Origin of the sequence: Streptomyces sp. NPDC002467, from assembly GCF_042889825.1 — a bacterium.
GTDB lineage: Bacteria > Actinomycetota > Actinomycetes > Streptomycetales > Streptomycetaceae > Streptomyces.
Genome location: NZ_JBIARJ010000014.1, coordinates 111,785 through 161,424 on the forward strand (window position 1 = coordinate 111,785; position 49,640 = coordinate 161,424).

The window sequence follows — 49,640 nt, forward strand, 5'->3', positions numbered from 1 at the left end:
CAGGTTGATCACCTGGATGTGGTGGCCGCCGTGGCCGAACATCACGGTGCCGCTGCCCTCGACCGACATCAGCGGGGTCTGCTCGTTCGCCACGCGGCGCCCGATCATGCCCATCACCCCGCCCTGACCGCCCGTCAGGCTCGGGGTGAAGGAGACCTCGCCGCGGTACGCGAGCATGGCGCCGCGCTGGCTGTACATCTTCTGGCCCGGGACCACCTGGGCCTCGACCATCTTCGAGTTGATCTCGCGGAACGGCATCAGAGGTCGCCGCCGATCGTGTTGCGCTCGCTCGGCTGCACGTACACCAGGCCCTCGCCCTCGAAGCGGATCTGGAAGGACTCGCCGGAGCCCTCGCCGATCAGAGTGCGGAAGTTCACACCGGACTGGAAGGACTGCGAGAGGTTGCCGGTGTGCGCGATGTACGCCCCCGGGTCCACGGAGAGCGGGTACTGGGAGCTCACGCGGAGCACCACCGCGGGGCCGTCGGACATGATGGCCGCCTGCCCCGAACCCTCGACGGTCGTGGTGAAGAGGCCGTTGCCCGTCGTCGCGCCGCGCAGGCCGGTGAAGGTCGTGCCGGTGCGCAGGCCCGCGTCGGTGCACAGCAGGTTGCTGGACTCGACGTAGAGCTTCTCGCCGCGCAGATTGACGAGATTGATCTCACTCGCGCGGTCCGCGAAGAAGCAGGTGCCGTGCCCCTGTACCTCCATCACGGTCATCTGTTCGCCGGTCAGCCGGCGCGTCACCATGCCGCGCAGGCCTTCGCCGCCGCCGGTCATCTTCTTGAAGGCCATCTGACCGTCGTACGCGACCATGGAGCCGTTCTTCGCTTTCACGGCATCCCCGGTCAGGTCGACGGCGAGCACCTTGCTGCCTTGGAGTCGGAACTGAGCCACGGGGAGACGTTATAGGCAGCGGGCGGACGCGAACAGGGCGCGGCGGCCGATATACGCCACACCCGGGCAACGCAACCAAGAGCGGCGGTGTCGCCTCCGGTTCCCGGGGTCGGCGTCGGGCGGCGGGGGCCGGGTCCGGGGGCCGGGTCAAGATCCCGTAAAGCGGCTGAGACACTGGGACGAACTGACCGCCACCCCGAAGGTTCCCCGTGGACATCAAGACCGCCTCCGCCCTGCACCGGCTGCGCCTCATCTCCGTCCCGGAGGCGCTGTCCTTCCCGGCCCTGCTGATCTTCGGCTCGCTGCTGAGTCGGATCTCGGACGTCGACTACCTGATGATGCCTCTGGGCATCCTCCACGGGATCCTGTTCGCGATCTACGCGATCTTCCTGCTGGACGTCTGGAACAAGGCGAAGTGGCCGTTCAAGAAGGTCGCCCTGTTCTTCGTGCTCGCGCTGCTGCCCTTCGGCGGCCTGTACGGCGACAAGCTCCTCAAGCGCGACGAGGCCGACAGCGTGGTCGCGGCCCGTGCGCGTGAGGTGGCCGGCGCATGATCGTCGCGTTCTCGGTGACCCCGCTGGGGGTCGGTGAAGAGGTCGGCGAGTACGTGGCCGACGCGGTGCGCGTGGTCCGCGAGTCGGGTCTGCCGAACCGCACCGACGCGATGTTCACCACCGTGGAAGGCGAGTGGGACCAGGTCATGGACGTGGTCCGGCGCGCGGTCGCGGCGGTCGAGGAGCGGGCGCCACGGGTCTCGTTCATCCTCAAGGCCGACATCCGCCCCGGTGTCACGGACGGGATCACGTCGAAGGTCGAAACGGTGGAACGCCACCTCGCGGAGGGCTGACCCGCCCGCCGCCGTGTTTTCCGAGCGCCCCCGGCCCTGTGCGGCCGGGGGCGCTTTCGCATGTCCGGAAAGGTGGTTGAGCGAGTGCTCAACTCCGCCTAGGGTGCCGTTTTGAGCGATCGCTCAAACACGTCCGTCTGGAGGCGTCATGACCTCGATCTTCCGTGCCCACATGGGCGCCGACTTCGACCGGCTGCACCCCGAGATCCAACGCCGCTTCTCGGTCGGGCTGGAGAGCGGGGAGGGGTGCGTCGGGCGCGGGGTCATGGAGCGGATCTGGCACGGCGGCCGCTTCGTGAAGCCGTTCCTGCGGATCGGCGGGACGCGGAACATCCTGGTTCCGCGGGAGGGGAGGGACGTCCCGTTCGTCATCGAGAACATGCCGTACCTCGACTCCTTCGGGCGGGAGACCGTCACCTTCGTACGGACCTTTCGACTGCCCGGCGGTCCCCACCGCTTCGACGCCACGATGGTGCACAGCCCCGAACGGGACTGCGTCCTCGACTACCTGGGCACCCACCAGCACCTCGCCAGCGACCTCCACATGAGTGCCGAGTCCGACGGCTCTCTGCTCATCCGCTCCGGCGAGCACCGCTTCCGCGAGGGCCCCGTGGACGTCCGCGTCCCCGGGCTCATCGGCGGCGACGCCGAGCTGCGCGAGTCCTTCGACGAGGCCACCGGCCGGTTCCGGGTCCGGGTGCGCGTGGTCAACCGGCACTTCGGCCCGCTCTTCGGCTACGAGGGGACCTTCACGACCGAGTACGTGGACGTCCGCTCCCACGGCGTCCGTCGCGACCTGCGACCCGTGCGCGAGGAGGCCCGCGCGTGAGCGCCTCGACCAAGGAGAAGCTCCTCGAAGGGGCCCTTCGCACCCTGGTCGAGCAGGGCATCGCCAAGACCTCGGCCCGCACCATCGCCGCCACCGCCGGAGTGGGGCAGGGGCTGATCTTCTACCACTTCGGCTCCGTCGACGAACTGCTCGGCGCCGCGTGCAGGTTCGGGGCCGAGCAGCGGGTCGCCCGCTACCGCGACCGGCTCGCGGAACTGGACAGTCTCGCCGGGCTGCTGGAGTTCGCCCGGGAGATGCACGCCGAGGAGCGGGCCGGCGGGCACGTCGCCGTGCTCGGACAGATGCTGGCGGCCGGGCAGGGTTCGCCCGCCCTCGCGGCCGCCACCGCCGCCGGGCTCGGACTGTGGATCGAGGAGTTGGAGACGGTGCTCACCCGGCTGCTGGCGGCGACACCGCTCGCCGGGTTGACCGATCCGGCGGGGCTGGCGCGCGCCACGGCCGCCTCCTTCGTCGGCATCGAGCTCTACGAGGGGGTGGACCCGCTGGGCGCCGGCCGTGCGCTCGACGCCCTCGAACAGCTCGCCGGGCTCGCCCGGGTGCTGGAGGAGCTCGGGCCGCTCGGCCGGCGCGCGGTACGGCACGGCCTGCGGCGCGGCGCCGGTACCTAGTCGGCCCGGCTCACTCCTTGGCGCGGCGGGCCAGGCCCAGGGCGTAGTCCGGCCACCACGTGCCGGTCGCCGGGCCGCCGCGGCAGGTTCCGTCGGAGTCGCCCGGCCGCTTCACCCACAGGTACGCGTCGACGAGCGGGTCGTCCGTGCGGTCGGTCGGCGGCCGTCCGAGGGAGCGGCCCGGGGGATTGCACCGGGCCCGCACGTCGTCGCCGGGCGGCGGGCCTTCGCCGTTGCGGCCGGTGTCGATGACGAAGTGCGCCTTCTTCGCGGCCTTCGAGATCTCGGCGCCGTACGCCCGGGCGTCCGCGTCGCTCCCGAAGCCGGAGACGTTCACGGCGAAGCCGTCGGCGCGCTCCAGGCCCGCCTCGCGGAGGGGTGCGACGAGGTCCGCCGGTTCGTGGATCCGGTCCGGCGCGCCCGCGTCGAGGTAGACCTTGGTGTTCGGGTTCCGCTTGAGCCGGGCCACGGCCTCCGAGAGCAGTCGGTAGCGCTCGGCGTGGCGACCGGAGGGCGTGCAGCCGTCGACGGTGTGCGCGACGGCGTCCGGCTCCAGGACGACGAGGGCCTTGCTCCCGCCGATGCCGTCGGCGACGGCGCCGATCCAGCCGCGGTACGCGCGGGCGTCCTTGGCGCCGCCCGCCGGGCGCTGCCCGCAGTCGCGGTAGGGGATGTTGTACGCGGTCAGCACCATCGTCCGCCCGGCGGCGCGGGCCCCCGCCGCGGCCCGGCGGATCCCGGGGCCCGGGTCGTCACCGGCCGCCCACAGGGCCGTCGGCCGGTCCGCGATCCTGCGCAGCACCTCGGCGTCGCCGTTGCGGCCCGCCGCCTCCCAGGCGGCGACCTGCCGGGCGGCCGGGCTCTGCGGGTCGACCCAGAAGGGGGATTCGGCGGGTGGCGCGGCCGCCGGGCTCCCGGGGAGGGGCGGCGCGGGCTCCTCGGAACAGGCCGGGGCGGCCGCGAGGAGCAGGAGCAGGCCGAGGAGGGTCGACAGACGGCGTCGTGGAGCGGCGGGGGGCATCCGGCTTCCTCGGGACGAAGGGTCGGGGACAAACCGTCGTCAATCGTGACATGACGGTCATTCATCACCCGTCTGCGACACCGAGGTCAGGGCGATGGCCAGCGGGGTGCGCTCGTACAGGACCTGATGGCCGTGGCGGGCCGAGGTGAGCAGACCGGCCGCGTGCAGGACGCCGAGGTGCGCCGAAACGGTGGACGCGGCCAGGCCGAGCCGGCGGGCCAGAGCGGTCGTCGAACCCGGCTCGTCCAGCGCGCAGAGCACCTCGGCCCGGGCCCGCCCGAGCAGCCGGGCCAAGGGGTCCGGCGCGGGCCCCGCCGTGGCCGTCCACAGCGCGCCGACGCCCCGCGCGGGGTACACGAGCGTGGGCTGCCAGGGCGGGTCGTAGCCGCCGACCACCTCGGGCCAGCCGAACGCGCTCGGCATCAACAGCAGCCCCTGACCGCCGAGCGCCCGGTCGTGGCGGCCGGGCCGGTCGATGGTGAGGGTGTCGGTGTCGCCGTGCCACCGCAGGTCCGGATGCAGACCGTCGAACAGCGCCTGGAGCCCGCCGGCCGCCAGCCGACGGGAGTGGAACAGGACGTCGGCCTCCAGCAGGGCGCGCAGCCGCGGCCAGTCCGGGGCGACCAGCGTCTGCCAGGCCCGCTCCATCAGGTCGGCCAGCTCGCGCACCGCGCGGGCGGGATCCGCGAGGAGGCGCTGCCCGATGTCGCTCTCCAGGGCCCCCGGGGTGCAGACGAGGGACCGCCGCAGATCCTCCCGGGCCGCGCCAGGATCGGCGGCCCGCACCCGGACCAGCTCCTCCTCGAACGTGACGGAGGGCCCGAGCGGGGGCGGGCTGAGGAAGTCCGGATTGTGCCCGGTCCGGGGCATGAGCAGCCAGAGCGGCCGCAGGTCCAGCCCCTCGGCCGCGGTCCGGACCCGCCGCAGCCAGGGCAGGTGGTACGCCTGCCGGTGCGGTCGCAGCAGGGTCCGCACGGCCTCCTGGGTCTCCCACCTCGGGGACACCGCGAACCGGCACCGCAACAGGTCCCCGGGCCCGAACCGGTAATGGAACCCCATCCCGTTCCCCTCCCTCTCCCGCTCCCTTTGCGCCCGCCGCGCTCCGGCGGTGGCCGCGGCTGCGGCCGGGCGGCAGCCGCTGCGCGGAGCCGTCCCCTACCCGCCCTTCCACCGTTCCCCGGGGCTCCGCCCCGGACCCGGTCCTCAAACGCCGGAGGGGCTGGATTCGGCTGCTGCCGGCTTGCGCGAAGGGCAATTCAGCCCCGCCGGAGGCAGATCCAGCCCGTCCGGCGTTTGAGGACCGGGGGTCCGGGGCGGAGCCACGGTGTGCCCCGCCGGTCCTCAGGACATTCGGCTCAGGACGAATCTCTACGCCGGCCACGGTAGCCCCGCCAGGCTGCCCGCATGGCAACCGTCACCCCCACCGCCACCCCCCGTGGCTACCGTTCCGTGTTCCGGGTACGGGAGTTCCGGGCCGTCTTCGCCGCGCACCTGATGTCCGTGCTCGGCGTCGTCGTCGCCGAGATCGCCCTCACCGTCCTCGTCTACCGCACCACCGGCTCGCCCCTGATGAGCGCGCTCACCTTCGCCCTCGGCTTCCTCCCGTACGCCCTCGGGGGCACCCTGCTCTCCGGGATCGCCGACCGGTACCCCGCCCGGCGGGTGCTCGTCGGGTGCGACCTGGTCTGCGCGGCCTGCGCGGCGGCCATGGCCGTGCCCGGCGCGCCCGTCGCGGTGCTCCTCGTACTGCGCTGTGCCATGGCCTTCGTGGCGCCGCTGTTCCAGGGCACCCGCAACGCCTCCCTCACGGACGTCCTCGGCCCCGGCGAGGTCTTCGTACTCGGCCGCTCGCTGCTGCGCATGGTCGCCCAGAGCGCCCTGCTCATCGGCTTCGGACTCGGCGGGCTCCTGCTCACCGTCCTCGCGCCGCGCGGAGCCATCGCACTCACCGCCGCCGGATTCCTCGCCTCCGCCCTACTGCTGCGCTTCGGCACGCTGCTCCGGCCCGCCCGCGGCTCCGGCGCCCGTACCTCTCCGCTCGCCGGAGCCCGAGCCGTGCTCGGGGACCGCCGGCTGCGCGCGCTCACCCTGCTCTTCTGGCTGCCGTCGCTCTTCCTCGTCGTCCCCGAGGCGCTGCTCGCCCCCTACGCCGCCGAGATCGGCGCCGGCACCGCCGTCCTCGGGCTGCTGATGTGCGCGATGCCGGTCGGCACCATCGCGGGCGAGCTATGGGCCGGCTCCGCGCTCACCGCCCGAACGCGTTCCCGGATCGTGGCCCCGCTCGCCGCCGTCGGGCCGCTCGCGCTGCTCCTCTACGTCGTCAGGCCGGGCGTGCCCGGAGTCCTCGTCGCCCTGGCCCTCGCCGGCCTCGCCCACGCGCACACCCTCGGGCTCGACCAGTGGTACGTCGACGCCGTCCCCGAAGAGCTGCGCGGCCGCGCGATGACCCTGCTCGGCGCCGGGCTGATGACCCTCCAGGGCGTCGGCATGGCCCTCGCCGGCCTCGCCGCCGAGTTCCTGCCCGTGCACGGGGTCGTCGCCGGGGCCGGGGTCGTCGGAACCGTGGTCGTCCTGGTGCTGCTGGCCGAGCTCCGGGCGAGCGGCCGGTCGCGGGGAGGTGCGGGGGGAGGGCCGAGGGATGAGACGGGGGTGGTCACCAAATGACCGCCCGGTAGGGTCGGTGCGTGCCCAAGCCGCTCAGCCTTCCCTTCGACCCCATCGCCCGCGCCGACGAACTCTGGCAGCAACGCTGGGGGCCGGTGCCCTCGATGGCCGCCATCACCTCGATCATGCGGGCGCACCAGATCCTGCTCGGCGAGGTCGACGCGGTGGTCAAGCCGTACGGACTGACGTTCGCGCGCTACGAGGCGCTGGTACTGCTCACCTTCTCCAAGGCGGGCGAGCTGCCGATGTCGAAGATCGGGGAGCGGCTCATGGTCCACCCGACGTCGGTGACGAACACCGTGGACCGGCTGGTGCGCTCCGGGCTGGTCGACAAGCGGCCCAACCCCAACGACGGGCGCGGCACGCTCGCCTCCATCACCGACAAGGGCCGCGAGGTCGTCGAGGCCGCCACCCGGGACCTGATGGAGATCGACTTCGGTCTGGGCGTCTACGACGCCGAGGAGTGCGGGGAGATCTTCGCGCTGCTGCGCCCGCTGCGCGTGGCCGCCGCCGACTTCGACGAGAACTAGGCCGGCCGGGAACCGGCCCGCGTCAAGATCGCGCAAAACGGACGCGTACGCTCGACGGCATGAAACGAAGCGTGCTGACCCGCTACCGCGTCATGGCCTACGTGACCGCGGTCATGCTCCTGATCCTCTGTGCCTGCATGGTGGCGAAGTACGGCTTCGACACCGGGGCCGACCTGACCTTCGCGGTCTCGCAGGCCCACGGCGTCCTCTTCATGATCTACCTGGTCTTCGCCTTCGACCTGGGCTCCAAGGCCAAGTGGCCCTTCGGCAAGCTGCTGTGGGTGCTGGCCTCCGGGACCATCCCGCTGGCCGCGTTCTTCGTCGAGCGCAAGGTCCGCGCCGAGGTCGAGCCGCTCGTGCTCGGCGCTCCGGCCACCGTCAACGCCTAGTGACCGGCTAGAGCCGCACCGCGACATCCGACCCCGGGGAGACACTCCCCGGGGTTTCCCATCGACATTTACTAGGACGTCCTAGTAAATTCACGGGTATGGACGCAGACGCCATCGAGGAGGGCCGCCGCCGCTGGCAGGCCCGTTACGACAAGGCCCGCAAGCGCGAGGCCGACTTCACCACGCTCTCCGGGGATGACGTCGATCCCGTCTACGGGCCCAGGCCCGGGGACTCGTACGAGGGGTTCGAGCGCATCGGGTGGCCGGGGGAGTACCCCTACACCCGCGGCCTGCACGCCACCGGCTACCGGGGTCGGACATGGACGATCCGGCAGTTCGCCGGCTTCGGCAACGCCGAGCAGACCAATGAGCGCTACAAGATGATCCTGGCCGCCGGCGGCGGCGGGCTCTCCGTGGCCTTCGACATGCCGACCCTCATGGGGCGCGACTCCGACGACCCGCGCTCGCTCGGCGAGGTCGGGCACTGCGGGGTCGCCATCGACTCCGCCGCCGACATGGAGGTCCTGTTCAAGGACATCCCGCTCGGCGACGTCACCACCTCCATGACCATCTCGGGCCCGGCCGTGCCCGCCTTCTGCATGTACCTGGTCGCCGCCGAACGGCAGGGCGTGGACCCGGCCGTGCTCAACGGCACGCTCCAGACCGACATCTTCAAGGAGTACATCGCCCAGAAGGAGTGGCTCTTCGAACCGGAGCCGCACCTGCGCCTCATCGGCGACCTCATGGAGTACTGCACGAAGGGCATCCCCGCCTACAAGCCGCTGTCCGTCTCCGGTTACCACATCCGCGAGGCCGGGGCCACGGCCGCGCAGGAGCTCGCGTACACCCTGGCGGACGGCTTCGGCTACGTGGAGCTCGGGCTCTCGCGCGGCATGGACGTGGACGCCTTCGCGCCCGGCCTGTCCTTCTTCTTCGACGCGCACCTCGACTTCTTCGAGGAGATCGCCAAGTTCCGCGCCGCCCGCCGTATCTGGGCGCGCTGGATGAAGGAGGTCTACGGGGCCAAGAGCGACAAGTCGATGTGGCTGCGCTTCCACACCCAGACCGCCGGTGTCTCCCTGACCGCGCAGCAGCCGTACAACAACGTCGTGCGCACCGCCGTGGAGGCCCTCGCGGCCGTGCTCGGCGGCACCAACTCCCTGCATACCAACGCCCTCGACGAGACCCTCGCGCTGCCGAGCGAGCAGGCCGCCGAGATCGCGCTGCGCACGCAGCAGGTGCTGATGGAGGAGACCGGCGTCGCCAACGTGGCCGACCCGCTGGGCGGTTCGTGGTTCGTCGAGCAGCTCACCGACCGCATCGAGGCCGACGCCGAGAAGATCTTCGACCAGATCAAGGAGCGGGGCCTGCGCGCCCACCCGGACGGGCAGCACCCCATCGGGCCGATCACCTCGGGCATCCTGCGCGGCATCGAGGACGGCTGGTTCACCGGGGAGATCGCCGAATCGGCCTTCCAGTACCAGCGTTCGCTGGAGAAGGGCGACAAGCGGGTCGTCGGCGTCAACGTCCACCACGGCTCCGTCACCGGCGACCTGGAGATCCTCCGGGTCAGCCACGAGGTGGAGTGGGAGCAGGTCCGCGCGCTCGGTGCGCGCAAGGAGCGCCGCGACGACGCCAAGGTGACGGCCGCCCTGGAGGCCATGCTGGCCGCCGCCCGCGACGGGTCGAACATGATCCCGTCGATGCTGGACGCGGTGCGGGCCGAGGCGACGATGGGCGAGATCTGCAACGTGCTGCGGGACGAGTGGGGCACGTACACGGAGCCGCCCGGCTTCTAGCGGGTCCGGCTCCGCCGGGTCCGCGGACCGGTTGCGGCGCCGTTGCCGGGGGCCCCGCCCCCGGAGCCCCCGCGCCTCACACGCCGGCGGGGTCGGATTCTCCGGCCCCGTCGGCGTTCGGGCCTCTGAGGCCGTGCATCAAGAGGGTCGTGAACATGCCGACCCACAGTTCGTCCACCGGTTCCGAGCTGACCAGGGCGCGGTGGACCACCGTGCCCGCGATCACGTCGAAGATCAGGTCCGTGGTGTGGCCCGCGACGGCCTGGTCCTCCTCGCGCGGGAGCTCACCGCGGGCCTGCGCCCGTTCGCGACCCAGTACGACGAGACGTTTCTGCCGGTCCACGATCGCCGATCGGATCCGGTCACGCAGGGCCTCGTCCCGGGTGGACTCGGCGACGACCGCCATCAGGGCCGTACGGGCCTCCGGGCGGCGGAGCAGCCCGGCGAACTGGAGCACCACGTCCTCGATGTCGGCTTCGAGGGAGCCGCGGTCCGGCAGTTCGAGGGAGTCGAAGAGCTCCGCCACCGCGTCCACGACCAGCTCGTTCTTGCCCGCCCAGCGGCGGTAGAGGGTGGTCTTGGCGACGCCGGCCCGAGCCGAGACGTCGCCCATCGTCAGCTTCGACCAGCCCAGATCGACCAGCGCGTCACGCGTCGCGGCGAGGATCGCCGCGTCCGCCGCGGCGCTGCGAGGGCGGCCGGTGCGGCCGGGGCTGGCGTTGCGCATGGCCGAGACCATACCCGTCAGTAGCGGAACCGTCGGATCCCGAATCGCTGTGGTTCAAATCACGGGGCGCCGAGGACTCCGGAGGAGTTACGCTACGGCTCGTAGCGTAAGAGCGACAACCACGCGAAGAGCTACAGGCGCCAGGTGGGGACCCGGCGCCGACCGACAGCAGACGGCACCACGATCGCGCCACGGCGGCACCATGGCCAATTCACGCGATCTTTTTCGTCGGCACGCGCACACGGGGGAGGATGTACGCATGCAGCCCAGAAACATGTCCATGAGCGGCGTCGTCGACCTCGCCGCTGTGAAGGCGGCCGGCGAGGCCAAGGCCAAGGCCGAGCAGGCCCGCGCCGAAGCGGCGCGCCAGGCCGGCCAGGGCGGCGGAAGCGGCCCGGCCCCCGGCGCCGTGCCGCCGTCCGCGCTCGTCATCGACGTCGACGAAGCCGGGTTCGAACGCGATGTGCTCCAGCTTTCCGCAGAGGTCCCGGTCGTCCTGGACTTCTGGGCCGAGTGGTGCGAGCCGTGCAAGCAGCTCAGCCCCCTCCTGGAGCGCCTGACCGTCCAGGCGAACGGCCGCCTCGTGCTGGCCAAGGTCGACGTCGACGCCAACCAGATGCTGATGCAGCAGTTCGGCATCCAGGGCATCCCGGCCGTCTTCGCCGTCGTCGCGGGCCAGGTGCTGCCGCTGTTCCAGGGCGTGGCCCCCGAGCAGCAGATCCGCGAGACCCTCGCCCAGCTGATCCAGGTCGCCGAGGAGCGCTTCGGGATCATCGGCATCGAGGTGGATCCGAACGCGGAGCCCGTCGCCGCGGCCGACGCCGAGGCCGAGGTCCCGGCCGGTCCGCACGACGCGCTGCTGGAGGCGGCCGTCGTCGCGCTGGACGCGGGCGACCTGGGCGGTGCCGTGCAGGCGTACAAGAACGTACTCGCCGACGACCCGACCAACAGCGAGGCCAAGCTGGGCCTGGCGCAGGCCGAACTCCTCGCCCGGGTCCAGCACATGAACCCGCAGGCGGTGCGCGCCGCGGCCGCCGAGAACCCGCGCGACCCGGCGGCCCAGATCGCCGCGGCCGACCTCGACCTCGTCGGCGGTCACGTCGAGGACGCCTTCGGGCGTCTGGTGGACACCGTGCGCGTGACGTTCGGTGAGGAGCGGGACTCCGTGCGGCTGCGGCTGCTGGAGATGTTCGAGGTCATCGGCGCCGACGACCCGCGGGTCACGGCGGCGCGCACGGCGCTGGCTCGGGTGCTGTTCTAGCGCGGCCCACGACGGGCTCCGTGGCGGGCTCCACCACGTGCTCCGGCAGGTCCCGGCGCCCGCTCGGCACCGGCTCGAGAAGCCGACGATTTGTTGACACGGAGATAAACAGCGGCCGCACTTTGCCAAAACTTGGCAATCGCGGTCGCTGTTACTCGCAGTAAGTCGAACCCCGTGAACTGTCCGGAGTGTTCACTCTTCCACCGATGTGTCGTGGCCCTCGGTGACACCCTGTGTCGTCACTCGGCGGCAGTGGGTCGTATCCCGGTTATCTTGCCGTTACCCGCCAGTAACGAACCCCCTTGTGCCCCGGCCTGGAATGGACCACGATCGGCGACGCTCGGTCCTTCCCGCAGAGCCGCTCACTCGGAACGCGGTGGAGGGTCCCCACCGAGCCGGCCGGTGACAGTGGCACCGGCCGTTGGACAGGGGGGTTCCTGCCACACGGTGGGGCCTGTCCTCCAGGTTGCGCGAACGCGTGGCCCAGTGGTTGTCGCTCGGGGGTGATCGCCGGTGTTTCGGACGTGGCACAGCCGCGGCCGGGCCGCCTGCGCTCCTTCCCGAGGACGTAGCACTTCTCCCATCCCAGGACGGGCAGGGCCCGGACCGGAGATGTACGTCCGAGAAGGAGGAACGAAATGAGTTCTCAGGTTCGTGGCGGGACCAGATGGAAGCGCTTCGCGCTCGTCATGGTGCCGAGCATCGCGGCCACCGCCGCGGTCGGTGTGGGTCTGGCGCAGGGTGCCCTCGCGGCGTCCTTCAGCGTCTCCGGCCAGGACTTCAAGGTCTCGGCCGACAAGCTCGACGGTGACAACCTCATCCAGTACGGCGGCATTGCCGAGGGTCACGACCTCAAGGGCAACGCGCAGCACCACCCGGTCACCATCTCCGGGTTCAGCCACGCCGAGATCACCAACATGTGCCAGTCGCTGGTGACCCCGACTCCGCTGGGCAACATCACGCTGCAGCTGCGCACCGGCCACAAGGGCAAGCCGGCCGTCGCCGACAACATCTACCTGGATGTTGCCGAGCTCGACACCGACGCCGAGTTCCAGAACCTGGACATCGGTGTCGCGGTCGGTGACCCGAGCCACAAGACGAAGCCGCAGGCCGGCACGGTCGCCAGCCCGTACGCGTTCTCGCAGCGCGCGGACAAGGCGGTCCTGACGAACGTGCGCCAGAAGGCGTGGGCGACCACGGCGGGCACGTTCAAGCTTCCCGACCTGAAGCTGCGTCTGCTCGGCGGCGACCAGCCGTGCTACCAGGACGAGAAGTAATCGTTCCCGGTTGAGCGACCGGAGGGGCGGTCGGCGGCGCGATGCGACGCCGTCCGCCCCGTCCGGGCTCCACAGAGTTCTCCGTACCACCCGTTTCCAGGGAGCTGTTGTCCATGAACCCCAAGGCCCCCGTATACGTTCGCGCCGAAGACGACGCCTGGCTCACCGTGGTGTACTACTACGTCCACGCCTGGACCGGCCGCCGTCCGTTCTGGGCCGGGCTGTTCACGCTCGTCAGCGGTTTCCCGATCGCGTACTTCCCGTACGCAGACCTGCGCCTGGGCAACATCACTCTGGCGATGGCCACCACGGGTGGCGCCGGCGCGCTGATCATCGGCGTCCTGCTGATCACGCTGGGCCTGGCCCTGTGGTTCCAGCAGGCCATCCGCGTCTTCGCCGGTGTCGCCTCGATCCTGCTGGCCCTGGTCTCGATCCCGGTGTCCAACCTGGGCGGTTTCGGCCTGGGCTTCATCCCCGCGATGATCGGCGGCGCCCTCGCGCTGTCGTGGGCCCCCGGGCATCCCGCGGACGAGGAGCCCGCGGACCAGCCGCCGGCCGCCGCGGTCGACATGGCCAAGGCGGAGTCGATGGCGGGCCCCCAGGGCGTACCCGCGCCCCGAGCGACGGAAACGGCACACCCGAGCGAGATGACTGCCCACGCCGATGGCGGGAGGAACAGTGCGGGGTGACGAGACGCAGCGGGGCGTGGCCCCAGGCGCAGAGTCCCGTGAGATCAAGGGGCCGCGGCACGCGGCCCCCAGGAAGTCGCTGCTGACCAAGCTCCAGATACCCGTCGGCAAGACGATGGCGCTGGCGGCGATGCCGACGGCCGTGTTCGTCGGAATGGGCATGGCGCCGAAGCTGGCCGTGGCCGACGACAAGGACATCCCCTTCGCGCCCGGGCCGTGTGTGACGCGGTCCGACGAACCCGCGGAGTCGAAGTCGCCGTCGCCTTCGAAGTCGCCGTCCCCGAGCGCGTCGGCCACGGAGACCCCCGCACCGACCGCGCCGGCGAAGCCGAAGCCGGGCGGGACGGCGGCCCCGAATCCGACGGCCACCAAGTCCGCGGCCGACAAGTCCCAGCCCGCCGGGTCCACGGCGGACAAGCAGCCGGCCCCCTCGGCGACGCCGACTCCGACCAAGACCACCAACCCGCTGGACCCGCTGGGTGTCGGGGACGCCCTCAAGGGCCTCGTCGACGGGCTCACCAAGCCCCCGGCGGACCCGAAGGCCACCCCCACCCCCACGCCGTCCACGACCCCGAAGACGACCCCGCCGAAGACCCCCGCTCCGGACCCGGCCGCGGACGCGATCCGCGACGCCGCGAAGAAGGCGGGCGTCGGCGTCGAGGAGCTGTCCGACGACGTCAAGGACACCGTCACGAACCCGAAGGACGAGACGGGCGAGAAGACCGAGGAGGACAAGGCCAAGGACGCGGCGACGAAGGACCCGGACGGGAAGGAACCCTTCCCCTGTCCGACCTACGACGCGAAGGCCCTGGCCGACGCCGAGCTGGAGCAGGGCATCCCGCTCCTGCCGGACGAGCCCTGGTACCTCGACAGCTCGCTCCTGACCCTCTACGGCCTGGACTACCACGGCATCGTCGAGGTGAAGACGGCCGGCGGCAAGACCAAGAAGGTCCTGAAGTTCACCGCGGACTCGCTGGACATCAAGGACCTGTACCAGACGGTCGGCAAGGACAAGAACGTCGCCCACCTGAAGTCGCGTCCGGGCTCCACGTCCAAGATCCGCGGCGGCACGGTGACGATGTACACGGAGAGCCTCAAGGGCAACCTCTTCGGTCTGATCCCGATCGAGTTCACCCCGAACAGCCCGCCGCCCCTGAACGTCCCGTTCGCGTTCTTCACGAACGTCAAGGTCGTCCAGGCCGGCCAGTTCGGCGGCACCCTGACGGTGCCCGGACTGAAGAACTACATCGGCCCGCCGGAGTAGTCCCGAGCGGTCCCGCACCGCGTACGCACATGCCGAGGGCCGGCACCCGATCGATCGGGTGCCGGCCCTCGGCCTCTGTGCGGCAGAGTTGCAGCGGTGCGAGGAGCGCCGCGACGTCAGTCGCGCTCGCCGCCGCCCAGGTGGTGGACCCGGACCATGTTGGTGGTGCCGGGGACGCCGGGGGGCGAGCCGGCCGTGATCACCACGGTGTCGCCCTCGTTGTTGCGGCCGAGCTTGAGCAGCTCGCCGTCGACCAGGTCGACCATCGCGTCGGTGGTGTCCACGTGCGGGACGATGTACGACTCGACGCCCCAGCTCAGCGTGAGCTGGTTGCGGGTGTGCGGGTCGGTGGTGAAGGCCAGGATCGGCTGCGTGGCGCGGTAGCGCGACAGGCGGCGGGCCGTGTCACCGGACTGCGTGAAGGCGATGAGCGCCTTGCCGTCGAGGAACTCCGCGATCTCGCAGGCCGCGCGGGCGACGGAGCCACCCTGGGTACGGGGCTTCTTGCCCGGGACCAGCGGCTGCAGGCCCTTGGACAGGAGCTCCTCCTCGGCCGCCGCGACGATCTTCGACATCGTCTTGACGGTCTCGATCGGGTAGGCGCCTACCGAGGACTCGGCGGACAGCATGACCGCGTCGGCACCGTCGAGGATCGCGTTGGCGACGTCGGAGGCCTCGGCGCGGGTCGGCCGCGAGTTGGTGATCATCGACTCCATCATCTGGGTCGCGACGATCACCGGCTTGGCGTTGCGGCGGCACATCTCGATGAGCCGCTTCTGGACCATCGGGACCTTCTCGAGCGGGTACTCGACGGCCAGGTCGCCACGGGCCACCATGACCGCGTCGAAGGCCGCGACCACGGCCTCCATGTTCTCGACGGCCTGGGGCTTCTCCACCTTGGCGATGACGGGGACCCGGCGGCCCTCCTCGTCCATGACCTTGTGGACGTCCTTGACGTCGTTGGCGTCGCGGACGAAGGACAGGGCGACCATGTCGCAGCCCATCCGCAGGGCGAAGCGGAGGTCGTCGACGTCCTTCTCCGACAGGGCGGGGACGTTGACCGCGGCACCCGGCAGGTTGATGCCCTTGTGGTCCGAGATGACACCGCCCTCGATGACGATGGTCTTGACCCGCGGGCCGTCGACCTCGGTCACCCGGAGCTCGACGTTGCCGTCGTTGATCAGGACCTGGTCACCCTTGGCGACGTCGCCCGGGAGGCCCTTGTAGGTGGTGCCGCAGATGGACTTGTCACCCGGGACGTCCTCGGTGGTGATGGTGAACTCGTCACCGCGCACCAGCTCGACGGGACCCTCGGCGAAGGTCTCCAGACGGATCTTCGGGCCCTGGAGGTCGGCGAGGACGCCGACGGCGCGCCCGGTGTCCTCGGAGACCTTCCGGACGCGGTCGTACCGCTCCTGGTGTTCTGCCTGGGATCCGTGGCTGAAGTTGAATCGGGCCACGTTCATACCTGCCTCGATGAGCGCTTTCAGCTGCTCATACGAGTCGACGGCGGGGCCCAGCGTGCAGACGATTTTGGAACGGCGCATGAAGCGGATCCTATCCGTTTGTTTCGTAGCGGAATATTCCGTCTGGCGGAAACTCCAAGTGACTACCGAGTAACCAGCGCGTACGCCTGGGAGGCGATCTCCAGTTCCTCATCGGTCGGGACCACGGCCACGGCCACCCGGGCGTACTCCGCCGAGACCAGCCGCGGCTCCGGGGAGCGCACCGCGTTGGCCTCCGGGTCCAGCGCCAGGCCCAGCTCGGCCAGACCCTCCACGGCGGCCTCCCGGATCCAGGAGGCGTTCTCCCCGACCCCGGCCGTGAAGACGACGGCGTCCACCCGGCCCAGCACCGCCGAGTAGGCACCGATGTACTTCTTCAGCCGGTGCACGTACGAGGCCAGCGCGAGCTGCGCCGAGGAGTCGCCCTCCTCCGCCCTCCGCCGCACCTCGCGCATGTCGTTGTCGCCGCACAGGCCCAGCAGACCGCTCTTCTTGTTCAGGAGCGAATCGATCTCATCCACCGAGAGGCCCCCCACCCGGGCCAGGTGGAAGACGACCGCCGGGTCGAGGTCGCCCGAGCGGGTCCCCATGACCAGGCCCTCCAGCGGGGTCATCCCCATGGAGGTCTCCACGCAGACCCCGCCGCGCACGGCCGAGGCCGAGGCGCCGTTGCCCAGGTGCAGCACGATCACGTTCACGTCCGAGGGTGCCTTGCCGAGCAGCGCCGCCGTCGCCCGCGACACGTAGGCGTGCGAGGTTCCGTGGAATCCGTACCGCCGGATGGAGTACTTGTCGGCCGTCGCGGCGTCGATCGCGTACCGGGCCGCGTACTCCGGCATCGTCGAGTGGAAGGCCGTGTCGAAGACGGCCACCTGCGGGATGTCCGCGCGCAGCGAGCGCGCCACCTCGATGCCCGTCACGTTCGCCGGGTTGTGCAGCGGCGCGAGCGGGATCAGGCTCCGGATCTCCGCCAGCACCTCGTCGTCGATCACGGTCGGCTGCGTGAACCGGGTCCCGCCGTGCACCACCCGGTGGCCCACCGCGGCCAGTTCGGGGGAGTCCAGGCCCAGCCCGTCGGCGGCCAGTTCGGCCGCGACGGCCCGCAGCGCCGCCCCGTGGTCGGAGATCGGGCCGAGCCGCTCCCTCTTGCCGCCCGCCGCGCCGGGGCCGGTCAGCGGCTCGTGCACGAGGCGGGACGTCTCCTCCCCGATGCGCTCCACCAGGCCGGCCGCCAGGCGGGAGGAGTCCGCCATGTCGAGCAGCTGGTACTTCACCGACGAGGAACCGGAGTTGAGGACGAGTACGCGCGATGCGGTCACGGTGAGGGGTCTTTCCTTCGGGTGCGGGCGAGTGCGGGTCGGGTGCTGTTCGGGTGCGGTGGAGGACTACCGGTCCTGCGGCAGCGGCTGGGACTGCGCCTGGATCGCGGTGATCGCCACGGTGGTGACGATGTCCTGGACGAGGGCCCCGCGCGAGAGGTCGTTGACGGGCTTGCGCAGGCCCTGGAGGACGGGGCCGACCGCGACGGCGCCCGCCGAACGCTGCACGGCCTTGTACGTGTTGTTTCCCGTGTTGAGGTCGGGGAAGATCAGCACCGTCGCCCGGCCGGCCACCTCGGACTCGGGGAGCTTGGTCGCCGCGACGGAGGGTTCCACGGCCGCGTCGTACTGGATCGGACCCTCGACCGCCAGGTCGGGGCGCTGCTCGCGGACGATCTCGGTGGCCTTGCGGACCTTGTCCACGTCGGCGCCCGAACCGGAGGTGCCCGTCGAGTACGAGAGCATCGCGATCCGGGGCTCGACGCCGAAGGCGGCCGCGGTGGCGGCCGACTGGACGGCGATGTCCGCCAGTTGCTCGGCGTTCGGGTCGGGATTGACCGCGCAGTCGCCGTAGACGAGGACCTTGTCGGCCAGGCACATGAAGAAGACGGAGGAGACGATCGAGGCCTCCGGCTTGGTCTTGATGATCTCGAAGGCCGGGCGGATGGTCGCCGCGGTGGAGTGCACCGAGCCGGAGACCATGCCGTCGGCCAAGCCCTCCTGGACCATCAGGGTGCCGAAGTAGTTCACGTCGGTGACCACGTCGTTGGCCAGCTCGACCGTCATGCCCTTGTGGGCTCGGGCCTTGGCGTAGTACTCGGAGAACCGTTCCCGCAGCGGGGAGGTCGCCGGGTCGATCAGCTGCGCGCCCGAGATGTCGATGCCGAGGTCGGCGGCCTTCTTCAGGATGGCCTGCTCCTCGCCCAGCAGGGTCAGGTCGCACACCCCGCGGCGCAGCACCACGTCCGCGGCGCGCAGCACGCGTTCCTCGGTGCCCTCGGGCAGCACCACCCGGCGCCGCTCGGAGCGGGCCCGCTCCAGCAGTCCGTGCTCGAACATCATCGGGGTGATGCGCTCCGAACGGGCCACCGACAGCAGGTCGCGCAGCTCCTGGGTGTCCACGTGACGCTCGAACAGGCCGAGCGCGGTCTCCAGCTTGCGCGGGGTCGCCGAGTTCAACCGGCTCTGCAGGGAGAAGAGTTCGGCGGCGGTCGGGAAGCTGTTGCCGGCCACCGAGACGACCGGGGTGCCCGGCGCGAGCTTCGAGGCCAGCGTCAGGACTTCCTGCGTCGGGCGCTCGTTCAGCGTCAGCAGCACACCGGCGATCGGCGGGGTGCCCGAGGTGTGCGCGGCCAGCGCGCCCACGACCAGGTCCGAACGGTCCCCGGGGGTGACGACCAGGCAGCCGGGCGTCAGCGCGTTCAGGAAATTCGGCAGCATGGCGCCGCCGAAGACGAAGTCCAGGGCGTCGCGCGCCAGCCCGGCCTCGTCGCCGAGCAGCACCTCGCCGCCGAGCGCTCGGGTGATCTGGGCGACGGTCGGGGCGGACAGCGACTTGTCGTCCGGCAGCACGTAGCAGGGCACGGGGAGCCGGGCGGCAAGACGCCCGGCTATGACGTCGCGATCCTCGGGGGCCACCCGGTTGACCACCATCGCGACGACGTGGCAGCCCAGGCTCTCGTAGGCGCGGTAGGCGTTGCGGGCCTCGGCGCGCACGGCGTCGGCGGAGTGCTTGGTGCCGCCCACCACGGGCACGACCACCGCGCCCAGTTCGTTGGCCAGGCGGGCGTTGAGGGCGAGTTCGTCGGGGAGGTTGGTCTCCGCGTAGTCCGTGCCGAGGACGAGCATGACCTCGTAGTCGCGGGCCAGCCGGTGGTAGCGGTCGACCAGCTGCGAGACCAGCTCGTCGGTGCCCTTCTCCGCCAGGATCGTCGAGGCCTCCTGGTACTCCATCCCGTAGGCCGTCGCCGAGTCCTGGTCTATCCGGTAGCGGGCCTTCAGGAGTTCGAACAGACGGTCGGGTCCGTCGTGGAGCAGTGGACGGTAGACGCCCACGCGTCCCGTCTGCCGGGTCAGGATCTCCATGATCCCCAGTTCGACGACCTGACGGCCGTCCCCCCGCTCGATGCCGGTCACGTACACGCTGCGCGTCACGCGTGAATCTCCGTTCCATGGTGGACCTGATTGACCCGATTGGTAGGGGCTTGCCCCTTTGACGATACCGGTGCGGACGGATAGGACGCCCGCCGGGAAACGGGCCTGTCAGGGGGGTCGAAAGGCCTTCTGGGCGGAGCAGCAGGAAGCGCGCCCCACCCCGGGCCCGTGGAAGAATCGGACACGCTTCATCAATACGCCCTTCATATCTACGGCCGACCGGTCGCCCGCACGTGCCCGGTCGGACGACCAGGAGCAGGAGACACAGCACGATGCGTATCGGAGTTCTCACCGCAGGCGGCGACTGCCCGGGCCTCAACGCTGTCATCCGATCGGTCGTACACCGGGCCCTGGTCGGTCACGGGGACGAGGTCATCGGCTTCGAGGACGGTTTCAAGGGCCTCCTCGACGGCCACTACCGCCCCCTCGACATCAACGCCGTCAGCGGCATTCTCGCCCGCGGCGGCACCATCCTCGGCTCGGCCCGCATGGAGCGCGCACGGCTGCACGAAGCCGCCGAGAACGCGCAGGAGCTGGCGAAGCGGTACGGCATCGACGCGCTCATCCCGATCGGCGGCGAGGGCACCCTGACCGCCGCCCGGATGCTGTCGGACGCCGGGATGCCGGTGGTCGGCGTGCCGAAGACCATCGACAACGACATCTCCTCCACCGACCGCACCTTCGGGTTCGACACCGCCGTCATGGTCGCCACCGAGGCCATCGACCGCCTGAAGACCACCGCGGAATCGCACCAGCGCGTGATGGTCGTCGAGGTCATGGGCCGCCACGCGGGATGGATCGCCCTGGAGTCCGGCATGGCCGGCGGCGCCCACGGGATCTGTCTGCCGGAGCGCCCCTTCGAGGTGGACGCCCTGGTGAAGATGGTGGAGGAACGGTTCTCCCGAGGCAAGAAGTTCGCGGTCGTCTGCGTGGCCGAGGGCGCGCACCCCGCCGAGGGCAGCATGCCGTACGAGAAGGGCGAGATCGACGCGTACGGTCACGAGCGCTTCGCCGGCATCGGCAACCGCCTCGCCATCGAGCTGGAGCACCGCCTGGGCAAGGAGGCCCGCCCGGTCATCCTCGGTCACGTCCAGCGCGGCGGCACCCCCACCGCCTACGACCGCGTGCTCGCGACCCGCTTCGGCTGGCACGCCGTCGAGGCCGTCCACCGCGGCGAGTACGGCAACATGACCGCCCTGCGCGGCACCGACATCGTGATGGCCCCGCTGGCCTCCGCGGTCACCGAGCTCAAGACGGTCCCCGAGGGCCGCATGTACGAGGCCGAATCGGTCTTCTGAGCCCTCCGGCCCCAGGGTCCTTCGCCGCGGGGCCGGGACTTCCGACCCCACTTCGGCAGCCGAACGGCCCCGGTTCCGTCCCCCTCCAGGACGGCCCGGGGCCGTTCGCACAGGACCGGACGTGTCCTAGGACGCACCGCCGGCGAGGCTCCAGAAGCGGTCCACGATGTCGGCGAGGAACTCCCGACCCGCGTCCCCGTTCGCCGCGTCGCCCCCGCTGCCCCAGCTGAGGGTCGCCACCATCCGCGACTGGTACTCGGCGTGCAGCTGCTCCAGCACCCGCTCCAGGTGGCCCCGGGGGATGGGCAGCAGCTTGCCCAGCGGCTTCACGTACGCCTGCCAGCGGGTGGTCACCGCACTGCGCAGGGCGTCGGCGAGCTCCTCGTTCCTGCCGGTGGCGGTCAGGAACTGGGCCAGTGTCAGCCCCAGCACGGTCGCCAGCGCGGCGGACTGGCGCTCGTTGCCCTTCCAGCGTCCGGAGTCCTCCATCTTCTGGTAGGCGCCCGGTTCCACACCGATCCGCCGGGCCAGCTCCTCGGGGGCCAGCCCCCGGGCGATACGGTGTTCCCGCAGGGTGACCGGCTCGGCGAGCAGCTCCCCGGGCGAACACCACAGGACGCCCGCGAGCGCGGTGAGCTCGGCGGACGTGGGCGATATCTCGCCACGCTCCCAGGCCATCACCGTCTCGGGCGCGACGACGAGTCCGTACTGGGCGTGAAGGCCGTAGGCGACGTGGCCGGGTGCCATGCCCAGGGCCGCGCGCAGTCTGCGCGCGGCGGGGGCATTGAATGGTGGGCTGGATTGCACACGGCAACCGTAGGAGTGGCCAAGGTTCGGCGCCTACGGACCAAACAAACAAGCCCATAACTCGTAGGAAAGTCCTACGGTGTTAAGGGCTTTTGGCGGTCTGTGAGGCGACTGTCCGGTAATCGGGGCAGTTGAAGATCCACTTCCGCATACGGTTCCAGTTCGAGCCCGTCGGCGCAAGAGCCATCACATCCCCTTCACGCGGCAACCACCGCCTCTTCCCCGGTGCGGCGCTTTCTTGCCTTGACGTCGGCGTCAAGGAATAGCGTCGGGGCATGCGAATCGGCGAACTGGCGGAGCGGGCCGGGACCAGCACGCGGGCCCTGAGGTACTACGAGTCGCGGGGGCTGCTGTCCGCGCGGCGGAGCGGCAACGGGTACCGCACCTACGACGAGGACGACCTGCGCCTGCTGCGCCAGATCCGCATGCTCCAGGACTTCGGCTTCGAGCTGGAGGAGACCCGCCCGTTCGTGGACTGCCTGCGGGCCGGGCACCCCGCCGGGGACTCCTGCCCGGCCTCGCTGGCCGTCTACCGGCGCAAGCTCGCCGAGATGGACGCGCTGATCGGGCAGCTGGCCGACGTACGGGAGCAGGTCGCGCGGCAGCTGGCCGAGGCCGAGGCGGCCGCCGGGGAGGCGGCCGTTCCGCGCTGCGAGATGACGGGCTGAAGAGCCCACGACGTGAGAGGGGAAACGACATGATCCGAGCCCACGGTGTGCCCGAGGTGACCGACGGGGACTTCGAGACCGAGGTCCTCGCCGAGCGGGGCCGACCCGTCCTGGTGGAGTTCACCGCCGACTGGTGCCCGCCCTGCCGCCAGCTCGCGCCCGTCCTGTCCGCCGTCGCCGCCGAGGAGGCCGACCGGCTCAAGGTCGTGCAGCTCGACGTGGACGGCAACCCCGCGACCGTCGCGCGGTACGGGGTGCTGTCCATGCCGACCCTGCTCGTCTTCCGTGACGGCGAGCCCGTCCAGCAGATGGTCGGCCTGCGCGCCAAGCGCAAGCTGCTCCAGGAGCTGGAGGGGGAGATGGCGAAGGCCCTTACGGCCTGAACCAGATCGTCGCCAGCGGCGGGAGCGTCAGGCGCAGGCTCGCCGGACGACCCTGCGCCGGCACCGGCTCGGGCCGCAACGGCCGCGCGTGGTGGACGCCGCTGCCGCCGTACAGCTCGTGGTCGGTGTTGAGCACCTCCCGCCACAGCGGAACGTCCTCCGGGACGCCGATCCGGTACCCGTGCCGGACCACCGGGGAGAAGTTCGACACCGCCAGGAGCTGCGAGCCGTCCTGCGCGTACCGCAGGAAGGCGAACACGTTGTCCTCCGCCGCGTCGGCCTCCACCCAGCCGAAGCCCTCCGGCACGGTGTCCCGCTCCCACAGGGCGGGCGACGCCGTGTACGTGCGGTTCAGGTCGCGCACCAGGCTCCGTACGCCCCGGTGGTCACCGGCCGCCGCGTACGAGTCGTCCAGCACCCACCAGTCCGGCCCGTACACCTCCGACCACTCTGACCCCTGCGCGAACTCCTGACCCATGAAGAGCAGCTGCTTGCCCGGGTGGGCCCACATGAAGCCCAGGTACGCCCGGTGCGCGGCCCGCTTCTGCCACCAGTCCTCCCCGGGCATCTTCGACACCAGCGAGCCCTTGCCGTGCACGACCTCGTCGTGCGAGATCGGCAGCACGTAGTTCTCGCTGAAGGCGTAGATCATCCCGAAGGTCATGTCGTGGTGGTGGTACTTGCGGTGCACCGACTCCTTCGACATGTAGCGCAGGGTGTCGTGCATCCAGCCCATGTTCCACTTCAGACCGAAGCCCAGCCCGCCCGAGTCGGTCGGCCGGGTGACCCCGTCCCACGCCGTGGACTCCTCCGCGATCGTCACCACGCCCGGGCAGCGCCGGTACACGGTCGCGTTCATCTCCTGGAGCAGCGCCACCGCGTCCAGGTTCTCCCGCCCGCCGTGCTCGTTCGGCGACCACTCGCCCTCGCCGCGCGAGTAGTCGAGGTAGAGCATCGAGGCCACCGCGTCCACGCGCAGCCCGTCGACGTGGAACTCCTCGCACCAATACACGGCGTTGGCGACGAGGAAGTTGCGGACCTCCTTGCGGCCGTAGTCGAACTCCAGGGTCCCCCAGTCCGGGTGCGCGGCCCGGCGCGGGTCCTGGTGCTCGTACAGCGGCCGCCCGTCGAACTCCGCGAGCGCCCACTCGTCGCGCGGGAAGTGCGCCGGCACCCAGTCGACGATCACCCCGATCCCCGCCCGGTGCAGCGCGTCCACCAGGAGGCGGAAGTCGTCCGGCGTGCCCATACGCGAGGTCGGCGCGTAGAAGCCGGTGACCTGGTAGCCCCACGAACCGCCGAAGGGGTGCTCGGCGACCGGCATGAACTCCACGTGCGTGAAGCCCAGCTCCTTCACGTACACGGGCAGTTGCTCCGCCAACTGCCGGTAGCTGAGCCCCGGCCGCCAGGACGGCAGGTGCAGCTCGTAGACGGAGAACGGCGCCTGGTGCGGCGGCCGGTCGCCGCGCGTCGCCATCCACTCCGCGTCCTGCCACACGTACCCGGAGGAGGTCACCACCGAGGCGTTCGCCGGCGGCACCTCCGCCGACCGGGCCATCGGGTCGGCCCGCAGGGTGTGGCTCCCGTCGGGGCGCGTGATGTCGTACTTGTACAGCGCTCCGGCGCCAACGCCCGGCAGGAACAGCTCCCACACGCCCGAGGAGCCCAGCGAGCGCATCGGGTAGGCGACGGAGTCCCAGTACGAGAAGTCCCCGGTGACCCTGACGCCCTGGGCGTTCGGCGCCCACACCGTGAACCGGGTCCCGGCGACGCCCTGGTGCTCCATCGGCTCGGAGCCGAGCGCCTTCCACAGCTCCTCGTGCCGCCCCTCGCCGATCAGGTGCAGGTCCAGCTCGCCGAGGGCGGGCAGGAACCGGTAGGGGTCGTGCACCTCGATCTCGTCGCTGTCGTAGCCGACCAGCAGCCGGTAGTCCGGCACCCCGGTGAGCGGCAGCAGCCCGGAGAACAGCCCGTCGCCCTCGTCGAGGAGTTCGGCGCGCAGCCCCTTGGCGACGATGGTCACCGTCTTGGCGTACGGGCGCAGCACGCGGAAGGCCACCCCGCCCCGCTGGGTACGGGCGCCGAGCACGGAGTGCGGATCGTGGTGGCGGCCCTCCAGGAGCCGGGCCCGTTCCTCCCCGCCGAGCGCGGGCGCCCGCCGGATCCCGTGGGGCGGGGCGGCGCGGCGGGCCCGCGGGGCGCGGGCCTTCTTCGCCGGCGCCGCCGCCGGTGCGGGTGCTGCGGCTTCGTCGCGGACGGTCGGTGACGGCTGTCGTGCGGCGCTCACGCGAGCGGCCTCCTCGGGGGCTTCGGGTGGGGGGTGGTGCCCGGGGTGGGCGGGGGCATGCGGTGGGCGGGGCGTTGCGGCTCGGACAGCCGGCGGATCGCGGCCATCGGGACGTGCAGCCAGTCGGGGCGGTGCCGGGACTCGTAGCGGGCCTCGTACACCGCCTTGTCGGTCTCGTACGCGCGCAGCAGTACGGGGTCCTCTCGCGGGTCGCGGCCGGTGGTGCGGGCGTAGCCCTCGCAGAAGGCGCCCCGGCAGTCGTCGGCCCAGGCCGGCGCGAAGGGCCGGTGCGAGCGGGCCGCGTAGTCGAAGGAACGCAGTATCCCCGCGATGTCGCGGACGGCCGGTTCGGGGCGGCGGCGGTCCGCGAGCGGCCGGGCCGGCTCGCCCTCGAAGTCGATCAGCGCCCAGCTCCCGTCGGCGGTGCGCAGGGTCTGGCCCAGGTGCAGGTCCCCGTGGATGCGCTGGGCGGACACCCCGGTGCCGCGGGACGCGGCCAGCGCGTCGAAGGCGCCGCGCAGCCCCGCCTCGTAGGGCCGCAGCGCCGGGACCTCCCGGGCGGTGGCCGCCAGCCGCGCCGTCATCCCGGCGGCCAGCCGGGCCGTCTGCTCCGGGCCCAGGGCGAGGGTGGGCAGGGCCGAGGCGAGCGCGCTGTGCACCTCGGCGGTGGCCCGGCCGAGCGCGTACGCCTCGGAGGTGAAGTCGGCCCCCGCGCCGAGCCGGCGCAGCGCGAGCTGCCAGCCGTCGTCGGAACCGCGCAGGTACGGCTGGAGCACGCCCAGGGTCAGCGGCTCGCCGCCGGGCAGCTCTGCCTCGTACCAGGCGACGGGCGCCGGGACGCGGGCGCAGCCGGCGGCGGCCAGCGCCCGGGGCAGTTCCAGGTCGGGGTTGACCCCGGGGCCGACCCGGCGGAACACCTTCAGGATGTACGAATCCCCGTAGATCAGGCTGGTGTTGGTCTGCTCGCCGGACAACGGCCGGGGCACGAGCCCCGCGGGGATCGGCGCGTCCGGGTCCCGGTCGAAGCCGAGCGGCCCGAGCGTGCCGGGGGAGCGCAAGCGTTCCAGCAGCATCGCCGCGAGCCGGGGGTCGCCCAGCGCCTCGTACACCGCCCGGCCCCGGTACGGGCCGTCCTCGGCGTGCCCGATCAGGGCGGGCGCGAGGGCGGGCGGGAGCGGCGACGGGCGGATGCCCAGGAGGAGCTGGTAGCAGTCCCCGTCGACGTCGAGGAGCAGGTGCAGCAGTCCGGGGGTGGATCCCGGCGGCAGCAGTTCGGCCGCCGAGACGGCCCTCAGCCTGGTGATGGTGCGGCCCTTGCCCGCGAACCAGCGTTGCGCGGGCAGCCAGGCCCGCAGCATCGGTTCCAGCGGGCCGATCCCGCCGGCCCGGTCGGCAGTCAGCCGGTTCCGGGCGGATGCAGCCTCCGACATGGCGTCGCGTCCTTTCCCCGGGCCGTCACAGAATGCGCAGAGTGTCCCGGATGTGCGGCAGTTGCTTCTCCGGTATGTGGGGGTGTCGGATCAGGATGATCCGTACAGGGGCGGGCGATTGACCCATCCGAGTCGCCCGCCCCGTACCGGGCCCTACTCGGCGCGCTGCTCGCCGCGCTGTTCCTTGCGTAGCCGGAACCAGTAGAAGCCGTGTCCCGCCAGCGTCAGCAGGTACGGCCACTCGCCGATCGGTGGGAAGCGCACGTCACCGGTGAGCTCCACCGGAACCCGCCCGTTGAACGACCGCAGATCCAGCTCGGTGGGCTGCGCGAAGCGCGAGAAGTTGTGCACGCACAGCACCAGGTCGTCCCCGAACTCGCGCAGGAACGCGAGGACGGCCGGGTTGGACGAGGGCAGTTCGGTGTACGAGCCGAGACCGAAGGCGGGGTTCGCCTTGCGGACCTCGATCAGCCGGCGGGTCCAGTGCAGCAGCGACGAGGGCGAGGACATCGCGGCCTCGACGTTGGTGACCCGGTAGCCGTAGACGGGGTCCATGATGACCGGCAGGTTCAGCCTGCCCGGATCGCACGAGGAGAAACCGGCGTTGCGGTCCGGGGTCCACTGCATCGGCGTGCGGACGCCGTCGCGGTCGCCCAGCCAGATGTTGTCGCCCATGCCGATCTCGTCGCCGTAGTAGAGGACGGGCGAGCCGGGCAGCGACAGCAGCAGGGCCGTGAACAGCTCCATCTGCTTGCGGTCGTTGTCCAGGAGCGGGGCGAGCCTGCGCCGGATGCCGATGTTGGCCCGCATGCGCGGGTCCTTGGCGTACTCGGCGTACATGTAGTCGCGCTCTTCGTCCGTGACCATTTCGAGGGTGAGCTCGTCGTGGTTGCGCAGGAAGATGCCCCACTGGCAGCGGTCCGGGATCTCCGGGGTCTTGGCCAGGATCTCGGAGACGGGGTAGCGCGACTCCCTGCGCACCGCCATGAAGATGCGCGGCATGACGGGGAAGTGGAAGGCCATGTGGCATTCGTCCCCGCCCTTCGCGAAGTCGCCGAAGTAGTCGACGACGTCCTCGGGCCACTGGTTGGCCTCGGCGAGCAGCACCGTGTCCGGGTAGTGCGCGTCGATCTCGGCGCGGACCCGCTTGAGGAGCTGGTGGGTGCGCGGGAGGTTCTCGCAGTTGGTTCCCTCCTCCGCGTACAGGTAGGGCACGGCGTCGAGGCGGAAGCCGTCGATGCCGAGGTCCAGCCAGAAGCGGAGCGCCGAGACGATCTCCTCCACCACGGCCGGGTTCTCGTAGTTGAGGTCCGGCTGGTGGGAGAAGAAGCGGTGCCAGTAGTACTGCTTGCGCACCGGGTCGTACGTCCAGTTCGACGTCTCGGTGTCGACGAAGATGATGCGGGCGTCCTGGTACTGCTTGTCGTTGTCGGCCCACATGTAGTAGTCGCCGTAGGGGCCGTCCGGGTCCTTGCGGGACTGCTGGAACCACTCGTGCTGGTCGCTCGTGTGGTTCATGACGAAGTCGATGATCACCCGCATGCCGCGTTGGTGGGCGGCGTCCACGAACTCCACGAAGTCGGCGAGATCGCCGAACTCGGGCAGTACGGAGGTGTAGTCGGCGACGTCATAGCCCCCGTCGCGCAGGGGCGAGGCGAAGAACGGCGGCAGCCACAGGCAGTCGACACCGAGCCACTGGAGGTAGTCCAGCTTGGCGGTGAGCCCCTTGAGGTCGCCCACGCCGTCGCCGTTGCTGTCGTGGAAGGAGCGGACGAGGACCTCGTAGAAGACGGCCCGCTTGAACCAGTCGGGGTCGCGGTCCTTGGCGGGGGTGTCCTCGAAGGTGTCGGGGACGGGATCGTTGATCATCATGTGGTGGGTGACCCTCCGGTGGGCGGGGACGGTCGCAGGGCGGCCAGTACGTGCGCGGGCGTGCGGCCCGGTTCCAGGCGTACGTAGTTCGCCCTGCCCCAGTGATAGGTCTCGCCGGTGAGCTCGTCGCGCACCGCGAGGGACCCGTGCCAGTCGAGGCCGAGTACCGGCATGTCCAACGAGACCGTCGCCTCCTGGGTGTGGTGCGGATCGAGGTTGACGACCACCAGTACGGAATTGGCGCCCGCGTGCTTCGAATAGGCGATCACCTGTTCGTTGTCGGTCGAATGGAAGTGGATGTCGCGCAGTTGCTGGAGGGCCGGGTTCCGGCGGCGCATCCGGTTCAGGGAGGTGATCAGCGGGGCGATGGTGCGGCCCTCGCTGTCGGCGGCGGCCCAGTCGCGAGGTCGCAGCTCGTACTTCTCGGAGTTCAGGTACTCCTCGCTGCCCTCCCGCACCGGCTCGTTCTCGCAGAGCTCGTAGCCCGCGTAGACCCCCCAGCTGGGGGAGAGCGTGGCGGCGAGCACCGCGCGCACCTCGAAGGCGGGGCGGCCGCCCTTCTGGAGGTACTCGTGGAGGATGTCCGGGGTGTTGACGAAGAAGTTCGGCCGCATGACCGAGGCCGAGGGGGTGTCGGCGAGTTCCGTCAGGTACTCGGTGAGCTCGGACTTGGTGTTGCGCCAGGTGAAGTACGTGTACGACTGCTGGAAGCCGATGGAGGCGAGCGCCCGCATCATCGCGGGCCGGGTGAAGGCCTCCGCGAGGAAGATGACGTCCGGGTCGGACTTGTTGATGTCCGCGATCACCCTCTGCCAGAAGACCACCGGCTTGGTGTGCGGATTGTCGACGCGGAAGATCCGGACGCCGTGTTCCATCCAGTACCGCAGGATCCGCACGGTCTCCTCGACGATCCCGGCCATGTCGGTGTCGAAGTGGATCGGGTAGATGTCCTGGTACTTCTTCGGCGGGTTCTCCGCGTACGCGATCGTCCCGTCGGCGCGGTGGCGGAACCACTCCGGGTGCTTCTCCACCCACGGGTGGTCGGGGGAGCACTGGAGCGCGAAGTCCAGGGCGATCTCCAGGCCCAGCTCGCGGGCGCGCGCGACGAAGGCGTCGAAGTCCTCGATGGTGCCCAGGTCCGGGTGGACGGCATCGTGCCCGCCCTCCGTGGAACCGATCGCCCAGGGCACGCCCGGGTCCCAACACCCCGCCGAGAGCGTGTTGTTCGGACCCTTGCGGTAGGTGGACCCGATGGGGTGGATCGGCGGCAGGTAGAGCACGTCGAAGCCCATCGCGGCGATCGCGGGCAGCCGCTCGGCCGCCGTCCGGAAGGTGCCGCCGACCGGCGCCTCGCCGGGTTCGAGCACCGCCCCCTCCGACCGGGGGAACATCTCGTACCAGGAGCCGAAGAGGGCCCGCTTGCGCTCGATCAGCAGCGGCAGCGGCTTGGAGGCGGTGACCAGCTCGCGCAGCGGCTTCTTCGCGAGGGCGGCGGCCACGTCCGGGTCGAGGGCGGCCGCGTAGCGCGCGGACACCTCGCCCTCGTCGTCGCGCATCAGCTCGGCGGCGGCCAGCACCACGTCGCGTCCGTCGCGCTTGGGGATCTTGGCGGCGGCCCGGGTGTAGAGCTCCGCCCCCTCCAGGAGGGTCAGCCCGGTGTCGATCCCGGCGGGGATCTTGATCGCGGCGTGCGCCCGCCAGGTGGCCAACGGGTCGCTCCACGCCTCGACGGTGTACGTCCACCTCCCCTCGACCTCGGCGCGGACCCTGGCCCCCCACCGGTCGGTGCCGGGGGCGAGCTCGTGCAGCGGAACGGGCGGCCGCAGCCGTCCGCTCGGATCGCGGAGCACGACGTGCGCGGCGAGGGCGTCGTGGCCCTCGCGGAACACGGTGGCGGAAATCTCGAAGGACTCGTCCACGACCGCCTTGGCGGGTCTGGCGCCGCAGTCGACGGCAGGGCGGACGTCCAGCACGGGAATGCGACCGATCATGATGGGATCACCTGGGGGCAGTTCGCAGGGCTCGGTGACAACAGGCCAGCCGGTATCGCGGCTGGTAGTGCACGCTCTGTTCGCTCTGTTTCTAGCCGCTCAAGGGACGGCTGGGCTGCGGGCATGGCCGCTCCTGTCCGCGTTCACTCGGGTGGCGGGGAGAGGTTGTGGGCGGGTGCGCCGTGCGTGTACGGCGCGTGCACCGTGTTGTGCGTCGCGCGTACCCGGGGAGCCCTTCCCACTCTCGCCCCGCCCAATCCGGGTGCTTGGTTAACTACTCGTACGTACTGGCACGGTCGATACCAAGAGCCGGGTCGACATCCGCCGAGGCTCAGTCAAGTCGGTGTCGCCGCACTGTCCGTGGGCGGCGCGCGGGAGAGAATCGCCTGTCACCCCGAGGGGCGGGAGTGATCGATGTGACGGGCGGGGGGCCTGGAAGATGTGGTCGAAAATGTCCTCGGCCGCGGTGCCCGCGGCGGACAGGTTCGAATGGTTCGCCGACGTCATCGCCAACGAACTGGTACCGACCGAGCTCCGCGATCCCCCGGCCTCCGGCGGCTTCCGGGCGGAGGCGGGGGTGCTCGCTCTGGACGTCCTGCAACTGTCCACTTTCGAGTGCACCCCGTGCCAGTCGCGACGTACCCCCGCACAGGTCAGGCAGAACGACCCGGAGCGGTACCAGTTCTCGCTCCTCACGGGATCCCCCATGTGGCTGGAGCAGAACCGCAACGGAACCGAGGTGAACCCCGGTGACATGGTGCTCCTGAACACCGCGCACCCCAACGCGGCCGGGGCCCTGGGCGAGGACCGCGCCATCCGGAACATCGTCATCCAGGTGCCCAGGAGCGAGCTGCCCCTCCCGTCCGACAAGACGGACCGGCTGGTCGCCCAGCGGATCTCCGGCGAGACGGGCATGGGCGCGATCCTGGCCGGATTCATGAGGACGCTGGAAACGCACGCGTCCGAATGCGGGCCCGTCGAGCGGACCCGGCTCGGCCGGGTCGCCGTCGACCTGATCAGCGCGGTCCTCGCCGAGCGCTGCGACACCTACGAGGACCTCCCCTCCGAGTCCCGAACCCGGATCCTGATGGAGCGGATCGACTCCTTCATCGACCACAACCTCGGCGACCCCGGCCTGACCCCGCAGCTCGTCGCCGACCGCCACCACATCTCGGTGCGCCGACTGCACCAGATGTTCCGGGACCAGGAGGACGGCGTCGCCGCCACCATCCGGCGCCGCCGCCTGGAACGCTGCCACGCTGACCTCTCCCGCCCCGAACTCCTCACCCGCCCCATCGGCGCCATCGCCACCCGCTGGGGCTTCGGCAACCCGGCCGTCTTCAGCCGCGCCTTCCGCGAGGCGTACGGCATGAGCCCGAGCGAACGACGCGCGCACACGGCGGCCCCCGCCGGCAGGCCGGAGTGATACCCGCCCGGCTCGCGTCACCCGATCCCCGGGTACGGGAGACGGCCGCGCGGGCGGTGACGGCGGTGGTGTGGGAGCCGGAGGCGGAGCGGGAACTGGCCTCGGCGCTGGTGGCGGCCGCCGTACGGGAGGACGACCACGAGGCCCTCGCCGCGCTGTTCGACGCCCTGCCGTGCGTCGAACCGGCGCTGGACGACCGCGAACTGGACCGGCTCGCCTCCCTGCGCACCGACTCGCCGGTGCTGTCGCGGCTGCTCGAGCGCGCGGCGCGCGTGCAGGTCCACGGCCCGCCGGAGCCCGACGGCGACGTGACGAAGGTCGTCGTGCGCTGTCTGCGCGGGGACCCGCGCCTCGGGACGGCCTTGCGCACGCCCGGTGAGACGTGGGTGCGGATCGAGCGCATCGACCTCGGCTTGAAGGACTGGGACGTGCTCGCACCCTGCTGGACGGCCCGGCTGACACTGTCGGGCAGCGGTGCACGGGACCTGGTTCACGGGGACACGCTGGACCCCGACCCCGGGATCCGCGCCCTCGGGTACCCGATCCGGCGACGGACGGCACCGCCCCTGCATCACCGGAGTGATGGTGCAGGGCATCGGACCGTCCAGGCCGATCGTGGTGTCCGAGGGCACGACGGAAACCGCCCGCCCGCAACGGACCACGCCCCCGGAGACGTGTCGCCGAACGGGAAGGGAACGCGGGGACCGAGTACGCCCAAAACCGTTCGGGGCGTGCCAGTGCAACTAATATTCACTGATTAGGAACGGTGATGCGCGGGTGCACAGCGTGGTGCGGCCGCTCCGATCCGCAATCCCCTGCGAAGGTGGAACACGTGAAGGCTATCCGTCGATTCACCGTGCGCCCCGTCCTCCCGGAGACCTTGCTGCCGCTCACCGACCTCGCGCGCAATCTGCGCTGGTCGTGGCATGCCGAGACCCGCGAACTCTTCCAATCCGTCGACCCCGAGGGCTGGCAGGCCGCCGGCGGTGATCCCGTCCGGCTGCTCGGGGCCGTCTCCGCCGCCCGCCTCGCCGAACTGGCCGCCGACCGGCGGTTCCTGCGGCGGCTCGCCGTCGTCGCCGCCGATCTCGATGACTACGTGGGCGGCGGGAGGTGGTACCAGGGGCAGGAGTCCGAGGCCGGTCTGCCCGCGGCCATCGCCTATTTCTCGCCCGAGTTCGGGATCACCGCCGCCCTGCCCCAGTACTCCGGCGGCCTCGGCATCCTGGCCGGGGACCACCTGAAGGCCGCCAGCGACCTCGGCGTCCCGCTCATCGGGGTGGGACTCCTCTACCGCCACGGGTACTTCCGCCAGTCGCTCTCCCGCGACGGCTGGCAGCTGGAGCACTATCCCGTGCTCGACCCGAACGAACTGCCGCTCTCCCTGCTGCGGGAGGAGGACGGGGCACCCGCCCGGGTGTCCCTGACCCTGCCCGGCGGCCGTGCCCTGCACGCGCACGTCTGGCAGGCCCGCGTGGGCCGCGTGCCGCTGCTGCTCCTGGACTCCGACGTCGAGGACAACGACGCCGCGGCCCGCGAGGTGACCGACCGTCTCTACGGCGGCGGCAGCGACCACCGGCTCCTCCAGGAGATGCTGCTCGGCATCGGCGGGGTGCGCGCGGTCCGTGCGTACTGCGCGATCACCGGGCATCCCGACCCCGAGGTGTTCCACACCAACGAGGGGCACGCGGGGTTCCTGGGGCTGGAGCGCATAAGGGAACTGGAGAGGGAGCAGGGGCTCGGCTTCGACGCCGCCGTGGAGGCGGTGCGCGCCGGGACCGTGTTCACCACGCACACCCCCGTCCCGGCCGGGATCGACCGCTTCGAGCGGTCCCTGGTCGCCCGGCACTTCGGGGAGGGTGGGGAACTGGCGGGCGTACCGGTCGACCGCATCCTGGAACTCGGGGCCGAGAGCTATCCCGGAGGCGATCCCGGGGTGTTCAACATGGCGGTGATGGGACTGCGCCTGGCCCAGCGGGCCAACGGGGTGTCCACCCTGCACGGCGCGGTCAGCCGCGAGATGTTCGCCGGGCTGTGGCCCGGCTTCGACCCGGCCGACGTGCCCATCACCTCCGTGACCAACGGGGTGCACGCCCCGACCTGGGTGGCCGCGGAGGTGGTCCGGCTCGGCGCCCGCCAGATCGGCGCGGGCCGCACCGAGGACGCCCTGTCGGTGGGCGGCTCCCGGCGCTGGGACGCCGTCGCCGAGATCCCCGACCAGGACGTGTGGGACCTGCGACGGGTACTGCGCGAACAGCTCGTGCAGGAGGTACGGGACCGGCTGCGCGCCTCCTGGCGCCAGCGCGGCGCCGCCGATGCCGAACTGGGCTGGGTGGACTCCGTACTCGACCCGGACGTGCTCACCATCGGCTTCGCCCGGCGCGTGCCCTCGTACAAGCGCCTGACGCTGATGCTGCGCGATCCCGATCGGCTGCGCAGGCTGCTGCTGGACCCGGACCGGCCGGTGCAGATCGTCGTCGCGGGCAAGGCGCACCCGGCGGACGACGGCGGGAAGCGGCTCGTGCAGGAGCTGGTGCGGTTCGCGGACGACCCGCGGGTGCGCCACCGCATCGTCTTCCTGCCGGACTACGGCATGGCGATGGCGCAGAAGCTCTACCCGGGCTGCGACGTCTGGCTGAACAACCCCCTGCGGCCCCTGGAGGCCTGCGGCACGAGCGGGATGAAGGCCGCGCTGAACGGCTGCCTCAACCTGTCCGTGCTGGACGGCTGGTGGGACGAATGGTTCGAGCCGGACTTCGGCTGGGCCATCCCGACCGCCGACGGGCTCGGCGCGGACGAGGACCGGCGCGACCACCTGGAGGCGAACGCCCTCTACGAGCTGATCGAGGGCCGGGTCGCACCCCGCTTCTACGACCGGGTCGGCCGCACCGGGCTCCCCGTGCGGTGGATCGAGATGGTCCGGCGCACCCTCGTCTCACTGGGGCCGAAGGTGCTCGCGGGGCGGATGGTGCGCGAGTACGTGGAACGGCTCTACGCGCCGGCCGCACTCGCCCACCGGGCCCTGACCCCCGAGGCGGCGCGTGACCTGGCCTGGTGGAAGGGGCGGGTCCGGGCGGCCTGGCCGCGGGTGGCCGTCGAGCACGTGGAGGCGCTGGCCGCGGCTCCGGTGAACGGCACCGCCGAGCTCGGTGCCACCCTCACCCTGCGCGTACAGGTGTCGCTGGACGCGCTGAACCCCGAGGACGTGGAGGTGCAGGCCTTCGCGGGCCGGGTGGACCCGCAGGACGTGATCCGGGACGGGCGGAGCTTCCCGCTCAAGCCGGTCGCCGGGCCCGACATGGAGGGCCGCTGGGTGTACGAGGGCCCGCTCGCCCTCGACCGCACGGGTCCCTTCGGCTACACGGTACGGATCGTGCCCTCGCACCCGCTGCTGGCGACCCCGGCCGAACTGGGCCTGGTCGCCGCCCCGGTGGACACGGACACGGGAGGCGGCGTACTGCTGCGCTGAGCCCGGCACGCGGTCCGGGAGACGGCTCAGGGGGCGGGCGGCGGGTCCACCAGCCGCCCGTCCTCCACCAGCATCCCGGCCCGTTTGACGCTGCGCAGGGTCGGGATCACCTCCACCTGACCCACGCCGTCCACGGCGCCGATCCGCTCGGTCAGGTACGTGTACAGGGCGTCCGTGTCCCGGCACACCACCACCGCCATCAGGGAGGCCGCCCCGGTCACGGCCGCCGCGAAGGCCACCTCGCGGTGACCCGCCAGCGCGGCCCCCACCTCCGCCAGCCGTGCCGGCGGGACCGTCAGGACCAAGGTCGCCTCCGCCTCGTAGCCGAAGAGCGCGGGGACGAACTCCACGTCGAAGAAGATCGCTTCGAGGTCCCGCAGCCGGTCCATCCTGCGCCGGGCCGTGGACTCCGACAGACCGGTGGCCCGCGCCAGTTCCGCGTACCCGGCGCGGCCGTCCCGCCTCAGCACGGCGAGCAGCGCGAGCTCGGTCTCGTCCATGACGTACCGCTCGGTGGGGGCCGGTCCGGCCGGCGGCCGCCGCAGGGCCGCGATCCGGTCGGGGCTCAGCGCGTCCAGCCCCACCCAGGCGTCGTCGCCGCCGAAGAACTTCCGCAGGATGGTGTGGGCGCTGATGCCCGTCACCCGGCGGGTGCGCGGCAGCTTGTCCAGCAGCAGGGCGTCCCGGTCCCTGCGGGTACGCGACCGGGTCATGCAGTGGACCTCGGTGCCGCCCGAATTCAGGGTCACCCAGGCGATGTCCGGGCGCCGGGCGAGCGCCTCGGCCACCGGGAGCGCCGCGTCCGGGGCGCACTGCACCCGCAGCCAGGACTCGAACAGCCCGACGCGGCTGCCCGCCGGCAGTCCGACCACCCGGAGCAGGCCGGAGGTCCGCAGCCGCCGGTAGCGCCGCACGACGGTCTGGTCGGACACCTCCAGCACCTCGGCGAGGCGGCTGAAGGGGGCCCGGCCGTCGATCGAGAGGGCCTGGACCAGGGACCGGTCGAGGGCGTCCAGCTCCGCCGGCTCCGCCGACTGCTTCTCCGTGATGTTCACGGTTTCCATCATCCCCGAGGAAGTGATGACGGAAATCCGGCGGATCGGGGTTCCCGGGTGGGGGATGCGGGCGGGGCACCGGCAGCCTGGCGTCACCGGGGAACCGCCCCGGAAACCCTCCGCCCCTCCCCACCCGAGGAGAACTCCCATGCGCAAATGGCTGCCGTTGACGGCCGTCTGCCTCGGGGCCTTCATGCTCCTGGTCGACGTCACGATCGTGACCGTGGCCCTGCCGGACATGGCCGCCGACATGCACACAGGCTTCGCCGGACTCCAGTGGGTCATGGACGTCTACGCCCTCGCGCTGGCCGCCCTGCTGCTCGGCGCCGGCTCGCTCGCCGACCGGATCGGCCGCCGCCGGGTCTACCTCGCCGGGATCGCCCTCTTCGCCGCCGCCTCGCTCGCCTGCGGGCTGGCCACCGGCCCGACCCAGCTGATCGCCTTCCGCGCCGTCCAGGGCATCGGCGGAGCCGCCATGTTCGCCACCACCATGGCCCTGCTCAGCGGCGCCTACCAGGGCCGCGACCGCGGAGTGGCCTTCGGGGTGTGGGGCGCGGCCAACGGCGCCGCCGCCGCGTCCGGTCCGATCATCGGCGGGCTGCTCACCGAGCACTTCGGCTGGCGCTGGATCTTCTTCATCAACCTGCCCGTCTGCGCACTCGCCCTGTACGTCACCCTCCGCGCGGTCGCCGAGTCCCGTGACCCGCTCGCCCGGCGCCTGGACCTGCCCGGGATGGCCGGCTTCACCGCGGGCGCGGCGGCCGTCACGTACGCCGTGATCCGGGGCGGCGAGAACGGCTGGACCTCCGCCACCACCCTCGGGCTGCTCGGGCTCGGCGCGGCCGCCTTCGCCGGCTTCGTCCTCGTCGAACTGCGCGGCTCCCACCCGATGCTGGACCTCTCGCTCTTCCGCAGCCCCACCTTCGTCGCGGTCATGGCCGCCGGACTGCTGCTGACCGGCGCCGCGTTCTCGTACCTGATGTACGTCTCCGTGTGGCTCCAGTCCGCCGGGGGGATGAGCCCGGTCGGTGCGGGGCTGGCGCTGCTGCCGATGAGCGCGGCCGGCTTCGTCGTGGCCGCGGGGGCCGGGCGGCTGTTGCACGGGGTCTCGCCGAGGCTGACCATCGGCGGCGGGCTGCTGCTGGTCGGGGTGGGCGCGCTGCTCCAGGCCTGGATGCTGGACGCCGGAGACGGCTGGGCGGCGCTCGTTCCGGGGCTGCTCGTCACCGGGGTCGGCGTGGGCGCGGCGACCCCGGCGCTGGCCGCCACCGCCATGGGGGCCGTGGCCCCGGCGCGGGCGGGGATGGCCGGCGGCGCCCTGAACACGGCGCGGCAGCTCGGCACCGCCCTCGGGATCGCGGTGCTCGGCGCGGTCTTCCACGCGGGGCTGCGGTCGGGGCTCGGCGAGGGCGGCCGGGGGCTGGCGGAGCCGCTCGCCTCCGGCGGGGCGGGGCAGTTGCTCGCGGCCGCGCCCGAGGGGCAGGCCCGCGATGCGCTGGCGGCCCTGGTGGACGCGGCGTTCGCGAGCGCGCTGCGGGGCACCTTCCTCACCTCGGCGCTGATGGGTCTCGCCGGAGCCCTGGCGGTGTTCCTCCTGCTGCGGCCTTCGCCGCGCGCGGCGGCCCCGGTCGTCCCCGCCCCGGCGATCCCCACCCCTGCGGCCCCGGCCGCCGCCCCGGTCACCCGCCCCTGAACCCGTACCCGGACCGGGCCGGGGACGGCCCGGCCTCTTGGGTGAACCACGCACGCCCCCGGGCCGATGAATCGTTCCTGCGGGGGTCCGCGCTCCTACGCTGCCCGCAGATGCCGGGCGGAACCGGTGTCCGCGGACCCGAGGAACGGACTTCCCCCATGCGTCTTCGCACCACCGCCGCCGTGCTCGCCGGCGCCGTCGCGCTCGTGCTGCCCACCGCCGGCCCCTCGCTGGCCGACGGCCACGACGGCCACGACGGGCGGAACCTGGGCCTGCTGCACTACCGGTTCCTCGACGAGGCCGGTCAGGAGCGCACCGGACAGATCCGGCCCGCGGAGAACGACACCTGCTACGTGCTGACGCACACCTCCCGGGACGAGCCCGCCATCGAGATCTGGAACGACACGGAGTCGCTGGCCGTGCTCTTCGACAACCGCGGCTGCAACGGCCACGCGGAGCGGGTGCTGGACCCCGGCGAGCGGGCCCACAACGTGGACGCCGTCTCCGTCTTCTTCAAGCCGACCCGGGAGGGTGGCGACGGCCACCACTGGAACGGCGGCGGCGACGGCGACGACCGCGGCGACTGGAACGGCGGCGGCGGTGACGGTGGCGGCCGCTGGGACTGGAACGGTGGTGGCGGCGGTGAAGGTCGGGGCGACTGGAACGGCGGCGGCGAGGAACTCCTCCGCCGCTTCAGCGGACTCCTGAACCCGCGCCGCTAGCCGAGGTCGTCGCACTCCCGGCCGCCATCCAGCGCACCACGCCCCGACGCCCATGCCGCCCTGGACCAGTCAGGGACGCTGCGCCGCGGGGGCGTTCGGGGGGATCTGCGGCATGGGGCACGTCCGTCACTCGGTGGGTCACCCGAACCCACGGTTGCGTAGGTTCGCTCGTTCCCGGTCTCCCCGTGCGGCGGTGCGCGGGCCCGCGGCGAAGGTCCCCGGCGTCAGGGGCCGTGGTCACGTGCGGCCACGGCCCAATGGGACAGGGCCGCCCGGGGAGGTCTTCCTCCCGGGCGGCCCCGTGTCTATCGGTTCAGCAGGTGCTCATCCGGCCCCGGTGGGGGTCAGAAGGTGAGCTTCCAGCTGTCGATCTTGCCGGTGTCGGCCGACGCGTTGTCGTTGACACGCAGCTTCCACACGCCCTGGGCCACCTCGGAGGAGGCGTTGACCGTGTAGGACTTGATGATGTTGTCCGCGCTGCTGCCGGTGCGGTTGTGCAGGTTGTACACGCTGCCGTCGGGGGCGACCAGGTCGACCTTCAGGTCACCGATCCAGGTGTGGAGGATGTTGACGTCCACCTTCAGCGTGCTCGACGCGTTGCCGGTGCGGTTCACGGTGATCGGCGACTCGACGGTGGAGTTGTCGTTGATCGCGTAGTCCGTGGTGTTCTCGAACACGGTCTGCTGCTGGGTGCCGACCGTCCAGGTGAACGCCGCCGTACCGGTCTGGTTCGCGGAGTCCTTCACCGTCACGTTCACGTTGGACGTGCCCGCGGTGGAGGCCGTACCGGAGATCAGGCCGGTCGAGGCGTTGATCGACAGCCCGGCCGGGAGACCGGTCGCCGAGTAGGTCAGCGCGCCGGCGTTGGTGCTGGTGGCCTGGATCTGGAGGCTCACGGCGCTGCCCGTGACGGTGTTCTGGTTACCGGGGTTGGTGACCGAGACGCCGTTCACGACGCGCGCGCCGACGCCGATGCCCGCCCACGCGTTGGCCGCGTTGTTGTAGGTCGCCGAACCGGCGCCGTACAGGTCGGCCGCCGCCTGCAGGGTGGCCGTACGGGCCGCCGCGTAGTTGGTGTTCGACTTGAACAGACCGGTGGTCAGCGCGCGGAACCAGATCTTCGAGGCGGCGTCACGGCCGATGCCGGTGACCGGCTGGCCGTCGGCGGTCGGCGAGTCGTAGCTCACGCCGTTGATGACCTTGGCGCCGGAGCCCTCGGAGGCCAGGTAGTACCAGTGGTTGGCCGGGCCCGAGGAGTAGTGGACGTCGATGGAGCCGATGCCCGAGTACCACGAGTCCTTGGACGCGCCGTCCTTGCTCGGCTTGTCCATGTAGCGCAGCGGGGTGCCGTCACCGTTGATGTCGATCTTCTCGCCGACGAGGTAGTCGCCGACGTCGGTCGGGTTGTTGGCGTAGAACTCGACCGCGGCCGCCATGATGTCGGACGTGGCCTCGTTCAGACCGCCGGGCTCACCGCTGTAGGTCATGTTGCCGGTGACCGAGGTCAGACCGTGGGTCATCTCGTGCGCGGCCACGTCGGTGGAGGTGAGCGGCTTGGCGTTGCCGTCACCGTCGCCGTAGGTCATGCAGAAGCAGGAGTCGTCCCAGAAGGCGTTCACGTAGTTGTTGCCGTAGTGGACGCGGCTGTACGGGGCGACGCCGTCGTTGCGCAGGCCGTTGCGGCCGTGGACGTTCTTGTAGTAGTCCCACGTGACCGCGGCGCCGTAGTGGGCGTCGGCGGCGGCCGTCTCCAGGTTGGACGCGAGGTTGTTGCCCCAGATGTCGTCCGGACCGGAGAACAGGGTGCCGGTGCCCGAGGTTCCGTGGTTCAGGTTGTACGTCTTGTGGCCGCCGCGCCCGGCGTCGGTCAGGTTGTAGGTGCTGCCCGACTGCGTGGAGCCGAGGTTCACCTGGCCGCTGTACATCGTGTTGCCGGTGCCGGTCTCGATGGCCTGCCACTCGGTGATCTTGGCGCCGGTCTTGGCGTCGGTGATCACGTGGAGCTGGCTCGGGGTGCCGTCGTGCTGGAGGCCGCCGACGACGGTCTCGAACGCGAGGACGGGGGCGCCGTCGGCGGCCCAGACCACCTTGCGGGCGCTCTTGGAGGCCTTGGCCTCCTTGGCGCCGGAGGCGTTGGCGGCGGATATCGCCTGGCCCTCGGCGGCGGCAGCGGCGACCGTGGCGGAGGTGTCCACCTTGATCTCGTGGTTGGTCGCCTTGGTGACCGACTTGGTCACGCCGCCCTTGGCGTGGACCGTGAGGTCACCGCCGAGCACCGGGAGGCCGTCGTAGGTGCGCTCGTAGGTCGTGTGCGTGGTGCCGTCCGCGTCCTTGACCACGTCACGGACGACGAGCTTCTCGCCACTGCCCAGGCCGAGGGCCTTCGCGGCCTGCACCGTGGTCGAGTTGGCGTCGGCCAGGAGCGTCGCACGCTCCGAAGCGCTGAGTTTGGCGGGGGCCGCGCCCGGGTTGGGCTTGGCGGCCGTGCGGGCCTGCGACGCGGTGGCGTCGGCGGATGCGGTACCGGCCTGGATGCCGACGGCGAGCATGGCCGCTGCGGCAACGAGCGCGCCGGCCGCAGTGGCACGCCTCTGGGGGGTGGACCTCAACGCAGACTCCTTCTGCAAGGGGGGTTCCGGACGGCTGGGTGGGCCTCCGGGCAGATCAGGGCTGGTGCGATGAACGGTCGAAGAGTGCCACCCGCAGCACATAATGTCAGGACCGCGTCAAATGATTGGCCAAAAACGGTTCGTTGTTCGAAGAGACATATCCGGTATCCGGACTGTTCACTTTTGCGTGCATGGCGCGGGGTCCGGTATTCGGAGCGCCCGGTACCGCTTGCTAACACTTGGGCAACGGGAGACCGCGTTGCCCGAAACGGCATTTGCCTTACTGGCGTTTGTCGTACTGTTTCTCGGTGCGACGGACGTCCGCTGCCTGGGGAAGTGGTGGACAGTCGCCGCCGTCATTGACCACGTGCCAGGGGGGCCCATGAGGCATGTCCATATTCCTGCGCAAAGGTTGGCCAGGGCTGCCCGGGACACCCTGGTGCCCGCAAGGAGCCTCGGTGACAAGGCCCGTTGGTACCTGCCCGCCGCCCTCGTCGCCGACTTCCTCGGGGCCGCCGTGCCCGTGGGCCTCGTCTTCCACGCGGCCCAGCAGGTACGACCCCTCTACTGCGCCCTCGCCGCCGCGCTCGCGTGGACCGGCGTACAGGCGGTGCGCCGGCGCTACACGGCCCGCGCGCTCGGAGAATCCCGCGGAGTGCTGCCCGTCCTGCACGACTGGCTGATTCTGATCGGGGTCCTGGCCGTGGCCCGTGTGGTCACCGAGGAGGACACGCCCAGGCTGTCCGCACTGGCCGCCCTCGTGCCCGCCCTCCTCATCACCGTCGCCCACCACAAGTTGACCTACCGGCACCTTTCGGCCGCCCGCCGCGAGGCCCAGGCCGTCAGCCGGGTCCTGGTCGTGGGCGAGCCCGACGCCGCCGAGGACGTCATCGCCCACCTCGCCTCGCGCACCGACCACCCGTACGTGGTCGTCGGCGTGGTGGCGGTCGGCGACGGCCCGCTCGGCAGCGGCGTACCCGAGGCCGCCCGACTCGCCGCCGTGATGCCCAAGGCACAGGGCGGCGACTCCGCCGCCGTCCTCGGGGCCGTCCGCAGCCTGGGCGTCGACCTGGTACTGGTGGCGCCGGGCGCGCGGATCGCGGGGGAGCGGCTGCGCCGCGTCGCCTGGGCCCTGCACGACGCCGGACTCGAACTCGCCGTCTTCCCGGGGCTCGTGGAGGTCTCCGTCAAGCGGCTGGAGACCCTGTCCGCGGGCGGACTCGCCGTGCTGCGGGTCGCGCCGCCGGTCAGCCGGGGCGTGCAGACCCTGCTCAAGTCCGCCCTGGACCGGGCGGGCGCCGCCGGCGGGCTGCTGCTGCTCGCCCCGGTCTTCCTCGCGATCGTCCTCGCCATCCGCTTCGGCTCGCCCGGCCCGGCCTTCTACCGCCAGGAGCGCATCGGCCGCGACGGGGCGCCGTTCACCATGTGGAAGTTCCGCACGATGGTCGTGGACGCCGAGGCGCGCAAGGCCGAGCTGTCCGGATCCAACGAGAACGACGGCCTGATGTTCAAGATGCGCCGCGACCCCCGGGTGACCCGTGTGGGTCGGCTGCTGCGCCGTACCTCGATGGACGAACTGCCGCAGCTGATCAACGTGTTGACGGGCCACATGTCGCTGGTCGGCCCGCGCCCGCCGCTGCCGGAGGAGGTGGAGCAGTACGACGAGGTCGAGCTGCGCCGGCTCACCGTGCGGCCCGGGATGACGGGGCTGTGGCAGATCAGCGGGCGGTCGGACCTGTCGTGGGACGAGACGATCCAGCTCGACCTGCAGTACGTCGACAACTGGTCCTTCACCAGCGACGTCGACGTGATGGGTCGTACGCTCCGCGCCGTCGTGGACGGCCGCGGAGCGTACTGAGGGCACCCGGGAGGGATCAGCCGTTCCGCCCGCTGCCGTCGGCCTGCTCCCGCAGCCACCACCGGTAGGTGGCCGCGATGCCGTCGCGCAGCGGGATGCCGGGCTTCCAGCCGAGCGAGGTCAGGCGGCCGACGTCCAGCAGCTTGCGGGGGGTTCCGTCCGGCTTGGACGTGTCCCAGGCGAGGCGGCCCCGGAAGCCGGTCACCTCGGCCACGGTCTCGGCGAGTTCACGGATGGTCAGGTCCTCGCCGCAGCCGATGTTGACGGGCTCGTCGCCGTCGTACGACTCCAACAGCACGGCGCAGGCCGCGGCGAGGTCGTCCACGTGGAGGAACTCCCGGCGCGGGGTGCCGGATCCCCACAGCGTGACCTCCTCGCGGCCCTCGGCCGCGGCCTCGTGGAACCGGCGGATCAGCGCCGGCAGGACGTGCGAGGACTTGAGGTCGAAGTTGTCACCCGGGCCGTAGAGGTTCGTGGGCATGGCCGAGATGTACGAGGCGCCGTACTGCTTGCGGTACGACTGGACCTGGACGATGCCGGCGATCTTCGCGAGGGCGTATGCCTCGTTGGTCGGCTCCAGGGGGCCGGTCAGCAGCGCGTCCTCGTGGATGGGCTGCGGGGCCAGCTTGGGGTAGATGCAGGACGATCCGAGGAACAGCAGCCGCCCGACGCCGGCGGCGTGCGCGCCGGCGATGACGCTGAGCTGGATCCGGAGGTTCTCCTCCAGGAACTGCACCGGATAGGTGCTGTTGGCCATGATCCCGCCGACCTTGGCGGCGGCCAGCACGACGGCGTCCGGGCGGACGTCGTTCAGGTACGCCCCGGTCGAGGCGGCATCGCGCAGGTCGAGTTCGGCGCGGCCGCGGGTGAGTACCTCGTGACCGTCGGCGGTCAGCCGGCGGGCGACCGCGGACCCCACGAGACCGCGGTGCCCCGCGACGAAGACACGGGCGTTCGGGGGCAGAAGAGGCGTACTTGTCATACGGCCGATGATGCCGGCCCGCTCCCGCGGGGGTGGCGGGACGGGTGGGGACGGATGCGGCCTCGCCGGAGTTCGAGGCGCCGGGTGTGGGGCGGAGCCCCACGCGGCGAAGCCGCCAAGGCCGGTTCCGCCGGAGCCGGGTGCGGGCCGGGGCACCCCGCCGCACACCCGGCCCCGCCGGAACCGGCGGCGGCGTGTACGGTACGCATCCAGTCCAGGTTCCGGACAGCGCCGGTCCGGGGGGCGTCGCGCGGGGGCGCGAGCGCCGGGCCACGGGAGCCGTGGGACACGACCGACCGCAACGTACGGCAACGCACCCCAGGGGGACCGCATGGGCAAGACCGCACTGATCACCGGAGTCACCGGGCAGGACGGCTCGTACCTCTCCGAGCTGTTGCTCTCCAAGGGCTACACGGTGCACGGGCTCGTGCGGCGGTCCTCCAGCTTCAACACGGAGCGCATCGACCACATCTACCAGGACCCGCAGACGGCGAACCGCTCCTTCGTCCTGCACCACGCGGACCTCTCCGACGGCGTGGCCCTGGTGAACCTGCTCCGCGAGATACGCCCCGACGAGGTCTACAACCTCGGCGCGCAGTCGCACGTCCGCGTCTCCTTCGACGCCCCGCTCTACACGGGCGACGTGACCGGCCTCGGAGCCCTGCGCCTGCTGGAGGCCATCCGGGCCAGCGGTGTCGACACCCGCATCTACCAGGCCTCTTCCTCCGAGATGTTCGGCGCGACCCCGCCCCCGCAGAACGAGGGGACCCCGTTCCACCCTCGCAGCCCCTACGGTGCCGCGAAGGTGTTCGCGTACTGGACCACCGTCAACTACCGCGAGGCGTACGACATGTTCGCCGTCAACGGGATCCTCTTCAACCACGAGTCCCCGCGCCGCGGCGAGACCTTCGTGACGCGCAAGATCACCCGCGCGGTCGCCCGGATCAAGGCCGGTCTCCAGGAGAAGCTCTACCTCGGCAACCTCGACGCCGTCCGCGACTGGGGCTACGCCCCCGAGTACGTGGACGCCATGTGGCGGATGCTCCAGCAGGACGAGCCGACCGACTACGTGGTCGCCACCGGAGTGGCCGCCACCGTCCGCGAGTTCGTCGAGGCGTCCTTCGGTCACGCCGGCCTCGACTGGAACGAGCACGTGCGCTACGACCCCAAGTACGAGCGCCCCAGCGAGGTCGACGCGCTCATCGGCGACGCCTCCAAGGCCGAGTCGCTGCTCGGCTGGAAGCCGACGGTGCTCGTCGCCGAACTGGCCCGGATCATGGTCGACGCCGACATCCGCCAGGTCGAGGACCAACTGGCGGGTGCGACGGTCCGCATCGACCGCTGAGGACTTGTATATTTCGCCTACGATTTGCCGTGTCCCGGTCAGTCCGCCAGGTACGACCGGGTCAAACCTGCCGTATGTCCGTCGTGCGCACCGTCCAAGTGGAACCTGTTGATTCCAAGTTGGTAGCAATGGGTCGAGCGAGGTGACCGGGCCCTTCGTGAGCCCTAGTCTGCGCAGATACATATGGCTGTTCGGATAGTTCCAGCCATCAAACCGGGCAACTCGCCCTGGGGGGCTCATGCGTAGATCCAGAGGGCTGACTGCTGCCCTCGTCCTGTCACTGGCCGGCGCCGGCACGGGCATAGGCCTGGTGCTGATGCCCGAGGCGTCCGCCATCACGCCTCCGGTCGCGTTCACCGCCGACGAACTGCCCACCTGGCAGACGAACGGCGTGGTCTGGGCGATGGCCCAGGCGAACGGCACCGTCTTCGCCGGTGGCACCTTCTCCGCCGTGCGCCCGCCCGAGGGCACCGCCGGCGCCGAGCAGGAGGCCGTGAACTTCGTCGCGCTCGACGCCGCGACGGGCAACCCCACCTCCTGCAAGCTGGCCTTCACCATCGGCGAGGGCACCGCCACGGTGCGCACGCTGGTCGTGTCGAAGGACAAGAAGACCCTCTACGCGGGCGGTTCCTTCGGCGCGGTCAACGGCACCCCGGTGTCCAGCCTCGCCGCGATCGACATCGCGAGCTGCACCCCCAAGGCCTCGTTCCACCCGAGCTTCCCCGCCACCGTGCGCGCGCTCGCCGTGACCGACGACACCCTGTACACGGGTGGCGACTTCAACACCGTCGAGGGCCAGACCCGCGAGCGGTTCGCCGCGGTCGACGCCGGCACCGGAGCGCTCAAGCCGTTCGTCGCCAACGTCGACGAGCCGGGCCGCGCCGTCGAGGTCACCCCCGACGGCAAGAGCGTGCTGCTCGGCGGCGACTTCTTCACCGTCAACGGGAAGACCAGCCACGCCCTGGCCGTGGTCGACTCCGGCACGGGCGCGGTCAAGAAGACCTACACCAACATCCCGTCGAACTCCGTCGTCAAGGACATCGCCACCGACGACAACGGCGGCTTCTACACGGGCAACGAGGGTTCCGGCGGCGGCGTCTTCGACGGCCGCATCGCCCTGAACCTCAGCGACTTCAACGAGAAGTGGCGCGACCGCTGCCTCGGCGCGACCCAGTTCGTGCTGCCGTACGAGGGCGTCCTGTACAGCTCCTCGCACGCGCACAACTGCACCACCGAGCAGGAGTTCCCCGACGGCAAGCGCAACTTCCTCCTGGCCCAGAAGACCAACTGGGAAGGCGCCGCCCCCGCGCCCGTCGACGGCTTCGTGCGCAGCCCCGGCAAGCTCGGCTGGCACCCCACGGCCAACGACGGCATGGACGGCACCGAGGGCATCGGCCCGCGCGTCATGGCCGTGGCCGAGAAGAACGACGTGAAGTACATGTGGGTCGGCGGTGAGTTCACCCTCATCAACGGCAAGACCCAGTGGGGTCTGACCCGCTTCGCCTCCACCGGCGACCGCGGCGCGCCGACCACCCCGGTGGCCAGTGCCGGCAGCGTCAAGCCCGGCGAGGCCCAGGTCCGCTGGCGCACCAGCTACGACTCGGACGACAGCAAGCTGACGTACCGCATCTACCGCAACGGTTCGACCACGCCGATCGCCACCGTCGCCGCGGACTCCCTGGAGTGGGAGCGTCCCCAGGCCTCCTGGAACGACACCACGGTCAAGGGTGGCCAGACGTACACCTACCGCGTGACCGCCACCGACGGCGCGGGCAACACCAGCGCCCTGTCGGCCACCACCTCGGTGACCGTCCCGACCGGGGTCCAGGGTTACCCGAACCAGGTCCGCGCGGACGGCGCCCAGCTGTACTGGCGCTACGACGACTCGGTCAGCCCGTACGTCGCCGACTCCTCCGTCGGCGGCAACATGAGCGGTCTCCAGCTCAACGCGCCGACCCTGCGCCAGTCGCCCGGCGCCGTCTCGGGGGCCAGTACCGCGATGGCCTTCAACGGCACCAGCCAGCAGGTGTACGGCGACCGCCGCCAGACGCTCGGCAACGCCTACACCATCGAGACCTGGTTCAAGACGAACACCACCCGCGGCGGCAAGCTGGTCGGCTTCGGCAGCAACCAGAGCCGCAACAGCGACACGTACGACAAGCACATCTACATGACCAACACGGGTCGTCTGGTCTTCGGCGTGTACAGCGGCAGCACCAAGACGATCACCACCGGTCTGTTCGAGACGTACAACGACAACAAGTGGCACCACGTGGTCGCCACCCAGGGCCCGGCCGGCATGGCCCTGTACGTCGACGGTCAGAACAAGGGCACGCTCAACGTCACCACCTCGACGTCCTACGCGGGCTACTGGCACGTGGGCGGCGACAACCTCGCCAACTGGCCGAACCGCCCGACGAGCAACTTCTTCGCCGGGCAGCTCGACGAGACGGCCGTGTACCCGTCGGCGCTCACCCAGGCCCAGGTCAAGAACCACTTCGACCTGGCCGGCGCCCCGACCGACACCGTCTCCACGGTGAAGGCGTCCGAGGACACCTACATCAACCAGGGCGCCCCGAGCACCGCCTACGGCACGTCCACCTCGCTCGCGGTGCGCGGCACCTCGGCGTACGAGACGTACCTGCGCTTCACCCTGCCGGCCGCCCCGGCCGGTCAGGTCCTGAAGTCGGCGTCCCTCCAGTTCAAGACCACGACGCAGACGGGCGCCGGCACCGCCGACAAGGTGTCCGTGGTCCCGGTCACCGGTACCTGGAGCGGCGGGGGCACCACCTTCAACACCAAGCCGACGCTGGGCACCACCCCGCTCGGCAGCATCGCGAGCGTGCCGGACGGCTCGGCCGTCCAGAACGTCCCGCTCGACACCGCCGCGCTCTCGGCCGCGCTGGGCGGCAGCTACAGCATGGGCCTGACCAGCACGGGCACCGACCCGCTGTGGCTCTGGTCCTCGGAGTCCACCGCGGCGGAGGGCGCCCCGCAGCTGGTGCTCACCTTCGGCGCGAAGTAGCCGTGGCAGCGGGGCCCGGCCGGTGCGGCCGGGCCCCGCAGCCCCCTTCAGCAAGCACGCAAGCACGCAAGCACGCAAGCACGCACGTACGGGAGCCATCCGATGTACCGACGCCCCGCAGCGGTCGCTGTCCTGCTGGCCGCGGCCCTGACGCTGACCGCCTGCAGCTCGGACGGCGGCAAGGCCGACTCCGGCGCGGACGCCAAGGCGAAGCCCCCGGCCTCCTCGGCGGTCCCCGACCCGGCGGACACCCCCGCCCCGTCGAACGACCCCAACGCGAAGCCGACGGGCCCGGTCGTGCCCGACGCGAAGCTCACCCCGAAGACGGGCACCTTCACCGCGCAGGAGAAGCAGTACCTGAGCGGACGCGTCCCGGACAAGATGGACCCGGCGGCCGTCCTCCAGGGGGGCCACGAGGCCTGCCAGCGGGTCGAGCGCACGGCGAAGCACGACAAGGACGCGGCGACCGGGTCGATCATCGCCGGGGAGATCCCGGGTGCGAAGGACGCGATCCCGCTGCTGTGCCCGGAGCAGAAGCCGATCCTGGCGGCGGCCGAGAAGGGCTTCCCGGACGGCACCCGCCAGTCGCCCGCGGCGGGCAACTACCGCGCGCTGACCCAGGCCGCCACCTGCAAGTGGGAGGCGAAGGGCAAGGACGGCACGACGCTGGCCGCGGGCCCCGAGACCGCCCCGAAGCCGGGCGACAAGATCACGGCCAACATCCCCGCCGGCACGACGGAGTTCAACTCCACGGGCTGCTACGCCTGGATCCCGGCGTAACGCGGCGAAAGGACCCGGGGCTCCGCCCCGGACCCCGCGCCCCAAAACCCCCCCGGGGGGGGGGGGGGCCCGGGCGCGCCGCCACTGCGCCCCCCCCCACCCAGCGGAAACCCCCGCCGGGATATCACCCAAGCCCAAAC

The 49,640-nt window shown here is 71.4% G+C and carries 40 protein-coding genes (1 of these 40 cut by a window edge); 24 read left to right on the forward strand and 16 right to left on the reverse strand.

The window, feature by feature from the left end; genetic code table 11:
- Together ACFYYJ_RS27035 and ACFYYJ_RS27040 are read right to left on the reverse strand one after the other, a co-directional pair.
- Positions 1 to 258: the 5' end (the start) of an AIM24 family protein gene (locus ACFYYJ_RS27035; RefSeq protein WP_384595834.1), read on the reverse strand. 393 nt of this gene lie to the left of the window's left edge; only the first 258 of its 651 coding nucleotides appear in the window; its start codon is at positions 256 to 258; its stop codon lies off the left edge, out of view.
- Positions 258 to 896, reverse strand: a complete 639-nt coding sequence (locus tag ACFYYJ_RS27040; protein ID WP_376658844.1) for an AIM24 family protein — start codon at positions 894 to 896, stop codon at positions 258 to 260. Before ACFYYJ_RS27040 ends, ACFYYJ_RS27035 begins: the two co-directional genes overlap by 1 nt.
- A 209-nt stretch (positions 897 to 1,105) precedes the next feature.
- Between ACFYYJ_RS27040 and ACFYYJ_RS27045 the strand changes: the two genes are divergently transcribed.
- The 4 genes from ACFYYJ_RS27045 to ACFYYJ_RS27060 all read left to right on the forward strand — a co-directional run bounded on the left by ACFYYJ_RS27045 (position 1,106) and on the right by ACFYYJ_RS27060 (position 3,201).
- The gene (locus ACFYYJ_RS27045; protein ID WP_389136174.1) at positions 1,106 to 1,450 is read left to right on the forward strand and encodes a DUF3817 domain-containing protein; all 345 of its coding nucleotides are present in this window, start codon (positions 1,106 to 1,108) and stop codon (positions 1,448 to 1,450) included.
- Positions 1,447 to 1,743 (forward strand): MTH1187 family thiamine-binding protein, encoded by a 297-nt coding sequence (locus ACFYYJ_RS27050; protein ID WP_345499757.1) that lies wholly within the window; start codon positions 1,447 to 1,449, stop codon positions 1,741 to 1,743. Before ACFYYJ_RS27045 ends, ACFYYJ_RS27050 begins: the two co-directional genes overlap by 4 nt.
- A 148-nt stretch (positions 1,744 to 1,891) precedes the next feature.
- Positions 1,892 to 2,572, forward strand: a complete 681-nt coding sequence (locus tag ACFYYJ_RS27055; RefSeq protein WP_385122123.1) for a DUF4166 domain-containing protein — start codon at positions 1,892 to 1,894, stop codon at positions 2,570 to 2,572.
- Positions 2,569 to 3,201, forward strand: a complete 633-nt coding sequence (locus ACFYYJ_RS27060; RefSeq protein WP_389136177.1) for a TetR/AcrR family transcriptional regulator — start codon at positions 2,569 to 2,571, stop codon at positions 3,199 to 3,201. The genes ACFYYJ_RS27055 and ACFYYJ_RS27060 overlap by 4 nt, the downstream gene beginning before the upstream one ends.
- Before the next feature lie 10 nt (positions 3,202 to 3,211).
- Here the strand turns inward: ACFYYJ_RS27060 and ACFYYJ_RS27065 are convergent, their stop codons facing one another.
- Complete coding sequence (locus ACFYYJ_RS27065) at positions 3,212 to 4,222, reverse strand: glycoside hydrolase family 6 protein (protein ID WP_389136180.1); 1,011 nt, start codon at positions 4,220 to 4,222, stop codon at positions 3,212 to 3,214.
- A 57-nt stretch (positions 4,223 to 4,279) separates the two neighbouring features.
- Positions 4,280 to 5,281, reverse strand: coding sequence for a DUF5937 family protein (locus ACFYYJ_RS27070; protein ID WP_389136182.1), 1,002 nt, complete (start codon positions 5,279 to 5,281; stop codon positions 4,280 to 4,282).
- A gap of 345 nt (positions 5,282 to 5,626) precedes the next feature.
- Here ACFYYJ_RS27070 and ACFYYJ_RS27075 point away from each other — a divergent pair, with 345 nt between their 5' ends.
- The 4 genes from ACFYYJ_RS27075 to ACFYYJ_RS27090 all read left to right on the forward strand — a co-directional run bounded on the left by ACFYYJ_RS27075 (position 5,627) and on the right by ACFYYJ_RS27090 (position 9,604).
- On the forward strand, positions 5,627 to 6,886 hold the full coding sequence (locus tag ACFYYJ_RS27075; protein WP_389136185.1) for an MFS transporter: 1,260 nt from the start codon (positions 5,627 to 5,629) through the stop codon (positions 6,884 to 6,886).
- A 20-nt stretch (positions 6,887 to 6,906) separates the two neighbouring features.
- A complete protein-coding gene (locus tag ACFYYJ_RS27080) occupies positions 6,907 to 7,416 on the forward strand; it encodes a MarR family winged helix-turn-helix transcriptional regulator (RefSeq protein WP_384587283.1) in 510 nt (169 codons plus the stop codon).
- Between the two features lie 59 nt (positions 7,417 to 7,475).
- Positions 7,476 to 7,805, forward strand: coding sequence for a DUF3817 domain-containing protein (locus ACFYYJ_RS27085; protein ID WP_384587285.1), 330 nt, complete (start codon positions 7,476 to 7,478; stop codon positions 7,803 to 7,805).
- A 98-nt stretch (positions 7,806 to 7,903) separates the two neighbouring features.
- Positions 7,904 to 9,604 carry a methylmalonyl-CoA mutase gene (locus ACFYYJ_RS27090; protein WP_385122136.1) on the forward strand — a complete coding sequence of 567 codons (1,701 nt, stop codon included), beginning with the start codon at positions 7,904 to 7,906 and terminating at the stop codon, positions 9,602 to 9,604.
- 76 nt (positions 9,605 to 9,680) lie between these two features.
- On the opposite strand, the gene ACFYYJ_RS27095 is transcribed toward ACFYYJ_RS27090, so the two are convergent.
- Positions 9,681 to 10,331, reverse strand: a complete 651-nt coding sequence (locus ACFYYJ_RS27095) for a TetR/AcrR family transcriptional regulator (RefSeq protein WP_385122139.1) — start codon at positions 10,329 to 10,331, stop codon at positions 9,681 to 9,683.
- Positions 10,332 to 10,590: 259 nt separating this feature from the next.
- On the opposite strand from ACFYYJ_RS27095, the gene ACFYYJ_RS27100 reads away from it, so the two are divergent.
- From ACFYYJ_RS27100 to ACFYYJ_RS27115, 4 genes are all read left to right on the forward strand, one after another.
- Entirely contained in the window at positions 10,591 to 11,592 is a 1,002-nt protein-coding gene (locus ACFYYJ_RS27100) for a tetratricopeptide repeat protein (RefSeq protein WP_385122142.1), read from the forward strand.
- A gap of 638 nt (positions 11,593 to 12,230) precedes the next feature.
- The gene (locus tag ACFYYJ_RS27105) at positions 12,231 to 12,869 is read left to right on the forward strand and encodes a DUF6230 family protein (protein ID WP_384587295.1); all 639 of its coding nucleotides are present in this window, start codon (positions 12,231 to 12,233) and stop codon (positions 12,867 to 12,869) included.
- A 113-nt stretch (positions 12,870 to 12,982) separates the two neighbouring features.
- Positions 12,983 to 13,558 carry a DUF6114 domain-containing protein gene (locus ACFYYJ_RS27110; RefSeq protein WP_385366629.1) on the forward strand — a complete coding sequence of 192 codons (576 nt, stop codon included), beginning with the start codon at positions 12,983 to 12,985 and terminating at the stop codon, positions 13,556 to 13,558.
- Complete coding sequence (locus tag ACFYYJ_RS27115) at positions 13,548 to 14,822, forward strand: hypothetical protein (RefSeq protein WP_385366630.1); 1,275 nt, start codon at positions 13,548 to 13,550, stop codon at positions 14,820 to 14,822. Before ACFYYJ_RS27110 ends, ACFYYJ_RS27115 begins: the two co-directional genes overlap by 11 nt.
- Positions 14,823 to 14,938: 116 nt before the next feature.
- On the opposite strand, the gene pyk is transcribed toward ACFYYJ_RS27115, so the two are convergent.
- From pyk to pta, 3 genes are all read right to left on the reverse strand, one after another.
- Positions 14,939 to 16,369, reverse strand: a complete 1,431-nt coding sequence (pyk, locus tag ACFYYJ_RS27120) for a pyruvate kinase (RefSeq protein WP_382639961.1) — start codon at positions 16,367 to 16,369, stop codon at positions 14,939 to 14,941.
- 62 nt (positions 16,370 to 16,431) lie between these two features.
- Complete coding sequence (locus ACFYYJ_RS27125; RefSeq protein WP_389136193.1) at positions 16,432 to 17,646, reverse strand: acetate/propionate family kinase; 1,215 nt, start codon at positions 17,644 to 17,646, stop codon at positions 16,432 to 16,434.
- Between the two features lie 66 nt (positions 17,647 to 17,712).
- Positions 17,713 to 19,800 (reverse strand): phosphate acetyltransferase, encoded by a 2,088-nt coding sequence (gene pta, locus ACFYYJ_RS27130; protein WP_389136195.1) that lies wholly within the window; start codon positions 19,798 to 19,800, stop codon positions 17,713 to 17,715.
- A gap of 272 nt (positions 19,801 to 20,072) precedes the next feature.
- On the opposite strand from pta, the gene ACFYYJ_RS27135 reads away from it, so the two are divergent.
- A complete protein-coding gene (locus ACFYYJ_RS27135) occupies positions 20,073 to 21,098 on the forward strand; it encodes an ATP-dependent 6-phosphofructokinase (protein WP_385362940.1) in 1,026 nt (341 codons plus the stop codon).
- Between the two features lie 126 nt (positions 21,099 to 21,224).
- Here the strand turns inward: ACFYYJ_RS27135 and ACFYYJ_RS27140 are convergent, their stop codons facing one another.
- A complete protein-coding gene (locus ACFYYJ_RS27140) occupies positions 21,225 to 21,905 on the reverse strand; it encodes a helix-turn-helix domain-containing protein (RefSeq protein WP_385122158.1) in 681 nt (226 codons plus the stop codon).
- Positions 21,906 to 22,180: 275 nt separating this feature from the next.
- On the opposite strand from ACFYYJ_RS27140, the gene ACFYYJ_RS27145 reads away from it, so the two are divergent.
- Both ACFYYJ_RS27145 and ACFYYJ_RS27150 read left to right on the forward strand, forming a co-directional pair.
- Positions 22,181 to 22,573: a MerR family transcriptional regulator gene (locus ACFYYJ_RS27145; RefSeq protein ID WP_385122159.1), complete on the forward strand. Its 393-nt coding sequence runs from the start codon at positions 22,181 to 22,183 to the stop codon at positions 22,571 to 22,573.
- Between the two features lie 29 nt (positions 22,574 to 22,602).
- Positions 22,603 to 22,956, forward strand: a complete 354-nt coding sequence (locus ACFYYJ_RS27150; protein ID WP_385122162.1) for a thioredoxin family protein — start codon at positions 22,603 to 22,605, stop codon at positions 22,954 to 22,956.
- Here the strand turns inward: ACFYYJ_RS27150 and glgB are convergent.
- From glgB to ACFYYJ_RS27170, 4 genes are all read right to left on the reverse strand, one after another.
- Positions 22,946 to 25,243, reverse strand: a complete 2,298-nt coding sequence (gene glgB / locus ACFYYJ_RS27155; protein ID WP_385122165.1) for a 1,4-alpha-glucan branching enzyme — start codon at positions 25,241 to 25,243, stop codon at positions 22,946 to 22,948. The two genes, ACFYYJ_RS27150 and glgB, sit on opposite strands and share 11 nt — an antisense overlap.
- The gene (locus ACFYYJ_RS27160) at positions 25,240 to 26,673 is read right to left on the reverse strand and encodes a maltokinase (protein ID WP_389136201.1); all 1,434 of its coding nucleotides are present in this window, start codon (positions 26,671 to 26,673) and stop codon (positions 25,240 to 25,242) included. Before ACFYYJ_RS27160 ends, glgB begins: the two co-directional genes overlap by 4 nt.
- A gap of 153 nt (positions 26,674 to 26,826) precedes the next feature.
- Positions 26,827 to 28,545, reverse strand: coding sequence for a maltose alpha-D-glucosyltransferase (treS, locus tag ACFYYJ_RS27165; RefSeq protein WP_384587317.1), 1,719 nt, complete (start codon positions 28,543 to 28,545; stop codon positions 26,827 to 26,829).
- Complete coding sequence (locus ACFYYJ_RS27170) at positions 28,542 to 30,536, reverse strand: maltotransferase domain-containing protein (RefSeq protein WP_385122168.1); 1,995 nt, start codon at positions 30,534 to 30,536, stop codon at positions 28,542 to 28,544. The genes treS and ACFYYJ_RS27170 overlap by 4 nt, the downstream gene beginning before the upstream one ends.
- A gap of 451 nt (positions 30,537 to 30,987) precedes the next feature.
- Between ACFYYJ_RS27170 and ACFYYJ_RS27175 the strand changes: the two genes are divergently transcribed.
- The 3 genes from ACFYYJ_RS27175 to glgP all read left to right on the forward strand — a co-directional run bounded on the left by ACFYYJ_RS27175 (position 30,988) and on the right by glgP (position 35,431).
- A complete protein-coding gene (locus ACFYYJ_RS27175; RefSeq protein ID WP_389136205.1) occupies positions 30,988 to 31,962 on the forward strand; it encodes a helix-turn-helix domain-containing protein in 975 nt (324 codons plus the stop codon).
- The gene (locus tag ACFYYJ_RS27180) at positions 31,959 to 32,723 is read left to right on the forward strand and encodes a hypothetical protein (RefSeq protein ID WP_389136206.1); all 765 of its coding nucleotides are present in this window, start codon (positions 31,959 to 31,961) and stop codon (positions 32,721 to 32,723) included. The genes ACFYYJ_RS27175 and ACFYYJ_RS27180 overlap by 4 nt, the downstream gene beginning before the upstream one ends.
- 71 nt (positions 32,724 to 32,794) lie before the next feature.
- Positions 32,795 to 35,431, forward strand: coding sequence for an alpha-glucan family phosphorylase (glgP, locus tag ACFYYJ_RS27185; protein ID WP_389136209.1), 2,637 nt, complete (start codon positions 32,795 to 32,797; stop codon positions 35,429 to 35,431).
- 26 nt (positions 35,432 to 35,457) lie between these two features.
- Here glgP and ACFYYJ_RS27190 read toward each other — a convergent pair whose 3' ends face one another.
- Positions 35,458 to 36,486 (reverse strand): Lrp/AsnC family transcriptional regulator, encoded by a 1,029-nt coding sequence (locus ACFYYJ_RS27190; RefSeq protein ID WP_389136212.1) that lies wholly within the window; start codon positions 36,484 to 36,486, stop codon positions 35,458 to 35,460.
- 148 nt (positions 36,487 to 36,634) lie between these two features.
- On the opposite strand from ACFYYJ_RS27190, the gene ACFYYJ_RS27195 reads away from it, so the two are divergent.
- Positions 36,635 to 38,179, forward strand: coding sequence for an MFS transporter (locus ACFYYJ_RS27195; RefSeq protein WP_389136215.1), 1,545 nt, complete (start codon positions 36,635 to 36,637; stop codon positions 38,177 to 38,179).
- A gap of 158 nt (positions 38,180 to 38,337) precedes the next feature.
- Entirely contained in the window at positions 38,338 to 38,901 is a 564-nt protein-coding gene (locus tag ACFYYJ_RS27200) for a hypothetical protein (protein WP_385122190.1), read from the forward strand.
- A 344-nt stretch (positions 38,902 to 39,245) separates the two neighbouring features.
- Here the strand turns inward: ACFYYJ_RS27200 and ACFYYJ_RS27205 are convergent, their stop codons facing one another.
- The gene (locus ACFYYJ_RS27205; protein WP_385122192.1) at positions 39,246 to 41,510 is read right to left on the reverse strand and encodes a M4 family metallopeptidase; all 2,265 of its coding nucleotides are present in this window, start codon (positions 41,508 to 41,510) and stop codon (positions 39,246 to 39,248) included.
- A gap of 382 nt (positions 41,511 to 41,892) precedes the next feature.
- Between ACFYYJ_RS27205 and ACFYYJ_RS27210 the strand changes: the two genes are divergently transcribed.
- Positions 41,893 to 43,368, forward strand: coding sequence for a sugar transferase (locus tag ACFYYJ_RS27210; protein WP_385122194.1), 1,476 nt, complete (start codon positions 41,893 to 41,895; stop codon positions 43,366 to 43,368).
- 16 nt (positions 43,369 to 43,384) lie between these two features.
- Here ACFYYJ_RS27210 and ACFYYJ_RS27215 read toward each other — a convergent pair whose 3' ends face one another.
- Positions 43,385 to 44,350 (reverse strand): GDP-L-fucose synthase family protein, encoded by a 966-nt coding sequence (locus ACFYYJ_RS27215; RefSeq protein WP_385122196.1) that lies wholly within the window; start codon positions 44,348 to 44,350, stop codon positions 43,385 to 43,387.
- Positions 44,351 to 44,681: 331 nt separating this feature from the next.
- Between ACFYYJ_RS27215 and gmd the strand changes: the two genes are divergently transcribed.
- The 3 genes from gmd (at position 44,682) to ACFYYJ_RS27230 (ending at position 49,500) form a co-directional block, all read left to right on the forward strand.
- Positions 44,682 to 45,695 (forward strand): GDP-mannose 4,6-dehydratase, encoded by a 1,014-nt coding sequence (gmd, locus tag ACFYYJ_RS27220; protein ID WP_385122197.1) that lies wholly within the window; start codon positions 44,682 to 44,684, stop codon positions 45,693 to 45,695.
- A 238-nt stretch (positions 45,696 to 45,933) separates the two neighbouring features.
- Entirely contained in the window at positions 45,934 to 48,720 is a 2,787-nt protein-coding gene (locus ACFYYJ_RS27225) for a LamG-like jellyroll fold domain-containing protein (protein WP_389136221.1), read from the forward strand.
- 102 nt (positions 48,721 to 48,822) lie between these two features.
- Positions 48,823 to 49,500, forward strand: a complete 678-nt coding sequence (locus ACFYYJ_RS27230; RefSeq protein ID WP_389136224.1) for a hypothetical protein — start codon at positions 48,823 to 48,825, stop codon at positions 49,498 to 49,500.
- Positions 49,501 to 49,640 lie beyond the last annotated feature (140 nt).

Bases quoted from the DNA above. Each gene is read 5' to 3' on its own strand.
- ACFYYJ_RS27050 (WP_345499757.1), top strand. From the start codon at position 1,447: ATGATCGTCGCGTTCTCGGTGACCCCGCTGGGGGTCGGTGAAGAGGTC.
- ACFYYJ_RS27055 (WP_385122123.1), top strand. From the start codon at position 1,892: ATGACCTCGATCTTCCGTGCCCACATGGGCGCCGACTTCGACCGGCTG.
- ACFYYJ_RS27065 (WP_389136180.1), bottom strand. From the start codon at position 4,222: ATGCCCCCCGCCGCTCCACGACGCCGTCTGTCGACCCTCCTCGGCCTG.
- ACFYYJ_RS27070 (WP_389136182.1), bottom strand. From the start codon at position 5,281: ATGGGGTTCCATTACCGGTTCGGGCCCGGGGACCTGTTGCGGTGCCGG.
- ACFYYJ_RS27075 (WP_389136185.1), top strand. From the start codon at position 5,627: ATGGCAACCGTCACCCCCACCGCCACCCCCCGTGGCTACCGTTCCGTG.
- ACFYYJ_RS27085 (WP_384587285.1), top strand. From the start codon at position 7,476: ATGAAACGAAGCGTGCTGACCCGCTACCGCGTCATGGCCTACGTGACC.
- ACFYYJ_RS27090 (WP_385122136.1), top strand. From the start codon at position 7,904: ATGGACGCAGACGCCATCGAGGAGGGCCGCCGCCGCTGGCAGGCCCGT.
- ACFYYJ_RS27095 (WP_385122139.1), bottom strand. From the start codon at position 10,331: ATGCGCAACGCCAGCCCCGGCCGCACCGGCCGCCCTCGCAGCGCCGCG.
- ACFYYJ_RS27100 (WP_385122142.1), top strand. From the start codon at position 10,591: ATGCAGCCCAGAAACATGTCCATGAGCGGCGTCGTCGACCTCGCCGCT.
- ACFYYJ_RS27105 (WP_384587295.1), top strand. From the start codon at position 12,231: ATGAGTTCTCAGGTTCGTGGCGGGACCAGATGGAAGCGCTTCGCGCTC.
- ACFYYJ_RS27110 (WP_385366629.1), top strand. From the start codon at position 12,983: ATGAACCCCAAGGCCCCCGTATACGTTCGCGCCGAAGACGACGCCTGG.
- pyk (WP_382639961.1), bottom strand. From the start codon at position 16,369: ATGCGCCGTTCCAAAATCGTCTGCACGCTGGGCCCCGCCGTCGACTCG.
- ACFYYJ_RS27135 (WP_385362940.1), top strand. From the start codon at position 20,073: ATGCGTATCGGAGTTCTCACCGCAGGCGGCGACTGCCCGGGCCTCAAC.
- ACFYYJ_RS27145 (WP_385122159.1), top strand. From the start codon at position 22,181: ATGCGAATCGGCGAACTGGCGGAGCGGGCCGGGACCAGCACGCGGGCC.
- ACFYYJ_RS27150 (WP_385122162.1), top strand. From the start codon at position 22,603: ATGATCCGAGCCCACGGTGTGCCCGAGGTGACCGACGGGGACTTCGAG.
- ACFYYJ_RS27160 (WP_389136201.1), bottom strand. From the start codon at position 26,673: ATGTCGGAGGCTGCATCCGCCCGGAACCGGCTGACTGCCGACCGGGCC.
- treS (WP_384587317.1), bottom strand. From the start codon at position 28,545: ATGATGATCAACGATCCCGTCCCCGACACCTTCGAGGACACCCCCGCC.
- ACFYYJ_RS27170 (WP_385122168.1), bottom strand. From the start codon at position 30,536: ATGATCGGTCGCATTCCCGTGCTGGACGTCCGCCCTGCCGTCGACTGC.
- ACFYYJ_RS27175 (WP_389136205.1), top strand. From the start codon at position 30,988: ATGTCCTCGGCCGCGGTGCCCGCGGCGGACAGGTTCGAATGGTTCGCC.
- ACFYYJ_RS27195 (WP_389136215.1), top strand. From the start codon at position 36,635: ATGCGCAAATGGCTGCCGTTGACGGCCGTCTGCCTCGGGGCCTTCATG.
- ACFYYJ_RS27200 (WP_385122190.1), top strand. From the start codon at position 38,338: ATGCGTCTTCGCACCACCGCCGCCGTGCTCGCCGGCGCCGTCGCGCTC.
- ACFYYJ_RS27210 (WP_385122194.1), top strand. From the start codon at position 41,893: ATGAGGCATGTCCATATTCCTGCGCAAAGGTTGGCCAGGGCTGCCCGG.
- ACFYYJ_RS27215 (WP_385122196.1), bottom strand. From the start codon at position 44,350: ATGACAAGTACGCCTCTTCTGCCCCCGAACGCCCGTGTCTTCGTCGCG.
- gmd (WP_385122197.1), top strand. From the start codon at position 44,682: ATGGGCAAGACCGCACTGATCACCGGAGTCACCGGGCAGGACGGCTCG.
- ACFYYJ_RS27225 (WP_389136221.1), top strand. From the start codon at position 45,934: ATGCGTAGATCCAGAGGGCTGACTGCTGCCCTCGTCCTGTCACTGGCC.
- ACFYYJ_RS27230 (WP_389136224.1), top strand. From the start codon at position 48,823: ATGTACCGACGCCCCGCAGCGGTCGCTGTCCTGCTGGCCGCGGCCCTG.